Raw genomic sequence first — 57,671 nt, 5'->3', positions numbered from 1 at the left:
TACCTAAATCGCCAACTTCTTGAGGTAATTCAATAGTATCACCCTTATAAAACTGCCGGACTAAGTTCATCACCTCACCAACAATATGTTGGTTAAATTTAAAAGTTTCTCCAAAGTCACTTTCATAGCTGATAATTTGCAGCTGACGATTTGCAATCCGATCAATTTTTCGAGAGAATCTGAACTGGCGCTGCTTATCCCCAATCGACATCCAGACCTTGAGGGAGTCGTTGTCAGGCATAGGCTGAATGTTCAAGACTTGGGTTTTCATAATTCTCGCTTGTAAATACCTTGACCCGTCCAGTATTGTAAGAATTCCTCTTTATCCATTTTATACTTGGTGCCATCCCACGGGTCTCTGATTAGGATTCTCCCAATACCATCAAAACCATCAACGACGACTAAGTGAGCCAGACGCACCCGCACTCCATGTTCTCGAAGTTCTGCTATCCAAGCTCCTGTGGTCATTAATACCTCTAACACCTCGGCAGAACTAGCTTCTGAAATTAGGAAGTATCCGCCAACCCACCGCCTCAAATCACTAGGATCTAGTTCATTGAGTGTCTCTGTTAGGTCAGGAACAGTCACGGGTGTTCCCCTAATAGTCGCAATTTCTTCCTGGCCAATGTTATTGACTCCCTGCTCTCTCAGTAACATCTCAGCACAGGCAGGACCACAGCAGACGCGGTCTTGCTGTTTGATAACCGTTGGGTCATCGACTTCATCAATAACTTGCCAATTCCCACCTGCACCAGAAAGTTCAGGCGTTGAGTTCTCAGTATTCAATCGTCTCCCAACAGTAGCTAGTCAGTAAAGTGATTAATGCGTCCAAGTGCTATCTAAAATAAAGTTATGGGTATTTTTAGCACAAAAATGCCCTACTCTTGATTAAATCCCTTGTGCAGCTTACAGGTCAAGGTACTCAGAGATAACCATATAATTGAGAGGCTCAGGCAACAACACTAGTTAACTTAACCAATCTGCTCATTCTCTAAAAAGACGATTAAAGGGAAATTCAGGAGAATGAGAAATTAGTTTGGGTTGGGACTGAACTTTTAGAATCTGCATAGCTTCTCGTAATTCACCAACTGTGATGAATACTTGCTGATATTGAAAGACAATTTCATCTGGTTTTCGGTCTTTCCATCCTTCTTGAGCGCAGGTAGATATTACTTGCCCAAGTTGTCTACGTTTAATTCTTAGTTCATTAGCCTTTTGCCAAAATTCTTCAAAACCTGAACGAGCTAATGGCGGTATAAACCAAAAGAAATGTTCTTTCTCACGAGGTAAGCTCAAAAGGTCATCACCACTCATCCAGTTATATTGAATTGTTTCTTCACCAATAGGTAGACCTGTGTCACTAAAAAGTTGGCTGCACACCGTTTTCAAATTGGAATTGGAATTTTTCACCTGCTGTTTGACTAATTCACGCCAACCCTTCAGTAACCCACGATAGAGTACATTAACTTTTGTATCTTCTAGCAAACCTGCCTTCTGAGCAAACAACTCATCTCTGTTCATGCCATCAAACAGTACAACCTTTGTTCCAGCAGTAAGCTCTTTCACATTAATAACGTGAGCTTGTTTACCCGATAACACTAAAAACTCGCTACTTGGTGCTGTTCTGATTTTCAGTCCTAGCTCAAACTCTATTAGAAAGTGACAGTCTAAGTTTCTCGAAATAGCTTCACTCAAGCCAGAATCTAAACCTGTTCCAGTCAAGCTACTAAAACTTTCTTCTAGTTTTGATAAATTAATACTCTTAGATAACTTAGCTTTTCCTGTATTTACTACTTGAACCGATGTATAGTGGGGACTAAAACTATAACTTCCTACTTGCTTGTTTTCAGTTAATGCTAACCAAGTTTTCCGATGCCATTCTCTAGCATCAACTTCTAAATTGCTCCACCACCTTTCAGCACGCTCAGATAAAACTGACCATAGTAATACATCTATTTTCCGAAAAAAAGTCGTTTGTAAGAGATCGCGGTAACAAGCTTTTGGCTGACCTATAACTATCAATTTTTCTCCACCTAGACCGCGAATTTGGCTGATTGGTAAAATTTGAGGCATCGATGAAGGACTGTGACTTCCCGTTAAAAACTGTTCTAAAGCATTGGCTCTTTCTGCATTTTCCAAAGCCACAATAGTTGCTTTATCTGCTGCTTTAATAATTTCTATGAAAGGATTGTATTTGAGTTTAGATAACCTCATCGCTAAGGAATTTAAGTTATAAGACAAAATTAATGCCTTGTCATCTTTACATTTATTAGAAGCGGATTGCAAACGCTTAAATGCGCTTTCTAGAAATTCCCCCCAAAGATGATAAAAAGGTAATACTGGTGCCGAGAGATGTCGCCATATTTCCCATCCCGTAGCCCAAACATTTCTCAAGTTTTGCTGTTTGGCTAAATCAAGCAGTAAATCTGAAGCTTCTTGAAAAAGTTCAGCAATTTTTTCCTCATCTTCTGTATCAAAGTTAAAGGTTTTAATAATTACCTCTGCCTCATTTAGGGCATGACGTTTTCTTTGAAGTATTAAATAGCTCTCCTCTATCGGATGAGAAGTTACACCATTAGTAAAAAGACTAGGCTCTGCTGGATATGAACAAAGAGCAAAGAAGTCGATAGGCCAGAGTTTAATTCCCTCGCAATTATTGTTCTCATGGTACTCAATATCTTTCATTACCCAAGGCGGAACAATACTTACCATCGGAATTTGTTTGTGTCTGCAAACACTAGCTAACTCAAAGGCTCTCTCCCCAAAAGCAGATGGGGATGGATAAGTTCGTCCAGATGGATCGTCAAGTACAACTAAAGAACAATATCTAGATTTCTTCAAAAATTCAATGGCTTCTGAGAGCGATCGCACCATAACCACTCTCAGCCGCTCACTCTTTAATGATTCATCAAATCTATAAACAGGTAAACAAACAATTCGCTCGTTTAAGTCGCAGTGAGTATCGTATATATCTACAAGATTAAATGCTTTGGTTGTTCTTAAAGTTAAGATTTGACCATTGTCTTGAGGTCTAATCCAGATTACAAAGTCTTTGGCTGATACAGCATGATGAGTGTTATAAATATCCCTTTCTTCTCTAGGCAGGTGTGCATAATATGCGATTAATAATATTCCTAAAGATACGGGAGAGACAGGAAAACTAATAAAAATTTGATGGCTCTTAGAAATACTTATAGCAGATAAATAAACTAAATCTTTCTCTAATCTATGAATTTGAATTGAGTGCTTTTTCCTCTTTAGACATCCCAGTAAGGGGTCTAATACCTGGTGCATCCATTCTATCCTCAAACTTTCTGTGAAAATCTCTCCCCATAACCGTTGTTCTTGACAAATTTGCTGTTTTTGTGAGTACACGAAGGAAGTAAGGAGAATTTCCTCCGATATCTGTTCTCCGAACACTCTGCTATCCTGCTAAATACTTGTTACTTATAGAATGCCCAAAGTAGTACCAACTGCTAACAAATGAAGTTAATCTAGTTGAGCGAGAAGTGAATTAGCGATCGAATAAGCCAGTATGGGTGGTACAGCGTTGCCAATTCCTTGAACAACTGAATGATACTCATGCCCTAGTCGAAAATCGTCTGTAAAGCCCATTAATCGAGCTAACTCACGCGGCGTGAGCGCTCTTTCATACTTGTAGTGGTAAGCAAAATCTGCATGACCTTGTACTGTGGGACTATGCCCTTCTGGAAGTAGCCGACGATATGCACTGTAATGACTGCGCCTAAGTTGCCCACTTGTAGGATCGTCAGGAATCTTATAAGTTAAGGGTTCCGGTAAATCTCGCCAGTTTCCACCAGGGACAATTGCCTTTAACCGCTCCCTGGTTTCTGGTCGTATGCGTGGAACTGCATGACCATCGGTTTCTTGAACGTCCTGTCTAGCCCATTTTTGATAGGCACTCTGGGGTGGAGTTGCGTAGGGATGAGACACCTCAGTAGTTTTGGCTTCCAGGATTGGCAAATCTGAGATTGCCTGTTCCACATTGACCAAGTGTGGGTCATTTGGGTCAAGTAGACGAGAGCACCAAGGTTCTTCAAGTTTTGGACAGTAGACTATCTTCCCATTCTGCTCATCTCTATTTAGCCAAAATTGATGATGAGGAATATTTAAGCCCGTTGGAATAACGGGAACCCGCCCAATATCCCATTTCAGCCCTACTACGAATAATCTTGTACGTCGAGAAGGATTTCCAAAGTTTGCTGCTTCTACTACTTCATAGGTAACTCGATAGCTGTTTCGTCCTTTCAATTTTCTTAGAAACGGCTGAAAAACTCTAGAATTTTTTAGTTGAGGTACATTTTCATAAATAAAAGCTAGTGGGTTTAATTCACGTACAATCTCAGCAAATTTGATAGCTAGACGGTTATGAGGATCTGAATGTGTATCTTGACCATTCCGAATTTGTGTGAATCCCCGGCAGGGGCTACCGCCTACAACTAAATCTACTCCCTTAGAAAATTGAACTTTTGTTATTAAATCTCTGATATTTGCTTTTTTAGAAATATCTATATTTAGTACATTAGCATTTGGTAAATTACATTGATAAATGGTAGTTGCAGGCTTATAGTTATCTACTGCCCATAATGGTTGAATAACTCCTGTAGCCTTCAATCCCCAAGACAAGCCCCCCATTCCACAAAATAAATCTAAGGCTTTTAACTCCATTGAATTATATCCCTTTGAATTAGTTTAATACCATTAACATTTAGATACTTACTGATGATATACTTAATCATTATAAAAGCACTCCCTTAATAATATTTAAGTTTAAAATTCTAATAAATCCTGACTATTAACTCATTACGATGATTAACTGGTGTTTCTAGCCGTTGAAACATGAGTGATGTAGCTCAACATCATCACAGCGATAACAATGAACTACAAAAATGAACTGCAAAATCTTCTACTCTTGGCAATCTGACTTGCCGAACCCTACAAATCGTGGATTCATAGGACAAGCTCTGGAAAATGCAGCCAAAGCAATCCGCAATGATGATTCTATACAAGTAGAACCAGTTTTAGATCGAGACACAGCTGGTGTACCTGGAGCACCTGATATTGCAAGTACGATTCTTGCCAAGATTGAACAGGCTCAAGTCTTTGTATGCGACGTTTCGATTATCAATCAAGGTACACAATCTCGACCTACACCGAATCCTAATGTCTTAATTGAACTTGGATACGCAATGAAGGCATTAGGAGCCGAAAGGATCATCATGGTGATGAATTCCGCTTTTGGTAGCCCAGAATTACTTCCATTCGACCTCCGCATGAGGCGAGTTATCACTTATGATATGCCTGCGGAAAGCGGGGAGCGTGCCTCGGAGCGTAGGAGGCTTGAAGGAATACTTACAGAAGGACTTCGTGCCATCTTTGCTGGTGTGGAAGCACAGACACTAGGAGAGGTTGTCCAGCCGCCGTCCATTAGCGAACAAGCGAGGAAAGCAGTTGAAAATGTCCAACCGAATCAAGAATCGCTAGTTCGTAGGTTTATGGTGTGGTTAACGGATGAATTTGTCACATTGGGTTCAAATAATTCATTCAATAAGGCGATTGCTCAAACGGAACGGATAGTTCTAGACTTCGCTTGTTTAGCTGAGGTCATCGCAACAATGAATGCTCGCGATGCAGCTAAAGCTTTATATCAAGGTTTTCAAAGTCTTCTCGAACGTTACGATGTTCCACCCAACTTTGTGGGTAGGCATCACTCAACGGATTTTGATTTCTATAAATTCATGGGTCACGAAATTTTTGTGACTTTCTTCTCGTTTCTCATTCGGGAAAATCGCTGGGAAATCATATCAGATCTCCTAGAAGAGAGTATCTACGTTGAGAATGTATTCGGGCATAAGCCAGAATTAGTGACATTTATTTATGTTTCCCAGTCAATTCAGTCGTTGGACTTCCGGGATCGTATTGCTCTTTTAAATGATCTTCATACGAAAGGAAATATCGCAAAAGTTGTCCCAATGGAACAATTTATGGGCGCTGACTACTTTTTATTTTTACGAGGAGGAGCAAGCGAAGGGTGGGGATGGTTGGCGTGGAGTACATTGTACCTGAAGCAGCCGCCAAGGTTTTTAATTGAGGCTTCTCGTGCTAAATACGCTCAGCTTTTACTACGTCCGCTTGGCGTAAACAACATTGCGGCTTTTCAGCAGTTAGTAACTCACTCAACGCATAAGCTAAAACAAATGTTTGGAGCTTCAGTCTTTTTCGCGCCTTTAGGAGATTTTAATCCACAGAAAATTGGCAGTTACTTTTAAGTAGCTAATTTTTTTTGTTATCACACTTTAGGACTTAAAAAATCGGCATTTACCGGAACTAATCTTAGTTATAGAGATAGAAATACTTAGGAGTTAAACTGGGAAACTTCAATTCGACTCCTAACTATTTCTGAACCTATCAAGCAGCTTTTTCTCCAAAAGACTTTAGCCGTTTTAACCACTCCTGCCAGTAGTCGAGCAATTCTTCCCGTTTGAACGTAAATGTTTCCGCATCTTCACCGGGAAGCGCTACAACAATCAAAGCATTAACAATTTTAGTGCCAAACAAACTCTCACCATAATATCTGTTAATTGCACCACCATAAGCTACAGCCTGTAAAGGCTTATCGTAAAGTTTTTCTACGCGCAGTTTAGGTTCTTCAGCAGTCGTCCACTCAATAGTGCATGGAACATCTTCATAACGGGCAACTAAATCAACCTTTCCAGCGTATTGTTCTAGATAATTTGGCACAACTGTTTCGACTAATTGAACATCGCTAAGTTTCTCCAAAACCGATTGAACGCTATAACAATAGGGCTGAATCAAGCTGGAAGCAATCGGAGATAACCCTTGAAAATATTCCTTAACCCACTGATGTAATAGTTCCCCCCGGCGACGGCTAGTTAGAGCAATGCGATTTGCTTGTGCCTCTCCTATTTTATTGCGCCAATTAGAAAGAGCAGCTACAGACTCAATCGGCTGTGTAGCCTTAAGTATCGTAGTAACAGCTGGTAGCAAGATGCCATTTTCATCTTGATAGTAAAACCGTCCATTGATGTAGGCTGATTTCATAAATTTTGAGGTGTGAATCACTACATCAACTAGCTTCGATGGTTGATGGATGAGATTAAGTTCGAGTAACGTTCTCCAAATGCGTGACTTTGGGTATTAGTTTAGGTATGCGTTTCAACAGACTCGGTTAAAGTGGATATGGGCTATGTAGTCAGAGTATGGCAAGGAAATCGCTTCGGGTAGATCCAGAAAAACTAGAAAAGGTAAAAAGGGCTTTTGAGCGCACAGGATGGACGCAAAACGAACTGGCGAGTGAGGTAGATCTACGTACTCGCCAGCCAATTGGTAATTTTCTTAGCGGCAAGACTGTTGATCGTAAATACTTTCAAGAAATCTGCTTCAAGCTCAATCTAGATTGGAAAGAAGTTGCTCATTTACCCAAAAACGCTGAATCTGAACCAGAGGAGAAAGAGCAGAGTAATGCTCCTCCACCCCAGGATGTTGAATCTGAGCTAGCTGAGAAGGCACTGGACAATAGCTGGGATATTGATATCTTGGTGCAAGAGGTGCGTTCCTATTGTCGCGAGATGATTCAAGACCAATGTGGCACAATGAGATCGCTCACCATGTCACAACCCATTAACGTAAGTGACCTCTACACCAACGTCAACATTCTGGAAAAAATTCCCAGTCGGCAGTGGCGCGAAGTTGATGAAATGGTACAAGACTGTAACCCAGAAAACTTCGATCGCATCGGACTTGGCAGGATAACTGGTAAAGAAATACTAGGATTAGAAGCGGTTGAGAAATACTCAAAATTGATGGTGCTAGGTAAGCCAGGATCAGGAAAAACCACATTTTTAAAACATTTAGCAATCCAGTGCAATACAGGTAAATTTCAAGCTCATCGCGTCCCAATTTTTATCACGCTCAAACACTTTGCAGAAGTAGAAGGACAACCTAGCTTACTAGAATACATCACTCAGATGTTTTCTGATTGTGATGTCTCTGCTGAACAAATAGCTGTCCTTTTGAAGCACGGTAAAACACTGGTTTTACTTGACGGTTTGGATGAAGTAAAAGTTGAAGATAACAGCCGTGTCATCAAGCAAGTTCGTGATTTTTCTGAGAAGTTTCGTAGAAATCAGTTTGTAATGACTTGTCGGATTGCAGCAAGTAACTATAATTTTGATAAGTTTAAAGATGTTGAAGTCGCGGATTTTGATGAAAAGCAGATTAACACCTTTGTCCATAAGTGGTTTAAAACTAATCAAATAGTCAAAGCAGAAAAATTTATTCAACAACTTACTATAAATGATCCGATTCGAGAACTGGCAACAAATCCGTTACTGTTAATGCTGTTATGTTTGGTATTTGAAGAATCAGATAAATTCCCTGTTAATCGTTCAGAACTTTATGAACAAGGAGTAGATATTCTAATAAAAAAATGGGATGAAACGCGAAAGATTGAGCGAGGACAGGTTTATAAAAATCTATCATTGCAACGCAAGAAAGATTTATTGAGCCAAATTGCCCTAACGACATTTGAGCGAGGAGATTATTTCTTTAAACAGAAAGAACTAGAGCAGTATATTGCTGATTACATCCGCCATCTACCTAATGCTCAAAACGAGCCAGAAGTTTTGCAACTGGATAGTGAGGAAGTGCTGAAATCAATTGAAGTGCAGCATGGGCTATTAGTGGAAAGGGCGCAGAAAATTTATTCTTTCTCTCACCTTACGTTTCAAGAGTATTTCACGGCTAAAAGGGTTGTGGAGTGTGCAGATTGGCAAAAATTGGTTAGCGTCAGTCATATCACCGCTCCACGTTGGCGGGAGATATTTTTGCTTATTGCTGAGATGTTGCCGAATACCGATGAACTATTGAGATTAATGAAGCAAAAAATTGATGCTTTGGTAGCTGAAGAAGATAATTTACAGACATTTTTAATATGGATTAAAAATAAATCTATTTCAGTAAAAATCCCGTACAAGCTGTCAGCAATACGAGCATTTTACTATGACCTATCTCTTGCGCTTGATGCTGCTTGCCCTAACCCTTATCTTGGCCTTTTTGAGGATGGCTTCAACTCTGAGATTGCAGTTTCTCTTGGTCTTGATATAGGGCGTGATGCTCGAAAGCATCGTGATATTAATCTTGACTTTCAACTTTGTCGTTTCCTGGGCGATGCTCCCACTTTTATCGATGACCGTGAAATTGAATTTGAGCCTGAAATTAAGCATTTACTGCTTCAAATAAACAGTAAACAGCTTAATTATTATCTTAACTTTGACTTAGATGCCTATCTTGGCTGGTGGTATGATAATGTTCAACAATTGGTAGAAGAATTAAGAGATGCAATCATTAAGTATCGCAATGTAGGTCATAATTGGCAGTTCAATGAATCACAAAAACAACTTTTGCAGCAGTATTATAATGCCAATAAGCTGTTAATAGATTGTATGAATAGCGGTTGTAATATATCTTCTGAAATGCGAAAAATAATTGAAGAAACTTTGTTTTTACCAATGGTTGACATTTAGAATAAAACTCAAATGAGCGAACAAATTAACCCAATTCTACCTGCGATACTAGGCTTAGTTATTTCCGGTCTATGGCTTGCTTACAAGCTAGGCATTTTTAGATACCTTAAGAAAATTAAAGCAGTTTCTAGATGAACTAAAGAGCGCGTCAGCACAAGCAGCAGGAAGTCCAGGAAGAGTCGGATTGTTACAAAGAAAAACAGACTCTAGGATGTCCTCATAAATATTCAAATATTCATGTTTTTGGATATTTGAATATTCAGCTATTTGAATCTGTAAATTTTCAGCCGCTGGAGAGCTTCCACCACTCCCACCAATGGGTTCTATAGCCCAAAACGTGAGAAAAGCTTCAGTCAGACAAAGGATGGAAGAGGTTTCCGCGCTTCTGCCAAACTCTTAATGCCGGATCTCTTCGCTTGCTCCAATCTTTAAAATAATCTTCTCCTTTTTCCACTGCCGACTGAATCTCAGAAGGCATCACACCCAGTCTGGTTGATAATTGCTCTTCTGTTTGAGGCAGTAGTTTAACAGGCGATCTGGGGAACGGATAGGTTTGAGATTTACCTCCTCTTCGCTGCTTAATTAATGCTACTTCTTCCTCCAAAACCATCAGGCGGTGCTTGATGCGAGCCATATCCGCTTCCAAAGATGCGACTGCATCATCTTGAAGGGAAGTAACCTCTGGGACATTGGCTGACAATGTGCCATCAAAAAACTGCTTAATAATTTTCACTAGCGCTGTGCTTTCAGTTATCGATTGTTCCTTCATGTACTCCCGCAGCTTGGAGTGATACTGGGGCGGTAAGTACCCCACAATTCGGATATTTTTTGTTGCCATTTGCCTTTATAGTGCTACTTCTTTTCACCCTACCCAATGGTCAATAGTATGCCACATTTAGTCCAAAGTATGCTAAAGTAGCATTTATAGGAAAAATTGATTAAGCCAAAAAGTGTGCTTTTCAATGCTACTGGTAGCATATTGACTCGGACTGATATCGTGTCCAATAGCATCGGTTGTGTATAGTGGGGGTGTTCCACCCTCGGTGCTACCGTCGAGCAGCCGTCATCACACTCAATTGCGCTCGCGTTTCTGTTTAAGCAGGATTTCTCGGTTATGTTTTGCCCTATGGAACTTGACTGTAAAACTATGAGTGGCGTTAGTTATAAATGCCCTAATTTAACAGAGTGCTTGCATAATTCACGCCTCAATAAGATGCAAGCTATGGTGTTTTACTTTCTCAATTTAGGAGTCAAACCTGAAGATATCAAAGTTGATGGACAACCCTATCAATTAGGAATGCCTATTTCCTTTGAAAATGAGTGTATTACTGTTAGTTCTAGCCCCTTTTCTCATCCCGATACAAATGGGGAACAATCATAAATAAGCCAGAAAAATTCCCTTTAGCTTTTAGATTTCTTAACCTATTTGGTACTTCGATGTAAAGAAGGAATCGATAACTTTTCCACAGCTTTTCGTTTAGTTTCCTCTCCCCGACGATCGTATTTAGCCACCACCTCCGGCGACGAGTGTCCCGCCAAAGCAGCCACCGTCACAATATCAACTCCCGCATCCAACAAATCCGAGCAAAACGTCCGCCTAAAATCGTGCGGCGAAAACGGATCTACCTGGGCTTCCACCGCCCGTTTGCGAAGAATCATCAATACCGCCTGGGGAGTCAAAGGTCTAATATGGATTCTTCCCCGTTTCCAACTAGGACACAGCAACGCTCCCGGAGAACGTCCCCGCACCTTCAACCAATCTTCCACTAGAGAAATCGCATCCCCAGGAAGGTACACCGTGCGGTTTTTTCCACCTTTTCCCCCCCGTACTTTCAGTTCCCCCACACTCGCCTTAAAATCCTTCAACTCTAACTTCACCACCTCCGCCCGACGCAACCCTACCCGGAGAATCGCAATCAAAGCCGCATCTCTAATGCCAGCAGGTGTAGGGTCATCATGGCACGCCGACAACAAAGCAGCAATTTCATCCTCACTTAAAGCACGCCCTCTCAACTCTGGATTGCTGCGAATCTGCGGTAGATCGATCGCCTTAGCATAAGCATAAGCATCCATCAAATCCAGTCGCACCGCTTCTTTTAGCACTCGCCGCAAAGCACACATCATCTTTCTAACTGTTGCAGGCTCTCGTTTAGCCAGTAAAGCCCCCTGTACTGCCGCCGTGTGCTGATAGGTTAGTGCCGCCCAATTGAGCGTCATCGCGTCACATTGACCGTTAGTGAGTAGAGAAGCGATCGTATCAAGGGACTGACGCATCGTTGGTCGAGAGCCAGGGGACAAAAGAGACAGATACAGAGCCGCTGGGTGAAGCGTGAGCGGTAGTGGCTCAGTTAATACCAAATCAGTTGTGTCCCAAGAAACGAGCCGGGGCATACATTTATCAGAACTGACATTCTCAATATTACTCCCTTTTTTCCCTCCTGCACCGCTTTCAAGCCAAATTTTCTCGGTCATCGATCGTGATCGCTTCTCCTAATCCACAAATGCCTAACCCAGATGTAGAGAAGCAGCTCGCGAGCCACTTTGCAATGCGCGAGGTTTCTCCTCTTAACGACTCAATCTAGTCGCCCCGACTCCACAGCAAGTAGTCAAAATTTACTGTCGCTACTTTATGTCTGCTATATGCGTGCTGATGTTCATCGCCTGGACTTCAGCAGGAGGGACTAGCTACTCGGAAGATGTCTAACTGGTTATTGGATACTTTTTACCAAACTTTTATTGGTCTTCGCTCACTAATAAAACTAAAACAGAGTTGCGATGAAAAGATACATTTTATGAGTTTTTAGATGAGATGTACATGAGTTTTATGGGTTGAAAAATCAGTAAATAAAGCTAATATTTGTTAGATATAGCAAGCGGATGACCGAGTGCATTTAAAATTAGAATTGCTTATTTTTAAGTCTTTCCTAATTTTGAATTTTGAGCAAAATTCCCTCTTTAAGTTCTCAAGGCTAAAATCTGAAACTTTTACATAATAAAGCTTTCAGAGGTAGCTTTGTACTTGATGTCAAGCTCGCTATATTTAACTCAACTAAAGAAAGGAAAAAGATCGTGGCTAACAAACAAGGCAACCCTCCCACAACTCATACCGTAGAAAAGGATGACATATTATTCGACATCGCCCAGGTATATTATGGTGATGGTAATCAGTGGCCAAAAATTTCCTCTGCCAATGGTGGTGTTAAACCTGAAGATTTAAAAGTTGGGCAAAAACTTCAAATCCCCGCTTAAGGGGTTTGGCTCGCTATAGGAGTAGCTGCGTTTAATTGCAACCATAAAACATTTAGAAGGTTAGTAAATAAACTAACCTTCTGTTCCCCTCTCCAGTGGGTAAACTCAGCGGACAGTAGCAGCCGTTGTGGTTTTTAGACTGCCTAATCAATAGAAAATTTCCAGTTAAATTTGCATTGAGCCAAAGGAGTTGAAAAATGGGATTCTCTAAAGACTATTCTCACATCCCTGAATGGGTAGAAAAGCCTGAAGGATACCAGACAGAGGCGATGGTCAAATATCAGGGAAATGTCTTTAAGGCAGCCTTCTGGGCTTCCAAGCCAGGGGAAGGAGACCCAAATAACAATGGCTGGCGACTGTATGACGAGCTGTATGATGTAACAACTTCAAGCAAAACCGAAGCAGCTAAAATCATCGCCTATATCCCGACTTGGAGAAAAAAAGAGGGATTTAACTATGTCAATGAAGAGATGTATCGAAATATTACTCATGGAATCATCTCGTTTCTCATGTTTGATGAGGCAACTCTCGGTGAGTTTGAAGCCAAGTCACTTAATGATGTGAATGAAATCATTACAGATGTTGTTTTTACTGGACATAAGTGTGGTACCAAAATCTCGATTGCAATAGGAGGTGCAACAGATTATGGATTCTTCTCCCTGATGGAAAGAATAGGAAATAATCCTTCAGATCCGCTTCTCAATCAAGCTGTACAAAATGTCGTGAATTTTGTTGAATCAAACAATTTAGATGGTGTAGACCTAGATTTAGAGTGCTGGTGGGATAAAAACAGTGACGCTACCAAGGATCGGGGAGGCAGAAAAAAAAGTGATGGAGCGCATCCGGCTGGACGGGGTTTGACTGAATTCGCTAAACAATTGAAGCAAGCCATGCCGGATAAAGTGATTTCTGCCGCTGTCTTTGCGACATCCTGGTATGGCAATAACTATGACCCGCAACTGATAGATTATGTGGAATGGGTCGGAGTGATGACCTATGACCTGACTGGCTCTTGGAATCGATCTCCTGTAGGACCGCATACGGCTCTCTTTAAGATACGGGAGCAAGACATTCATGCAGGAGAACAGCAGGGAGAGTGGCCGAATGGATCTATTGACAATCCAATTCTTTCAGTCGAAGAGTCTCTTTGGTATTGGACAAATCCATTTTTTATGAACTGGCAAGGTTCTGGACAACAGCTATCCAGAAATAAAATAGCCGCAGGAGTGCCTATCTACGGGTATGACTTTGCTTATGGAAAAGAGCCAGATGACTTGAGTGGTCAGATACCTCCAGGATATAAAGTGGTTCGGTATAAAGATATCCTGAGGCAGTTTCCTGATGCTCATACGGCTGCAAATGCCAATATTAAGGTAGCGGGAAGTACACCCAGACCTCCATTCGTCTCGGCTTCAGGAAGCTACCCGTATGCTCACAACATCTACTTTGAAACTCCAGAAGCTGCTGTTACAAAATTGAACTTTTTGAAGGATGTAGGAGCGCAGGGAGTGATTATTTGGGAACTTTCCAATGATGTTTGGGAACAGGGAAAGAGTATTATTAAAGCTCTTTACCAAAACTCTGGTAATGAAATCAAGCCACCCCTAGATCCTTCTACTTCTAGATTAGGAAATGTTGGGCTGAAACTTCTACATCCAGAAAAATCTAAACTCTTAGCACCACCCTTAGCAAATTTGGTCAGTCAAAGCGAAGCAGTGAACGAAGGCGAAATAAAAAAGAAAATCATGAGGGATGTGCTGAGACCAGCAGCCTTTTTAGCGCACTTGCTTGGGTATGGCTGGTGTGGCGGTTGTCAAGACGGAAAACCAGGCTATGTAGGAGAAGAATTTATCCCAATTCTGGATGAAAATGGACAACATGAAGGATGGGAAGCGCTATACACTGCTGGTTGTGAAGGGTATATGGCAGATAAACGCCTAAAAATTTATTTCTCAGATTGGTCATTTCCAATTAAGGAATCCAATGTTGGGGATATTAAGGATACTGAGAAGAAGCTCATGGAATCCTCCACAATATCCGTTGATAATTCAAAGGGAAATACACCTCTTGAGCAAACAGTAGGGGGGGCGAGAGAAGTGCTAACACAAGTACAAACTTACGATCTCACAACTTTGAAATGGGAAGCCGGGTTGGAAGTGAATACAACCTTTAAAACACCCCTAAATTTTCTTGGTGGAATTGATGTTAGTGTTAAGGTTTCTGGCAAAGTTGGTCAAGATAAGCAAACAGGCATAGTAGCAACAACAAGCGATAAAACAACAGTAACAAATACAGTCAAAGCAAATGTATCGCCCGGCAGTCGCAAAGATTATCGCATTGATGTGTATGGAAAAGAAGCAAGAAGCGACAACTGCTCAATAGTAATCGAGGCAAGTTTTGCACTCACATTTGATGGCTTCTTACGCTGGGGAGAAGGGAAAACACCAGAGTCTAACTATCACAGAAAGCATCGCGGCTCAGAGGATCGTCCGATAGTCAAATATAAGTTCGGCTCTCAAGGAAGATCCTTTGTTGAGGATCTAAAGTACCAAACAGTACATCTCAATGAGTCAGAATGGGATTGGAATCTTTTACGTCAGGATCACAAACAAGACCTAGAATGGGTGATAGACCGATTAACTCAAGAAAAGAACTATACTTTCAACTTTGATTTTGGGCTAGAAGGGATAAAAGGCACCAGCTTGGAGATTGTACCTCTTAACTGAGTTCGATGTAAGCTTCCAATACGGTACGATTTTAGGGAATCAAGAGGGTGTAGGGAAAAACTCAAACCCTTGTTACGTCCTACACCCCACACCTCTCCCATGAAGCTTATACAGCAACCTCTTTAGCCCCCTTGTCGCCCTCTGAAGACTGCCACTTTTGTTAGATATGCAGCCGATCGATCCAACAGCTGTTAAATACCAACTCATAAATACGGTTATGGACTCTGAGATAACCCTGTTGCTTGACCACTAGCCCCGATAAGAGTAATTCTTTTTCCTCTGGACTATTAACTGCCACAACCTCTGCTTGGCGCAAAATCTCTCCATAAAGCTCTAGCAGCTTATGAGTTGGCTGCTCACTGTTAAGGATGCGATCGCGGATAGTTCTCAGATGCTCTGGCTCATCCTGTGCTTCCCAATTTTCTATCACCTGAGTTCGCACCAAATGTTCAATCCACTCGGCTTCACCATTTGTGGGAATAAGAGATGAAGAATTGCGAATTAGCTTACATACTCTTTGAGTTAGAAAAGGTTGCCCGTTTGTCCAGGATATCACTTCTCTAAGTACTGTTTGAGGATTATTAACTTTTTCTGTTAATCCTTGAAGAAGAGGTTGAGCTTCATGCAGTTGGAAGCCCTTTAGCTGAATAGCTTGACCAATGTTAAAGGGCGTTCTTTTGGAGTCAGTTATCAAATCTGAAGGAGTGGCGACTCCAAATAACGCAAACGTTAAACGCTGATACGCTGGATTAATACCACGTTGGTTATAGCAAGAGCGAATTAAAGCAAAAAAGTCATTTACAGAGAAATTCAAGGCGAGTATGTTATCAATTTCATCTAAAAAGATGACCAATTTCTTTAGAGGAGCATCATCTTTTATTCCAACTTCGACTAGCAGGACTTCTTCAATAAATCGGCTCAAGCGTTGCAAGGGAGAAATATCGAGGCGATCGTTCCACCAAGCGTTCAGATTCACCTTTCCTAACAAATCAAAACTCTGCCACAATTCCACTACCAATCCCTTATACCATTGGTCGGGGGTGATATTTTCGCTGCCGATGCGCGTCATGTCAATCGCTGCACAGGAAAACCCCTCTCGCTGAAGTTGGTGCATCATACTGACCATCAAGCTTGATTTCCCCATCTGACGCGGATTGAGAATATAACAAAAATCTCCTCGTTTCAACGCTTTATAAAGCTCGCGATCTGCGGAACGCACCACATAAGTAGGAGCATCAATCGGCAAACTCCCCCCAACTTGATAATCATAAGTCGAAATGTCTTCTGAACTTCTGAGCAGTGCATTTTCAACCTTAAGAATTTCTAACTGAATCCGTTCAGCTTCCGCCTGTTTGCGTTGCGTAATATCTTGAAAAGCCGCTATAGCATAAACAATTTCATTCTTCTCATTAAAAATGGGAGTAGCCGAAACCTCCAAAGGAATAATCTTATCCCCTTGGTGAATTGCCATATCATCAATAGTCGTATTTTCGCCGTTCAATGCACGCAAAATCGGCTGCTTTTCCGTAGGGTATAACTGTTCTGTCCCCGCCTGATAAACTTGATAAACTTCAGTTAATTGAGCAGGTGTAGCTTCGGGTACAATTCCCTTACCTAGTATTTGTTGTGCAGTTTGATTTGCATAGTAGGGTTTACCATGAGCATCAGTTACAAACACACCCACTGGCACAGCTTCTAGAAATTGAGCGAGTCTTCTTTCGCTTTCACGTAATGCCACATAAAGTTGAGCATTTTGAAGAGAAATAGCTGCCTGAGAGGAGAGAACTTTTAAGACTTCCAATCGATCGGCAGTAAAAGCGCCTGTACTAAAATTATTTTCTAAATAAAGCAGACCAATAAGTTGGCCTTGATGGATAATAGGCGTACATAAGATAGATTTAGGTTGGTTTTTAACAATATAAGGGTCTGTAGTAAATATTTCCTCATTGGTCCCATACCCTAAAACTACATTTTCTCTGGTTCTTGCGACATAATTGATTATAGATAGGGGTAACTGCTGACTAGCTTCAACTAGAGGTAATTGGCCTACTATTACCTCATCGCGATTTGCATCCCCCTTGGCTTCAATGAAAAGCTGACTTTCCTTTTCCAAGATGAAACAACCAGTTTGAGCACCTGCATTTTCAATCATAATTTTCATCAATTTTTCTAGCAGTTTTTCTAAAATTATTTCGCCAGAAATGATTTGTGAAGCTTTCAGCACTGTAGATAAATCCAGCACTTCATCGGAGCTTTTAGAAGATGTTATTAAAGAACCTAAAGAAGTATTTTTATTTCCAGATGATATCGAAGTCAGTAACTGAGGATATTTCTCGTCTAAATCCTCTACTTTGCGTTTTGCTCCCCAAATCTGATAACCTTGACGTGCTTTTTTTAAATAAACTTTGGCAAATTCTTCTTTGCCTTTTTCTAACCAAAACTTAGCCGCAAGTTCATTAGCTAAGGCTTCATTTTGGATAAAATCATGTTCTTTAGCTGACTCAATAGCTTGATCGTACAAGTCCATTGCCTCTTGGCATCTACCTGAGATACGAGCCATTTCTGCTGCAACCAAAAGGTATTTATGGAGGAAATTTTCTGGACAGTTATTCGCCCATACTTTCATCTGCTTTTGATTAGCTTCCAATTTTTTCCAATATTTCTCTTGCTCTTTTTTTGAAGCCTTTGGATAAAGCCTAGACAGGATAAGAGAATAGTAAAAATTAAGCTTAGCTATAGATATAGTCTCTGAAATAAAAGGAAGTAACTTTTTCGCTTCCTCAACACATATTAGCGCTTCATACCCTTTGTTATATAAATATAAAATTTGGCATTTAAAAATATAAAAAAAACACATTGCCGAACGAGTTTGATTTTTATTATATACCTCCAAATATAATTCTTCGTTGATATCTTCAGCCATAAATTTTAGTTTTCCTGGAGTCCTTCCCAGCAAGTTTAAAAGCAAAATTTTGCACCCTAGTATGCAATCAATAGCCCACTGATTTTTAGTTTTCTGAACAAACACTAAGTATTTAGATGTTTCTTCTAAAATAAATTCTATATTTTTACCTTGATATATTAAATTGAACAAGTGATAAGTGAGGCTATATCCTACATATTGAAATTCCCCTGATTGTAACCCCAAATAGTATCCTTCCTGGTTCACAATTTCAGCATACTTAATATGCTTCAACCAGGGTATTAAAAAATTAGCTAATAGTTGGCTAGCTAGTACTTTAGAAGACAAGTCATTAAACTTCTCACTCAGCTTTAAACCTAGTAACCCAAATTCATGAGCTAAGTGATAATCCTTTAAAATATTAGCTTGTATTAATCCACCATAAAAACTATAAGTCATAGAAGATTTTATAGTATGACCATATTTCAGACTCAGGTTAACTGATTTAACGATAATTATATTCACGAGTTTTTCATCGAAAGAAAAAGCTGATGCAACCAATCTTGTCAGCAATTTTAAGGCTGCTTTTTTCTCTGGGTCTTTCATTTCTGGATTGTTAAGTAATGCCATAACTTTTCGATTACCTAAATTTCTACGAACTTCGGAAAGTTCGGACATAAAAGCATTTTCTAAGTTGTTAGTTGGCAAGTAAACACCTAGCGTCTTTAGGGCTACTAGACCTGTTTGAGTAGCCTCATAATATTGTCCTAGCATAGTATATTGACAGACACTTAAAAAGTAAAAATCTATTTTTTCAATGGTGGATTTAGCTTGATTAATTGATAATTCTATTAATTCTTTTGCTCGTTCAAAATTGCCATTTAAATACTCAACTTCTCCTAACTCTTTATGCAAGTTTATTGCTATATCATAGTAGTCTGACCATATATTTTCGGAAAAATTATCCATAGCTACCATCAAATATTGCCTTGCAGCAGCATAAGCGGTTCCTTCTTTAGCTTTTTTTCCTGCTGTTAAATTCAGCCTTGCTAAATCGACTTTTTCAGACTCATTCGAGAGCAAGTCTCGACCTTTGTTAAGGTGTTCAACCAGCTCAAATATTTTTTCTTCCCGTTCTTCTGCGTTAGTATTCGCTAGCAAGAGTCTTCCAATCTTAAGATGAACCGCTTTTTTCTGGTCGCTATCAATCAAAGCATAGGCAGCTTGTTGCACTCGGTCGTGCAGAAATTTATAATTTAGAATGACTAAGGAAGAACTAAAAACTTCCCCTGAAGCCGTTTCTAACTCTGAAGTGGGCTGAATAAATCCTACCTGAATGGCGGGCAACAAATCTGCAAATGTTTCTGCAGCAGATTTTTCATAGATGACAGAAAGGGGATTTAAATCAAAACTATTACCTACACAAGCGGCTAAGCGTAAAACTTGTTGCGTTTGCTCTGGCAGTTTCTTCAATTTACCGAGCATCAAATCTACCACATTATCTGTGATGCCCAGTGCCTCAATTTCAGTAATGTTCCATTGCCAACAATTCTGTTGCCAATCGAAGATAAGCAGATTTTCCAGGTAGACAGTTTTGAGAAATTCATTGACGAAGAAGGGGTTACCAGATGTTTTATGGAAAACCAGTTCTGCCAATGAGTAGACTGATTCAATATCGTGATGAAGCGTGTCTGCAATTAATTGAGCAATTTGATTGAAGTTTAAAGGGTCTAAGGTAATTTTATTAACAATTACTCCTGCGTTCCTTAGTTGGTTTAGGATAAGCATCAAAAGATGACTGGAATTGACTTCATTATCCCGATAGGCTCCAATCAGAAGCAGATACTGCGTTTGCTCGTCTGTCATCATCAACTCTATCAACTTCAGACTCGCAGAATCAGCCCACTGTAAATCGTCTAAAAAGATAACTAATGGATGCTCCCGCTGGCAAAAAACACGAATGAAGTTTTGAAAAACCAAATTAAAACGGTTTTGAGACTCAGTTGCCTCTAGCTGTTGAACAGGAGGTTGAGATCCAACAATCTGTTCAATCTCAGGAATAACATCAATAATAACTTGACCGTTAAGGCCAAAAGCATCTAAAAGTTTTTCGCGCCATTGGGTTAGTTGAGCTTCGCTTTCTGTTAGTAGTTGCTGTACCAAACACTGGAACGCACGTACAACAGCAGAATAGGGGATATTGCGCTGAAACTGGTCAAATTTTCCTGAGATGAAATAGCCCCGCCGCTGGGTAATTGGTTTATAGAGTTCCTGTACCAGCATAGATTTACCGATACCAGAATATCCAGCAACCAGCATCATTTCGATTTGAGATTTTGGATGGGAAATTTCGGATGGCGAATTCTCCCCTGTTCCCTTGCTCCCCTGAGCCTCTACTTCTCCTGCTACTCGCTTAAATGCTGCCAGTAAGGTTTCAACTTCGGCTTCACGTCCATAGAGTTTTTGAGAGATTTGTAACTTGTAAGAAATATCTTGACGTGCTAGGGGAAAGCCTGAAATTCGTCCGTTATTTTGTAACTGGATCAGGCATTCTTCTAAATCTGCTTTTATTCCCCAAGCACTTTGATACCGTTCTTCCGCTGTTTTTGATAACAACTTCATGACAATATTTGAAATAGCTTTTGGAATAGCTGGATTAAGTCTGTCAGGGGGTATTGGCTGCTTAGCAATATGACAATGTACTAACTCCAAAGCATCAGTAGTTTCAAAAGGAAGCTGATGAGTGAGTAGCTTATAAAAGGTAGCGCCTAGAGAGTAAAAGTCAGTTCTGTAATCCAGTAAGCGATTCATCCTGCCAGTTTGCTCCGGCGACATATAGGCTAAAGTACCTTCTAGGATGTTAGGATCTTTAATGGAGGGATTTTCGCGAGTAAATACTGTAGAGATACCAAAGTCAATGATTTTGAGCGTCCTAGTCTCTCGGCAGAAAACAATATTGGATGGATTAATATCTTTGTGAATAATATTGGCAGCATGAATTTCGCCCAATGTCCGAGAAATTTGAATTGCAAGTGCTAAAAATTCTGAGAGGGTGAAGTGTATTGATTTAGTCAGTATTTCTAATGAATCACCACCAAAATCTTCCAGCAATATCGCCAGAGTATTTTGGTATTTCTGCAAGCCATAAGCTTTGACAACACCATCCAGGTTTAACGAACGAGTGATTTCATACTCCTGCTTATATCTGGTCAGTTCTGAGGGAGTAGGATAATCTTCTTTCAAAATCTTGAGGATAATAGGTTGATTATCCCGAACGTGGCGAAGTCGAAAAACTAAGGAATTAGCACTTTCGTAGATTTTGGCGATAAATTGGTAGTCAGTATTAACATTCATAGTAGGCTTTTCCACGAAGGGGTAAGCGATCGCAAAGTAGGTTTTCCTCACATCTGCACCAACCCTTTCGATCGCCAGAAGTTTAAATTTCTGACTTAAAACTCTTAGGTAGCCAGTTTCCAACCCTCTTGAGAGGATTTGAGCTACTCGCTGTGGGACTTAAGTCCTTGGCTAGTAAACGAGCAGGTGCAAGATTTTAGTTTTCTAACCGTCAATACTAAACTTGATGGTTAATTATTGCGGCATCCTGCTAGTCTATCAATTTCAAATAAAAGGTTTAGAGCTTATCTATAAAGTAAACCTTAGACTAAAGGATGTTAACGTAGTGTAGCGAACCGATTGAAAACGGTGTCTTACGGCGCAGAGAGCTAAGCGATTGAGAACAACTCGCTCATAATATGCACCCAACGCACGCTACTGGAATTTTATGTTTAATTTATAAAGGACTGACAAACAACTAATCTAGCCCGTAGAAACGCACGGGGTTATCCCAGAGGATCTTTTGCACGGTTTTCCTGGATAGGCGCTCCTCAAGCGCTACTGCTTCCTTAACAATGTCTGGCTTGTGATCTATATGCGGGTAGTCAGAACCAAAGAGCAAGTTATCGGAACCAATATAATCGATAATCTGAGGCAGGTAAGGTTCAGAAGGCTCTATTTCGATAAAGCACTGACGGCGAAAGTACTCCGAAGGCTTCATCTTCACGTTATCTTTAACCTCCCAGTGTAGGTTCTCGTACTCTTCATCGACGCGCCATAGCCAGTAAGGTAACCAGCCGCAACCTGACTCCAGAAAACCTACCCTAAGCTTGGGATGGCGCTCCAACACACCTCCTTCTATCAGCGCTAACAGTGCCATCATCTGTTCCATCGGATGAGAGCAAGCGTGCATGGCAAAACGGGTGTTAAACCGATCCGATCCGGTAGTTGGCAAGCAACTATGAGTAGCTTCATGAAGAGCGACTGCTATTTCTAGCTCTTCGCATTTCGTCCAAAATGCCTCATAGGTGGGGTGACTCAGTAGTCTTCCCTTAATTGGGTTGGGGCGCAAAAACACTGTCTTCCAGCCAAATTCCTCTATCCGCAGCAGTTCTGATACCATCTCTTCAGGTGCATGAAGATTAATTGCTCCCACTCCTTTGAGAATTTGTGGGTCATAACTGCAAAAGTCTCGTAACCAATTGTTGTATGCGCGAGTAAATGCCCCAGCCAGCTGTGGTGCCATCGTATCAACTGCTAATAACCACAGTCCGTAAGTCGGATAAACAAACGATACATCAACCCCCATCCGCTTCATCGCCTGGACATGAGACTCAGAGTCGAAACCATTGAATGCAGACATGGGGTAATTCTGTATGAGCAGCTTCTGTCCTTCCATAAGAACTTGAGCAGAGATTTTGTGAACAATCTGTTCACCTTTAATTCTCATGTCTGGCGATGGTGCAAAACTTTTAAATGCAGGTTCTAGATATTTTTCCCACATATCGGTTGGCTCAATTACATGGGAATCTGCATCAATAATTTGATATCCGCTAAGCATAGGAAAATCGATTTTAGATTTGGGTTTTGGATTTGAGAAAAGCTCTACGTATTTCAGTTTTGGGGGTTTTCTGAAGTTCTTTACTGACTTAGTTCACTGGTGAAAATTGGCTAATTAGTAGCTTACAACCACATGGGAAAAGGGTTAAGCTGATTTTCCTGGAGAGGCTCTTTTAACCAGCCTAATTTTACAGGAACCTCATAAAGCCGTCCGGGGCCTAACCGTTTCCAGAAGTGGCGCATTCCAGGAACGATCGCTTTGACCACCTTCAGTCCAATATCAGGACGGGTTTGATCTAGAACCAGCATTTCCATGCCATTTTTCTCTGCGATCTGCTGGCAAGTTATGACATCTTCACGCAGGTCATCACTCCACATTTGGGGATAATCAGCACTTACTTTTGGAGCAATGCTTGCATCGGGAACTAGATAAGGCTGATTCTCCATCGTAGCGGTTTTCCACCAGTCTATGGCCCAATTACAAAATGGAGTGTATTGGGTAGTTCCATCAGGATTAGCGGATAAAACTGAAAGAAGCATCCGGGTAGCTTCAGTAAGTGCTTTCTGAATGGCAATCCTTGGGTCAAAATGGGCACCGAAGCCAAAGATGATGTCTTCCACCTCTCGATCGGTTCTGCGGGTAACGGCAACAAAAGCAGGAATATTCAGATCGCTGGTGATATCTAGAACCCAGATCTCCCGATGAATCGTTTGGTAATAATTCTTCAGGGCTTGAAAATATGGTTCATTGAAGCTATCTAAATCTACCCTCGGTCTTTTGACCCGGTTATACCACCACAAGGCTACACAGTCCCGCTCCACTAATTCCATAAAAGCTTGTACGATCGCTTCTTCTATCGTATTGCCAGCCGCACAGCCATTGGCATCAGCCCAACAATCAGGTTTCGGCGGTTTAGGATAGCCATAATAGCAGTAAGCTGTTGGCAGATATTTGAATTCTTGATGGGTTAAAGACCAAACTGGTGTCCATTCAATCTCTCTTTCCTCATCGAAGGGTTCTGGAACTTTGAGAAACCAGTCATAAAGACCAGAACAGCTAGCATTCCATTGCTGGCGGTTTTGATATTGCTCTTGGCTAAAATTCATACAGGTATTGGGGTGAATTGCTTTGTCCCCCATTTGTTGGTAACTACCCCTTTGCCTGATTTCGTCTCCCTGAAAGACTCCTGAATATCTCTCAATGGCTTCGCAGAAACTGCTGACCCTAGCTTGCTGGTCAGTTCGTCCAATACCTGCACTTCTGCCTGTAGTATTCTGGCGTAAAGCATTCAAATCATCGAACATGGTGGCGAAATGATGCCTAGCCAGATAAGTGTGGGTTAAACCATTCGACCCTTGGTTGACCTTGACGAGTTCTCGGACAACCCCTGTAATGGGACTAATGTGGTGTTGATATTTCCTTAGAGTTTCTTCAGGAGAAACACAACGGTGTCCTCCGTCTGCTGTAAAAGTTTTTTTCCGATGTCCGAGGATAATAGGTAAGGGTTGGCTATTTAACCCATTTATCACTTTTTCTCCACAGTCTGGGCACTGGGGACGCTTAACCAAGATGTGGTTTTGGGTTTCCAAAGACAGAGTATCGTGAGTGACTAAAATACCTTCTAGCCGTTTATTCTCTCCCTGAACAATCCATTTAAAAACTTCTGTAGCTGCCATCCCAAGGGCAGTTTGCAAGGTAGAGCCAAGAGAAGCGAGAGGGGGCGTTAAAGGGGTTAAAAGGTTTTTCCGGCGCTGAATAAACCCTTCAACGGGTCTGTTGCCTCGCAAGCGTTGAGCTAGGCACTGCCAACAACCTATTTTACCCGGAACAAATATCGGTCCTATCCAAATAATTGTTCCCACTGGTTTGACAAGCATCCAAGGGCGTGAGAGGTTTAAAACTTCTTGATTGAAGGCTTTCAGTCCATCTTGCAGGTAATCATCTGTCAAAACAACCTCTATATCTGCCTCTTCAGACACTTGGACGTTCAAGGATTCTAAAGCGGCTTTGAATTGAGAAGTGGGAAGATTAGAACCAAAAGTTTTCACTGCCACTTTAGTAGCTTGCAATCGACGGTGGGCTTCCTTTAGCTCGATGTTCAAATGCTCGCAGAAGATTGCTAAGTCACATGGCAGGATATCATTGCTTCCGACAATGTAACCTTTCTGTTCCATCTCCATCAGAGCATAGTTAGCCTTAGTAAGGGCTAAAATAACATCTTCATCAGATGCGTTTTTTGCTAGCAGGTGGGTATGAAGTTCTTCAATAATTTCTTCAGTAGTATGGTTGCCATCAATCAAAGGAAACAACAGTTGAAATATAGAGTTGTTGAGCAGATAATAGATTCTCTCCGACAGGAGAAATACACCTTCTGTTTCTATATTCTCGACCAAAAAAAAATTCTTAATTTTATATTTCATTCTGCTCTAGGTAGAAATAGAGAAATAAAACTAACCAAATAAGGAAGAGGCTATTTCATTCTGACAGTAGAACCGCTTAACAAATATCACTTCGATTTGAGAAAAGATATTTGGTTTGCAAAATGTCCCTTTAATAAATCTTTCCTATAGAACGAAATAAGCCTCTAGCTAGAGATCGATCGTATTACGTTACTGGTGGCATTATTCCTCCTATATGGCGTACATTGTCATCAACAAGAAATTCATACAATTGTTCTATGTCTAAATTTTCTAAATTTTGATATACAACACTTGGTAGAGCGGGTAATGGGAATATGCCATACTCGCTATTCTTTAACTCATCCGCATGGGGTAGATTACCAAGTGGATCTCTACGAATATTTTCTAAAAGTTCCTTATTATTCCACGCTTGATGTAAAGCGTCTGCCCAAAGTTTTGCTTCCTCATCAAATTTGAATGCCCCTGTTAAACCACCTAGCAGCAATTCCTCCACTTTTTGTGGATCTAACTCAGCTAACCCTCCAAATGGATTAGGAATTGGTAGATATCCACTATACCTCTCTGTTTGATTTTTTGATAATTTGATGATTGTACTCGCTTGGGCTTCTGTCTCAGAATCTGCTTTATACTTCCCATTCTGTCCCTTTGCTATTTCTTCAATTGTTCCTTTTGGATCTTTCCTCAAATCTGTTAAAACTCCTTCTTTTTTTTCTTTTTCTTGATGTTTCCAAGCGAAAGCACAGACACGAGACCAAGCTTGTATAGCTGAGGATTGTAAATTCATAGACTCCATGACTTATCTCCTATTTTCTAGAACTTTTTTAGAAAACTAATGCTGGGTGCAAAAAAGAATTCGCCCCCTTTGTTTTTAACACATCCATAAAATGGATAATTCCGAACATCCTCTCCACTACACTTGTTGAACCATTCTTGTGGTTTAGGATTTTTTGTATCACCTTTAACAAGAGGATGACCAATGACCGGATCGAGATACTTACTTTCCCCCATAGAAAATTCGCGTGGGAATTTATCGTTATCAGCCCAGTCATTTTGTAGTTTCTGAAACTGATTTACAATGCTGCTTTGGAAACATACAAACAATAATCCACTGATATTTTTGATGTTATCTTCTGGCAACTCTTTCCTCACTTCCTTTAAATACTTCAGCTTATTTAAACAGACATCCAATATTTTTGAATCTGGTGACTTTTGTACTTTAGACTTATCAAAGTAGGTTATCCCCGCTCGAAATATTCGATGATATTTTTTCAGCTGTTCGAGGTGAGGAAGATCATCATTTGGATTTTTAGTTTGTTCTCCACGAGGATTAACCTTTCTAATATGCCCGTGCAAAGGACATTTCATTCCCTGCGGATCGTCGTTATAATTAAAATTATTTTTGATTGAATCCTGATTGGGATGCTCAGAAAGAGCAATCGGAGTTCCATCTCGAAACCGTCCGACCACTAAAGCAGCTGCCTTTTCCGAATCGCACTTAAGATTATCACTTAGTTCCTTCTCCTTTTTTTTAAAGCACTCATAGTCTGTTTCAAGCTTTTGCCAAACACAATAGCTGCCAAAGCTATATGGTTCCCCAAATGGATCTTTCACAAGAACTAAATTTAAACTAGCTTTAGGGTCCCACTTGTCAGTGTCTTGATTGTTACAGTACTTTTCGTAATCCCTTTTCAAAAACAGAGGTTGACTGACACCATCTACAAAACCAAATGGACCAACAACACGCTTTTTTTCATCTACTAATTTATACCCTACTTCACAGGCTATTATGTTGCCAACTGCTCGGCGCTCGAACTCTTCTATAATAAGCTCAGCTTCGTACTTCAGTTCTTCTAAACAATTATGAGCCAGTAAAATCAATCCATGAATCTCATGCTTACCACCACCTATATCCCAAGTCCTGGGTGATTCAGCATCATTATCTTTTTTGTTTGTTTGATAATTTCTAGTCCACCAAGATTTCATCCCCTTCTCAAAAAGTGGTTCATCTAAAACATTTTTTTTATTCTCCAGCTTAAATAGGATTTTATAACCCTGATAGGATAGAAAAAAATTCTTACACTTTTCTCCAGGGTGTATTTCTTCTGGTGAGGAATCTAAAGCTCTATTGAGATTTTGTCTGTAATCCTCCGTATCCTGAAGCTGCTTATAAGTAGATGTAACGCTATTAGCAATTTCATCTCGAATCCATTGTTTTGCTTGTTCTATTTTTTCTTGATTAAAAAAAATAAAGATATAGAGATAGTAATTTCGTCCATAATTTTTAATAATCCCTCCTTGCAAATCTTTGAATATTTGCTCGTAACGTTGGTCATCAGCATCAACGGGATCGGGATTGTCAATAAGGGATTGGTAGTCTTGCTCTGAATTGTCATTCGTGTCAATCATGATTTTTACTTAGACATGAATAAATTTGAATTTTGATACCCAATTCCTAAGAAATCTATACCGAATCACAAACTTTAATTTGATGTTGTGTTTGTTACAACTAACTTGGGAGTGTATTTAAGCGATCGCCTGATATCGCTTAGGCAGGCATGAAATTTTTTATTAAGAATGGAGATAACATACCACATTTTTTAGTCCTGAAATTGTCAGTTTATAAAACTAAATTTTTCTTCTCCAAAATTCGTGATTGATGTTACAATTTTTCCTAAAAGAAACGTTTCTTTTAGGTATAAATAGCCGCTCGTATTGTCTTGAGTTGCTCCTAAAAAACTTGAGTTTCTTACAGGCATACTGGAAGCAATCAACGCGCCTGTCGGGGCTAAAGTTTATTAATTACACAATAGATTAACCTTAGTTCAGCGTTCGTTCAACTCATAAATCTCATAGAAAATCTCATACCAATCTCATAATAAAACTCATTACAAGTAAATGCACATTACAGGTTTTTTGTAAAGTATGTAAGTCCTAGTTTTGTCAGAGACTGTTTGTAAACACTTATGAAGCACCTGAAAACCTGGTTCTGTTAAGTAGGTAGGCAAAAAATTATCGTTGAGATAAGGCAGAGGGTAGAAGAGAAGACAATACTGCTCGGTTAAAGCATTTTTTTGCATGGATGGGTGAAGCATTACTGACTCTTAAATTTGCTTTACAAAAAGTGTCTTATATCAAATCCCTAAATGTTTGCGACCAATCAATCTCCGCGTCGCCGCGTTGCCGCGTCCCCGTGTCAATCATCTGTAGCAAACTTAAGGAAAAACAATATGAGAGAGAGTCTTTCTTCCAGAAATCTAATAAGCAGATCAACTTGACCTATGTTCTGCTTGAAAATTCTGAAAGTACTGCTGATACAACTGACAACTTAGGGTTGCTTTATTGTCATTTAACTGAATCAAACCCATACTGCTTAACTTGTAAGCCAAAATCGGATCTAATGGTACAGGGTCATTAGCACTCATAACGGTACCAAGAGCACTAGCTAATTCCTGTTGTTCTTTTAACGTTGCTTGATGGCGCTGCAAGTGACTGGAATAAATTCCTGTAGATGTTGGGGCACTTTGCAGCAGTTGCGCGATCGTTAGGTTCCCACGACTCAAATGATAGATCGCTATATGCACCAGTGCGGGATGCCCTCCTACCATGTCCATCAGAAGTTTTACCTCTTCCTCACCTGTCCAATTCAGTCCATAATGTTTGGCTAAGTTTATTACTTCCCCTAAACTGAAGCTGTTTAACTGAATCGGTAACCCCACATTGAAAGGTGACTGCTTTAGCTGAAGGGGAACATAAATGTCTGTAGAATGAACCACAATTAGGCGCAGCTTTTGCCACACAGGTATTCTTTTTGCCTCTTCATACCACGATCGCAACAAGGGAAAAAAATCTTTCGCCACTTCAGGATGCTCAAAAATCTGGTTCACCTCATCCAAAGCTAGGATAAGAGGAGAATCGATTTGTTCTAGTAAATAGTTTCGCAAGTAGAGAGTGCAACTGATCTTGCAGCCAATATCCTCATCCCAATAGTCATCTAGTCTCGCTTCTTTGTGAAGCTGACGAGCGATATTGACGCACAACCAACGTAAAAATTTATTTATATCGCTCAAAATGGCTTGGTCAACTTGCTGTAGGTTTAGGTTAACCGTGTAATAGCCCAAACGATTTGCATAGTCGAGAACTCTAAGCAGGAGCGAGGTTTTACCCATTTCCTGAGGAGCTTTAATTCGCACCAAAGCTCCTGGCTTACTGATTTCTGCATAAACTTGCTCCTCAATAGGAGACCGTTCGATGTAAAACGGGGAATCGAGAGAAACGGCACCACTAGGGAAGCAAGGTGACATATCTTGCAACTTACTAGCAGAGAAGTTTACAGGATATTGGTTGGGTAACGTTTTCCCCAGAGTTCCCCAGGCGGCAACATAAGACTCTAGCAGCACCCGACAGTTTTTCTTAGTAACCCGCTCATTGGTAATCTCGGAGAGTCGTCGGAACAACTCCGGTGCAACGACATTAGTAAAGTAACCGGGGCTGTAGCCCGCCTCTTCGGCAACTTGGTTATAGGTTTTATACTCCCAGATACCTCGCAGAATCAGAGCTTCTGCGGTATTCAGAGGAGGATTTTGGCTCTCGATCAGCTTGCGGTTAAGGACTTCAAGGATGAAATCTACGTTCATAGAGGCTATATGTCGTCAAATCTTGGTAGATTGGCTGAATTCTGACTGAAATACGGGTTTCTAGGTAAGTATATACGATCGCTTATTTTATTATGAGATTTTTAATGAGCTTTGGGCGAGATTGTTTATGAGATTTATAGGTTGAATCAGCTTAATGTTAAAAGCTAAGTTTACTTATAGATAAAACCAACCATACAAAAACTAGATGAGGTTATAAATGACACCTGCTAATGCTGAATTAATTCGAGCCTTAACGCCTATATTTTTCGCAACTATTGGTGGAGTAATTGGTATTGCCGTCCTAATTAATCCTCAACTTAAAGAGGGTCAATGGACAGCTGGATTGGGATTGGCAGGGACAGCGATCGCAGGGGCGGCTGGCCTTGCACAGTCAAGCAAAGGTGAATCTAAGGTTTTGGCTCAGAAAGATGTACAGAACATCAAAATTCAGGATGATTCAACAAACGAACTAAGCGAAGCTAAGTAGATTACTCACACTTAGCGGCACTTTTCATTTTCACTTTATTGGCTCTTCAGTAAGTACAAATAGCCAACTGAGTAAAAAAAGATGAGTAAGCGTATCAAATAATGGTAAAAGCCTCGGCAAAAATCCACAGATAAGGCTCATTTCTTATTGGCTGTAACTAGCAGAAAAGAGATATTTGAATATAGTTACAGCCACAGTCGAAAAAAGAGATAAAAATGCTGGTTGAGTTTTTGAATGTAGAGCAAATAAAAGTAATTAAGAGTTAACCCACAGGTATCTATGATGATTATAAATGCGCTATTGGCACAGGTAAGCCCAAACGATCTAGCTGGATTGATTGTTGTAGTGGGAACCTTCATTCTTGCAATATTTTTGGCTTGGGCAGGCTTCAACTTGCTAAAATCTGGGTCACGTCCTGAGAAGGGAGGGGGTGAGTTTTTGGGTTTAAAATTCAATATAGAAACTACAACAGGCGGAATCTGCGTAGCGTTTGCAGCAATTGTAGTAATACAGTTTCTCTCTAAGTTTTATAAGTAATGAGGTGAGTGATTGACTGACAATGTATATCGACGTTAAGTTAGGGATTTGTCACTTAACATAGCGGGAAACTGAGTACGATCGGATTGAGTCTCGTCAATAAATGTCACTGTATCTTAAAGGAAAAGCTTGCCATTGTGGCAAGCTTTTCCTTTAAGTCTATCCTAAATTTTTTATGACATAAGCAATTAAATCTAATTTAGTTCTTCTAAAAAGCAAAATATAGTTGTATTTTTATTTTTGCTCCTGTTATCGTGAAAAATTAAATTCAAAAATCATAAATTATATAAGAATTTTTATGAGGTATAAGTTGAGATTTATATGAGTTTTATAGGTTGGATGTTTGTCAAGGTAAAGTTAGCATGGCAATAAGACTAAAGGACAAACAACACCAACAAGGAATCTTTTTATATGCAACTAACTGAAGTTACACCAACCTTAAAAATAATTACTGCAGAAAGTTTAGCTAAGGATACTCAATTAGCAAAAGAAGTACAGACTAATCTGATTCGTTTAGGTTTACTCGATCCGCCTGCTGATGGAAAATTTGGTCGTTTTTCGACTCAGGCACTTAAAGAATTCCAAACCTTGATGAAAATATCAGAATTGGGATTAGGGCCACAAACAAGCAAGGCATTAGGTGAAACCAAAGAAGTAATCCCTCTAAACTTAGGAAATGATTTGGCCAGCCGAATTGTCAAGTATATGCAAAATAAAGAATACTTTATTGCAATAGGAGAACGTTGCTACAACATTGTTTATTTAGAAGGCGCTGGGGCTGATGGTACACCCAACGAAGATACTTTCAATGAGTGGAATGACCGTCGGATGGTAATTGAAATAGCTTCTGGAACTCCTAAAATTGTGGGTAATTGGTTAGCTACAACCGAACCGGGAGATTACTACACCTATCACCCTATGAATCCTGAGGGCGCGGCACGAATTGCCTTTGGACAGTACAAAGCTTGGCAAGTAGGAAAGCATGGAAACTCCGAACCTCATGAAGCTTTAGTGCAATGTATGTCGGTAAAAGTATACCGCGATTCCAACAAAGATGGTCTTCGTAATGGAGATTCCATTGATGAAGGTCTGTTTGGTATCAATCAACATTGGGGATATGACATGAGGCAAGTTCGTAGTGCCAGTGCTGGTTGCTTGGTAGGACAGTCTCGCAAAAGTCACCAAGAGTTTATGGCATTGGTTAAGCAAGACCGTCGTTATCAGTTAAATGACAAATATGTCTTCTTGACGACTGTTATCCCTGGCGATGATTTAGCCAAAAGTTTCCTGGCTTAGTCAAACTTGATTTACTCCAGAAGGAAGATGGAAGGAAATGATAATTTTACTTGTCATTTCCTTTCCTAAAATACTGGTAGTCTACACTTAAAAAGGAACCAAATTTAGGCTGATAGAGTTTTTAACTTGATGACATCTTCGGCGCTGGTGCTAAAAAAATATTAGTAATTTACAAGCAAAGAAGGTTTAAAAGTAGATAGCATTGTCAAGCAAGCAACTTTTACACCCTTGTGTTTAATGAATTTTGTCGGGTTTTCAAACCCCATTTTGGTTTAGAAATAAAAGAAAAAATCCAAAATTTTTAGAGAGATAACCCATTTTTCAATTCAATAGTTAACTGATCTACGAGGTGAAGTGATGAAACTTGCGGATTTAGTTGATAACAACAAAGTTATCAATTTGGATACTCTCAGTAGCGACAAGGAATTAGTCCAGGAAATCCAAACACAACTTAGTGAAATTGGTTTGCTTCAAATGTCTGATATTGATGGGACTTTCAGTTCCACTACCAAGGTTGCTTTAACTCGTTTCTGTAAGGCAGTTTTCCTCGACAACATGAATTCTGGTTGGTTTGGCCCCACTTTTGCCAAAAAACTAATTGAATTTCGCGATCCTGTAGAAACTGATAATTCCGTAGATTTTAATTCACCTAGTAAAACACCAGACCAACTTATAACAGCACTTAAATTCACTTTGCTGTGGGAAGGTGACTTTGTAAACCATCCAAACGATTTAGGTGGGGCTACCAATAAAGGAATTACACAAAGAACTTACGACTCATACAGAAGCAGCAAAAGCTTTCCAACCCAAAGTGTGAAATTTATTACAGATGAGGAGGTACATGAAATCTACCATAAGTATTACTGGCAGCCTGGCCGTGCTGAATTAATGGTCTTACCTCTCGCTGTAGTGCAGTTTGATACGGCTGTCCTTTTTGGAGTCGGCGGTGCCATCAAGTTTTTACAGCAAGCCATCGGAGTTACTGGTGACGGAATTTTTGGGCCGCAAACTGAAGCCGCTTTGCTGCCTAAAAACAACAAAGAGACAGGAATAGAGATGGTTGAAAAAAGAATCATCTACCATAACCAAAGAGTTGTACAAAACCCAAGCCAAAAAGTTTTTTTAGCTGGTTGGTTGAACCGTGCGAATGACTTGAGAAAGTTCATCGACAATTTGTAAACAAAGCTCTTCTTTAATAAATCCCCAGAACTATTGTTTTCCATCGATTTAACCTATTCAGTACTGATAATTTCTGGGAATGGCTCGAAACGAAATCAACAAATTTTTGTTAACCCAGTTGGACGCGATGAATACATTTGGTTGAAATTTCCTATTTCAGCCAAGCTACTTGGAAAAACTATCTACTAAGGAAATACTCACATGAGTCACGACCCGATCCAACCTCAACAGCAGATATCATTGCCTGATGAATTTGCCCTTGCTATTTACGAAGCAGTGAACTCAGGTGATGTTAATAGGTTACAAGTCTTGCTCGATGAACTATACCACTTCATGTATAGAAGTTTTATTCCTTTTTCCTAGTTGATAAAACCATAGCTTTGATTTGATGTAAAAGTTCGTTTTCAAACTGAGAATATTGTGGAGGAAACAGTATGTCGAATACAATTAAAATTTTATCAATCGATGGCGGCGGTATTCGAGGCATTATTCCAGCGATAATTTTAGCCGAAATAGAAGAGCGCACAGAAAAGCGCGTTGCTGACTTGTTCGACCTGATTGCTGGAACTTCAACGGGGGGAATTTTAGCTTTGGGGCTGACTAAACCCAATGAAGAGCGTAAACCTCAATATACTGCTCGCGATTTAGTCGATTTGTACAAAGAAGAGGGGAGAACAATTTTTCCTTCAAATATTTTTAATGAGATCAAAGCCCTCATAGACGAAAAATATCCCTCAAAGCCTCTAGAAGAGGTTTTACACAAGTACTTTGGTGAAACTCGTTTGAATCAAGCTCTGACAGAAGTCTTGATTACAAGTTATGACCTCAAGCAGCGCGATACCTTTTTCTTTAAACGCTCCAACGCCATTACAAAGCCGAACCGCAACTTCAAAATGGCAGAAGTCGCACGCGCAACTTCCGCTGCACCTACGTATTTTGAACCCTTACAACTTCAGGCATCTGACCGAACATATTTATTGGTTGATGGTGGCGTTTTTGCTAATAATCCAGCTATGTCCGCCTACGTTGAAGCAAAAACTCTGCATCAAGATGCCACTAAATTTTTAGTCGTCTCGATCGGTACTGGACAACTTACAAATCAACTGGAATATAAGCAGGTAAAAGATTGGGGACAATTACAATGGGCACAACCCATTCTCAATGTGGTCTTTGATGGGGTCAGCGATGCAGTAGATTATCAAATGAATATGTTATTGTCTGCTGAAAATAACAACACCCATTACTATCGCTTTCAAATAAATTTGCAAGAGCTTCAACAAGATATGGGCGATCGCATGGATGATGCGAGCGAGCGAAATATTAACTACCTTGAAGATTTAGCACGGCGAATTCTGAATAACGAGGAGAAAAGGTTAGATGCGCTTTGCCAACTGCTAGTTACTAACAGTTAGTTCAAAGCGGTTTGATTAGTAATAATTTAAGGTGGGTAATGCTGTTACAGCATACTGATTAATTGCTAAATGCTTGAGCAGCAGTACTCGCTTTATATGTAGCAATCTATTCTCTTAAATAATATGTAGATTAGCTTATAAGATTCGATCCAAATAAATCAACAAAAAGCAGTCTTATGATTCAGCAAGATAGCCAAGAACAATGCAAAACTCTTCTTAAAGACTTACAATAAGACGTTAATAAACTCCTTAAACAAATTGAGACAGTAGTCAAAGCAGATCCAGATTTAAGCGAAAATATTCAGGAAGAACTTGCAGAGCAAATTGCTTTGTTACAACGCTTGGGGGAATATATTCACTCCACTCCACACCCCAACCACTCACAACCTTAATTCCTGATAGCTTTTCACCCAATACACCTCTTAAATTCATACCAATCCATAGTGAACTCACCTGCCGCCAACTCAACCCAACTCCTAAAACCAGCAACCGTGATTTGGCATCTAACCGCAATACTGCTCAGAATCTTATCGACCTTGCCGCTAAAGCCCTTCCATCTCCCTTCTTTCAATATCCACACCTCCGATCCAATTGGAACCAACGGCTTAACTTCGGATTCTGCCTCAACTTTGGCGAAGAGCGCAGCGATCCCTTCGGGAATCGCCTCTTCCACTGGAGCCTCTACCAATGGAGCAGCCGACTCAACTACTGGCACTGGCTCAACTGCTACTGGCTCAAGCTTAATCTGCCTTAACCATTGATTCAACTGCCCTCTCAACTCGATGGGAGCAAAACTAACCGCCGCGTCACAACATTCCCAAGTGTACTCACTGACCAGCGCTCTCACACCTGCCAAACTTCCCGCCGCCGCTAACATATCCGTTAACTCTTGATATGGGTTAATTTCTTCCACTGGCTTGACAATCGGAGCAGTTGCCACAGTCGGTTTAGTCGATGGCACAAATACACTGAAGTCCTTAGTCTCGGTTTGAGCAATCTGAGTATTAATCCGAGTGGCGATACATTCCAGCATTGCTAAAGCCGTCTGGTTGTCAAATGGTGACTCTTTTACCCAATAAACTCTTTCTCTGTTCCCATCACTTCCTCTCTGGCTTTCTGTGCTAAAACCTAACGACTTGAGCAACCGACCTAAAAAAGCGACTGGTGTATCTTTACCTGGTTTCACTGCGATCGCCCTGACAATTTTCGGGTTTTTTGCCTTCTGCCAAGCTTTAATTACGTCAGCATCTTGAGAAGTCCAAGTTTTACCAGGCTCAAAAAATTTAGTAATTCCTATCTCATTCAACGCATTAACTTTTAACAGTAGGGAACGATATCCAGTTGATAAATTAAACGGTCTAGGATTTTCATCAATGGTAGGCTCTAGCATCTTGTACCAGCGATTTTGTTGCAGTATCTTTGCTTGTTCAGGATGTTTTAGGAAGTGTAACGTTTCCAGTCTACTAATCATTGTCTTGTCATCGTAGTGAACCATCCTAACAAAGTTTGCATCAAATAAAGGAACTTTAACTTCTTCTTCAGTTTGAACTGTTTTAGTATTACCATCTGCCTCAACAATTTCTTCGGTTTTTGTTACTGTAACCTCAACCATAACTTTTTCAATTCCTGGTAGTCGGTCTAGGTATTTGCGCCGCGTAGCCTTCCATTTATCCTCTTGACTAGCTCTAGGATTCCTGTTAATTTCCTCAGCCTTTTCTGTAGTAACATCTTCTGATTCTGCGATATTTTTAGAGTTTTTATCTTTAACTTCTTCCTCAAATTCTTTAATCGGGTCATCAGTTTTTATTTCAGAGAAAGGCTCAACATCATAACCCTTATTCTCTAAGGCTTCATAAAGACATTCTCTCAGGTTGAATCTCTCATGATTAGCAATAGCTCTCAGCTTACATTCATGCTTAAAAAACTCGCTTTTAGCTGCCGTATTAGTTAGGTTTTGCACAAGTTTATTCAGTGCTTCTTTCAAGTCCAATCCCTCAAATGCTGCATTAGCACAATCATCCATAAATTCTTTTAGTGTAGCTTCAATTTCATGAGGAAAAGGAGAGGTAGAAACAGAACCATTAGAATTCATTCCTACTGGCTTACAGTACACATGAATAAGCGCTTCACTATCTCTTACCCTGCGTAATATTTGCAACTGTTCATCAACCAAAAGCACGCCACAGAAGTAACCAAAGATATTTTTAAAGTAACCAGGAATGTCAATATTTCCTCCGTTCTCAAGCGAGGGAGAAAGTAATAAATAGTTTGGTTCATTTAATAAGATCCATTCCTTTGGTGCATCGGCATTTTTGAGGAATATTGATACCTCTTCTCTGTTGGTAGTAGTGCTGTCAATCCTTAACCCTTTTAATCCTAATTGAATCAGCTTTTCCTCTAGTGCTTCTAAGAAAATCTGACTATCTGCAACTACTACGAATGGGGCATCTCCAGCATTTTCTAAAATGTACTTTTTGAAGACTGAAGTATTATTTCCGTTAAGTTCTCCATTGGTTTCTGCACCAATGTAAAACCTGACTTTGTTAGATGTTAGGGAATTATCAAGGTTTTTGATTTTGACAATCTTTTTAGCAATGCCACGATTAGCAAAAATTTCCTCCAGAGATGCGACTGTAGAATCTTTTAAACCCCCATCTAAAATCACAATCCGTTCACATCTACTGAAGGCTTCAATTAATAATTTTCCTGCTGTTTGTCGCCATTGAGAGACAGCAGTATTAGCCATTAATAACTGCTTATACGTAGCCTCAAATTCATCTAAAATTAATATTTTTTCATCAAAATAAGTAGCATGGAAGTGTATTATTGAATCAATGCAGCAAGCAACTTTAGATTGGGGATCTGCTAAAAGCAGTTCACCGTATTTATCGCCTTTTAAATCGTCTTGTAGGTGATAAGTACCAGTCTCACCACAAAACTGTCTTAACAGATTATTCCTAGCACCAAAAAAGATAACACCTTGAGCGGGATTCTCTTTAAGTAGTTGATAAAGCAGAGTAGTTTTCCCACTGCCTAACCCTGAGTTAATGCAGGTACAGTTACCGCTTTTAGGTGTTTCGATAACACCCGATATGTAGCGACTGGTGATATTAATATCACCAGTAAACTGTTTAGCTTTACGCCATAGTTCCCAAGCTTTCCCGGTGCGAATTGCTTGTCTAACTTCTGTGCTTTTTGGTAGGTCAAAAAACTCCTTAACGCTGATAGTTTTAATCTGGGAAAGGTCGGATAATTCATCAATATCAGGACTGTCTTTGGTGATTTGATTCCACCATTTAACCGCAATTTCATAACCCAACTGCTGTAAATACTCGATGGTATTACGCCAGCGATTCATTACTTGAGGGTTGATGACATCGCCAGCATCGGGATAAACAATGATTATTACCTTATTGCCTTCTGTGACGACTTCTAAGGCATTCTTTAGAGTTTGACGACTTGCTAACCACAATCCACCCGCAGCACCGATAACGACGCTGCTAAGGCGATTTGCTGCGAGAAACGGTTTAGCACCTGTACCTTCGATTAAGGAAACTTCCTTGGCTTTTTCTTTAACTGGGAAATGAATCGCCAAAGGTAACTCACCTTCTGAGCCATCTGGGAAGAAGTGCAGCACGTTCCCATTACCACTTAACCAAGCGTAGCGATTACCATCAGCTGGATTACGCCATCTGACCTGACAGCCAACTATCTGCCCTGAAACGTTCCGAACTGGACACAGATAACCATCGTCTGCGGTAATTAGCTGCGTTCCGCCCTTGGTTACGCCTGGAAGTAACGGGTTAACAAGGGTCTTTAAGCGCTGATAACGCTGGACTGATTTGAAGCCAGAAGCAATGATTTCTTCTTCCGTAAATCCTCGACTAAGCAAATCGGTTCTATCGGTTGGATGTAATTCCAGTTGATCTAGTATGGCACGATAACCAGCATCGCGTTCAGTGGCACTGAGCGATCTGGATTTGATCGCGGCAACATCTTGCGCCTTTCTCTGTGCTTTTTCTTGCTTGCGTCGGTTCCATTGTGTCCTTTGTTGTTCAGTCCATTCTTGGGTATTGTCGAGCGTCCAAGTTGACCAGTTACTTGTTCCCCGCTCTCGAATACACTTTAGTCCGTTGATTACCTCACTAAGTTTGGCATCGCTAAAGGTCATGCAAAGGATAAACTCTCGATCGCCATCTTGCTTACTTCTGCATTTGCCAGTAGTGTTTTCACAAATGGGGCAAGGGTTGTGTCGTTTAGTAGGGATGAACTTACTCATGGCTTTCACCCCCAAAATTCTTCCTCACCAATCTGTCGCCACTTTCCCGGCACTGGTAATAATTGGCATCGACTACTTGAAAACAACTGCAATTGAGTGGCTGAGTGCTTTTGATATTGCCGAGCTTGCTATTAAATTTACGGTAATTCGATGTAGTATGATTTTTATCGAACGATTGTTTTATAATATTCATAGGTTGCGATCCCTCTTGTTTGTTTTTCGCAACCGCAGACTTTTCTTTTTACCAATTAGTAATTGTTAATTAAGAACTACTACACTGAGAGTGTTATTTTAATAAGCTTGGGGTAGTAGTCGTCTGCGATTGCTGCTCCTTTTCTGCTTTTGGGGTAGTGCAAAGGTACTGTTCGTTCCCCTGCGTTATCCACGATCAAAGCAAAATCTAGGAAATCCGAAAAAAGTTTTACATTGTAAAGTTAGGTTAAGGGAACTTGTATCTGTTTCGTCCGTGAGGGCCACTGGGATAATGTTTTTCACCGTTAACCAAAGTGAATGATCTTTCCTTCACTGTTTTTTTGCCCCTAATTTCAATCTGCATTTCTCGCATTTGTTTCATCTCCTTCTGATAACGACGATCCTACTTTTGGCTTCACTTGCCTTAAGTATCTTTAATTTCGCCACGTTCAAGAGCCAAATCAACAGCTTTTCTGAGAATGTAACTGGACAAGTCGCTGAGGCTAGTCCCTTCCTTCTCAGCCAAAAGTTCTAAAAGCCTGTGCGTTCGGTCTGGCAATGTCACCGAGATTCGCTTTGACATCTGAGCTTTAACCATATTTTCAATCCTAAATCATACTTCCTGCTTTAATCGTATCCCTTACTTCAGCCATTAACCAACTTAAATGCAGCTATTTAGTTGCATTTATGATACATTCATCTTGTGGCAGTGAAGAGGCAACTTAAACACCACTGCCTGTCCGGGTGACTGACCGTACCCTTTCCACGTCCAACGGATTGACAAACCATTGCCAAAGGTTGGTCAACTCACTGCCAATCTTTAAATCAGTTCAAAGCCTTACCGCTTATGACTTACGCAACTATCGAGTATTACTCAGTTGAATCTGTAACCGAGATGCTAAACATCTCAGAACGCACCTTACGCCGCTATACTGCCCTACTTTCTCGCAAATTGGGCAAAGAGTTCGACAGAAAGAAGGGTGAACCTGGCTTTACCCCTCAAGCCGTAGCAGCGTTGCAGAAGTTTTGCGAGTTACGCCGCGTCAACAATATGCCCGTTGAACGTTGCGCCGAATATCTCAGAGTTAATGGATTTTAGGAATCAAGCCAATGTCTATATCACAGAACCGTCGCCAGCAAATAGAAGCCCAATTAGCCAAGCATGGCATTACTGCCACTGATAAAGCCGTGAACGCAGTGCTGTCCATTCTTAAATCAGACCAACGTGCCACAGTTACCAGTGCCACTCGCAGGTATGCCACAACTGTTAACCCAGAAGTTGAATCAGAAAAATGCGATCGCCAAACAGCCAACAGTGCCAATGGAGACAAGTTGCAGGACTCTTTAGCAGCATTGTCGGATATTTTGGGAGACAGAATCGCAGAGGGCGTAATCAGCAAAGCAGTGGATAAAGCAGTAAATCGCATCAACTCAGGAGACTGGACAATCAACAGCAGTTCTAAAACCAAACTAGAGAACTTAAAACAGGCATTAGATGTTGAATTTGAGATAGTGTCAGAAAATTTTTTATCGCTGCCTACAAATGGCTTATCAAATGCCTTGTTGCTCTCAAGTTCAGAGGAGACATCAAAAGCCGAAATATTAGTCCAATCTTAGTAGTAATAGCGGCGCTAATTCTGTGCAATTTAACAATGGTAATCATCAGATTTACCCCTCAATTAATCCGCATAATTGGGCCGCAAATTACTCAAAAAAAATGAATTATTGAATTGTTAACTCCGACAAAGGAGGAATCATGGAAGTGTTAAGCCTTCAATCAGTCGGGTTTTTCGCCGCATCAATCATTGGCTTTTTTGCAGGCTGTCTCTGGGTAAACGGGCAACAGAACATCGAAATATCACGACTTAATACTGAACTCAAAGCCCAACAATCAGAAATAGCCAAAGCCAACCAAATAATCGAAAACCACAAGCAATTTATCAGAAGAAAAGATACTTTGGCGCGTAGGTTTTGTGACCAATACTTTAAAAAGGATGGTAAATAATGCCGCAATCAATGACAGCATTTGAATTTGAATATCAAACTGAAGTAGTCTCGCAACGTATCAGAGGTTTGAAGTATGAGCAAACCTTGTGTGATGAACAAATCGAAACCAACAAGTTAGAAGCCAAAAAAATTGATGTAGAAGCATCAAAAGAATTAATCAGACGTGCCAAACTGCAACTGGATAAAGCCAAGTTAGACAACGATATTCTTGAGCAAAAAGTTATCCAAACGACCGATAACTTAAGTTACGAAAAAGCCATGACTTTGATTAATAGAGAGTCACTACTGGTACAGGGTAAAGATGCAGTTTTGAAATTGCAGCAAGCCAAAATCGACTTTGAGAATAATAACAAGCTATTTCAGCTTAAGTATCGGAACGTTCCCCAAATTGAATTTAGTATTTTAGGGTTGTCTGGAGGTAGATAGAAATGTGTGATAGCTGCAAATGTGAAATTAAAATTCCTGCGGAAATTTGCGCCGCACAACAGCAACAGGCTGTTAATAATGCTCTCTCAAGATTGGAGAGAATGAAGGCTGAAAATGTGCGGCTAAAAACCAAGACAGCCATTGAAAAAGAACGCACGAATCAGGAACAAGTTAGGCTGAACTACGAACAATCAAAAACTCAATCTGACAGTGAAAAATTCAACTTACAGCAACAGATTAATACCCAGAAAGTCCAGCAAACTAGTCAGCAGTTAAACTTTGAACGGGAAAAGACACAATCGTTAATTGAGAGGCTGAATGCACTTGCAGGTGTGGAAAATCAGAAAGCATTACAAGCAGATCAAGACTTTGAATTTGAGAAGATGCGTAGCGAGTACCAAAGTCAGAAGTACTTAGCGGCAGCGCAAGAGTGGGAAGTCGATTTGTCAGTAATGCAGAAACAACTAGACCAAAAGAAACAACTTTTAGCACTAAAGTATGGACATTAATCGCTCAGTAATTGAGTCAGTTCTAGCGTGTTTTGTGGTGGCTTTAGGCTGTCAGTTAACACGCTTTTTTTATGTGACTCATCAGCTAAGTTACTTAGCCTTTTTGTTTATCCGCTTGGCTATCTGTGGAATAGTTTTAAGTTCTGTTTACTACCTAAAACGTCAGTCAGACGTAGGAGAATTGTCATCAGTTATTATCGGGTCATTGGTGGGGCTATGGATAGAAAATTAAAAACAGTTTATTTGGCAGATGTAGCAGTATTTGGATTATTTCTGTTTGGGCATAGCATCAACAACACCCCTATTGTATGGATATCCATTGCCACTGGCTTACCTTTGTCCAGTTACCTTGTTGCTAAAGTCCCAAGTAGAAAGCAGTTAGAAGACAGTAAAGCTCAACGTATTTATGAGCTTGAATCACAGTTAACTAAGTTACTTGATGAGAAGTCTTGGAATGAAAATCTAAATTCTAGTCAAGTTGAAAAGTTAATCAAAGAAAAGCAGGAGCTAGAGCAAAGCTTGATAGCTGAGAAATTTGAATTAGAGCAAAAACTCTTAGGTGAAAACAACCAAAAAGCTGCCTACCACAAAGAGTTATTACAGGGTAGAGATGCACAGATAGAGCAGTTGAAACAACAATTAAACCGTGAAACTACCAAGCTAAAAACTGAATATTCTGCCATGATTGCCAACATTGAAACAGCACATAAGGTAGAAATAGAGCAGTTACAGGCTGAGTATTCTGGAGTAGTAGCGGAGTTATCCCAACAGCTTGAACAGGCAATTAGTGTTACCGAACAAATCAAAGAAGATGCTGATAATAAAATCTTAGCGGCGCAAAAGCTGACGGAAGAAAACAATGAGATTAAACAACAATTACGTTACCAAGCTGAACAACAGGAATTAGCTAGAAGAGAATTGAGTTTAGAAGAGAGACGGATTCACGTCGAGTTAACTAATGAGAGGGCATTACTTCAGAAACAAATTGATGATGGATTGGTACAGAATGAACGCCTGAAAAACATCATCGAAGTTTTAGAAGTTGAAAAACAGCAGTTAGCTGAACAAGTTGCCGAATATCACATAATGCTGTTCAAAGAAAAATGTGATGATAACTACTCAGTTAAAATGGTGCAAAAATTATTGTTAGAAGCCGATATTAACACCGAGTTTCTCACAATGGAAGAAAAGCAGGATGGTAAAGTAACTGTAATTTACTTGCGTCCAATTAGTGCCTTCAATGAAAACAAGTTAAAGACAGTTTGTGACCAACTACCAGGCTTTTTAAATCTCACTCGCAAGCCTATAATCGAAGTATCCAAGGGCAGATTAGAAGTCAGAATAGACAAGCGTAGCGACAAAGAGAAAGCACTCGCTAATCGGGAAAGATTGGAAAAATCATTGATATCAATCGATGATTGCGTACAAAAAAACTTAGGTTTCTTAGTCATAGGTGAACCGGGAAGTGCGAAAAGTACTGGAGCCTTATATATTGCCAATGCCATCATCAATCAGGAGTTAAGCCAGAAGGGAATTGATGACTTAATCGAACCAGATTCAGCGATGCTTTTGGCTTTTGATATTCATCACAGTACCTCATGGGATGATGCGGGAATTAAAGTAATAGATAATCCACTCGACATTTATCAGCAATTCAAGTACCTACAAACTGAATATGACAACAGAAAGCCCGGAAATAAAACTAACAGACTGATAATTTTCTTTGATGAAATGGCAGAAACTTTGGACAGAATTGAAGTAGCAGTTGCTGAAAAGGAAGGGACTAAAAAAGCTGGAAGTGACGCAGTTTCTTACATTCAAAACCTGTACAGAAGTTTTGGAACTGGTGGGCGGAAGAAGTACATCAATTTTGTCGGGATGAACCATAGTTACAACGTCAAAGCATTGGGAATTGATGGATATTATCGAAACTGCTTTGTTTCAATACTTCTAAATGATGCTTGTCGGCATTACATTAACACAACGACTAAGCATCTACCTGAAGGGAAGAAGGAGCAGTTTTGGCACTGGCTAGAATTAATGTCAAACCGCTATATAGCTTTAGCTACTGGTGCAATAGATGATAGACTGTTAAAACATCCAACTCACCATGATTACCCACAGATTAAAGATGGTAATCCGCCAAAAAATCTGCAACCAGTTAAGCAATTACCGCTAGATATTAAGCTGGTTTAAGCATAGATTTGCTCCGGGGAATTTCAGATATTAGACCCACAAATTATCCATCAAAGGTTTTTAGTTTTAGTCGCTATCCATTAGGGACTAGCTGAACCAAGTCAATCTCATCCCTGATATCAATACCACGCTTGCGATTAAAGTATTGTTTGAGAGTACCATCTTCATTAAAAAAGTCAGGGTATTTCTGATGATGAGAGTTGATATCATCTCGATATTTCTTCATAGCTGATTGGACAACAGAGCCTCTAGAACCTGTTAGTTCAGATAACAAACTTTGAGTAATAATCCATCGCTGTTTCGGTTCGGTCGCTACTTCCGAATTATAGATTTTGATAGCATTAATCGCTCTTCTAACCATCTCTTCCGCTCTACCAGGATAAGTAGAATATTTAGGATTATTGAGTAATTCCTCCGTTGAAATATTTTCTAAGCTGTCCTCTTCTAAGCGTCTAATTTTCCCAGTGATGGTGTTAGCATAAGTCTTTACAGCCTTCTGGATAAATTCAGCCAAATCTAAGCCAGAATGTGTCCTTGCCAATCCTAAAATTTCTTTAGTTTCCTCATCGAGTCCTAAAGCATCAACGACAGCAGTTTCCAACATTTGAGTAGTCAAAGTAGGTAGTGGTGATGTTTTTGAAGTTTCCGTTTTTCCTGACTGCGTTGATTGCTGAATGCCAAACTTAGGTAAACCTTGCCAGTATTCCCTTCTAGCATCATCGCCCGTTACACTCCATCGCTCGGTATTCTCGGTTAAATACCACAATGCCAAATGCTCAAAGCGTTCTACTCTACCTTGTCCTGTGTTAGTGAAATAATACCCATCAGGCTTGACTTGTGTCGCTGGCAGTTTCGGAAATTTAGCTTCTATTTGTTTGCGAATAATACCTAACGGGCGTTTTAAGGTAACTCCAGCATCAATAATTTGGTTGACGGCATCGATTACCAGTTTCTTAATCTGGGCTTCATCAGCAATGCCATCAAGCTTTCGAGCTAATTTCTCACCCAATTTGGGCCAATCATTTTTCGGTTGAGTAGCCATATCGGTTAATTTATTGGTATATCTATAGATTAGTGGGTTAATAGTATTTTATCAATACCACTACTCAATAGATAAATAGGTTTAATATACTAATATTAATGTATTCAAGGAAGTTATCATAAGCATTAATTCATGGACGTTTAGCTTATTCCTTGCTTACTTTAAAAGCAGAGTAAATCAGAGCAAGGAAGATGAGTAGACAGCTAAAGCATCCTGATGAATTGACTAATGAGTTTATCGAGTGGCGAGTAAAGGAACTACTCCCCAAATTTGAAGCCCTAGCACCATATAATCGCAGCAACAGAGAGAAAGGTGTAAAATCTGAGGGTTTGATAGGTTGGAAAGATTTAGCCACTAAGGAAGCCTCACTATTAAAGGCTAATTACCCAGACGATCGACCAGAAGAGCAAAAAGAATACGGTACTTGCTTACGCCAAATTACAATATTGAAAAAAGAGTTAAAAAAAGCTGCTAAAACTGAACTGCTAGACCAGGCTAATTACAATCCAGTTTGCACAATAATTACTCACTTTGGTAATGCTTTAAGTTTCCTATTCAGTCCCTACAAAGAAAAGCAAAATGTCCGGTATCGAGAACAAGTTAAAGCTCGTTCAAAGGCTGAAAATAGAATACCTTTAAACCTATCACCCTACTTAATTAAAGCCAAGGAAGTGCTTACACAAGTGGCTAATGGAGCAGGCTTGTTTGATGTGGAATGGCGGGATGTTTCTTGTGCGCTCGCTTTAGCAACGGGGCGGAGAATGGCAGAAGTCCACTTATCAGCCAAGTTGAGAAAAATTGGAGATTATGATCTAGGTTTCAAAGGTCAACTGAAAGGGAAAAGTAGAAAACTCGACGGTCAGAAGTTGAGAGATTTTGAGTTTGCTATTCCTACTTTATTATCAACTGATTTAGTGTTAGCAGGAATGGAATTTTTAGAGAAACACGACAAGCGTTTTCCAGCAACAGAAGACCCAGAGAGAGTTAACAGACGATGGTCAAAAGTGTTGAATGAACGGGCAAAAGATTGGGCAATTATAGAGGATATGACCTATCACAAGTTTAGGGGAGCATACCTGAAAGCTTGCATAGCTAACTCAGGCGTTGACCCTTTCGATTATTTGGACTATGCGCGAGCGATACTTGGGGATAATGATGAAGCCACCATTAGAGCATATCAAAGGTTTGAGATTAAGCAAGGTAGTATTACCAAACTATAAGCTTTCCTCAAAATAAGAATTATAAAGTCAGTTTTGTAGAGGTCTTGGACTTTGGATAAAGTCCAATCTCTGACGATCGTTGTCTGAAAAATTACCTCCACTACTCTGCGGTATTCAGGGGAGGATTTTGGCTTTCAATCAGCTTGCGGTTAACGATTTCCAGGACAGAATCTAGGTTCATAGAGGCAAAAGCTCGCCCTTTGTCCGTAACTCGACCCAATACTGGCTTAAATACAGTTTTCTAAGTAATTATATACTGATTTCAGATTTTCTCATGAGATTTTTAATGAGCTTTGGGTGAGATTGTTTATGAGATTTATAGGTTGAATCAGCTTCAGGTTAAAAGCTAAGTTGACTTATAGATAAAACAAACCATATAGAGCCAAATTGAAAATTCAAAGCAAACGGTAGATCAATATGAATTTTTCTGACTTTGTGTTCTCGGCAACGGAAATTGCGTCATTTGATTTTAATCAACAAACAAAACGCATTTGGGAAGCAACAAACAATAAGCCTGACAGTCCACAAAATTGGCAATTTCGCTACGACCCGCTTTTTATTCCAGAAATCAGCAATAATCAGCTATTAGTTAAAAGCGAGCAATGGCAGGGACATTCTTGGAGAACTAGCCTGACAATACTGTTAGATAACGAAGAAGCTAGAAAACTTGCATACCAATCTATATGTAAGCGGTATCCAGAACAGGCGCAAAAAATTCAACTGTCAAGTATTTTCGCTCTACCAACTCCCTATATAAAAGTTAATATTCCCGATTTAAAAGAGGTAGAATTAGAATCAAAAATTATTAGAGATCATTTTGAATTTGGTCAACCCTCACAAGAATTTACAATCAAAATAGCATCTCCTGATAGAGATACTGCTCTTAAAATCGAAAAAAAATTATCTTCGATGACTCTTGAATATGAATTCTCTGTTTCTGCTCGAAAAGCACAGCAAAACACAGTCAAGTTTTCACTCCAAAAACTCAAGGACAGTAAACTATATAAAAAATTACACGGTTTAGGTGATGTAGCTTATGTACATCGAGATGACTTAAGAAAATTACTAGAAAAAATTCACACAGAAGTTTCTTTTGATGCAGTTATTGAGAAACCGGATCATTTTGAGTCTGGAATATTTGATAAACTATTAACTTATTGGAATCAATCTGAATCTTCAAAGAACTTTGACGAAACCAAATGGCAGTCAACATATAATCAGGATGATTTAAAACCTAATATTATAACCAAAGAATTAAATAAGATTTTTACTAAAAATGAAGATGAGAAACACTGGAAGTTTAATCCATCTGCTGATATCAATGCTGACGCAGGCGCATTAACGCAAATTAAAACCAAAATGGTTGGTAAATTATCTTTATCAAATGACGACCTTAAAAAGTTGTTACGAGAACAAAATATTGAAGCAGATATACAAGGTACAAAAATAGAAGCTAAGTCTATTGATCTATGCCAAGTTAATTTAGCTGCTTTTAACGAGCAAACTGAATTAATTAGTGTTGTGACATTTGTAGAACCCATTGAAGCTAACACCAGTAAAGGCTCAGTAGAGTTTTCTCGATTATTTTCAGTTAGCGTAGCTGAGGTCAAAGATAAAATAATAGCCCTTTTTGGCAAAACTTCTGTTGGTAAGTCGGCAATTCTCAATTCATTGATTGGTGCCGATATAGCTACAACTTCTGAACAAAATGATTTACTTATTATTTGTTTCAAATCACCTTTTGTTTGGCTAGATTTGCCTGGAATAATTGGTAACAAAAATTACGAAGAACTGGCAATTAAAAAGGCTCAACAAGCTGATGGTCAGATTTTTGTAATTGATGGTGAGCCTTATAAAGATGAAATGGAGTCGTTCGACATAGTTCATGCTCATTCTCCTGATATTCCCAAGATTGTATTTGTTAACAAGTGGGATATTATTCAAAACCATACTCCCAAGAAAGAGCAGGAGATTATACGCTGTCTGATCTCAGAAAAGATGGGCAAGTTTGTAAAGAATGCAGAGGACATTGTTTATGGTAATGCTATGAATTTAAACCAAAAAAATGATGAAATGGTTCGACAGAACTTACCCCAATTAATCAATAAAATCAAGGAGGTTTTTTAGAATATGGTTAGTAATCAAGAAATTCGTAATGATATTTCTCAAATTCAGGCTGAACTACAGGAAGCGTTAGAAAACCTAAAGGAGCAATTCAGTAAAAAACTCAACGATGGAGAACGTCAAGAAATACAAAACGAATTCAAGGAAATAAACGAACTTTTAGAACGTATAAAAACTGGCTTAGTTTGGGTAGTCCTGTTTGGCAAAACTTCTGTTGGTAAGTCGGCAATTATCAATTCATTAATGAATATGGATGTAGCTAAAGTTGGTGTCGAACACGATAAAACAACTATAGCAACTCCCTATAAAAAAGAACCTTGGTATCTAGTAGATGTACCTGGGATAATGGGTCAAGAAGAGAACGAAAAATTGGGGATTGAAGAAGCCAAGAAAGCTCATGGACATATTTTTGTAATTAATAGTGAGCCTTATCAAGATGAAATAGAATTGTTCAATTTAATTCATGAACATTCACCAAATATTCCTAAGATTGTATTTGTTAACCAGTGGGATAAGGTTACAAAGAATCAACCCAAGAACGAGCAGAAAATTATATGCTCTCGAATTTCAGAAAAGATGAGCAAATTTGTGAAGTCTCCAGAGGACATTGTTTATGGTAGTGCCATGCTTTTTGATCCAGAGCGTGATCAAATGCTCCGACAGGAATTACCTCAACTGCTCGAACGCCTCTATGAGAGCGCTGGGACATTAGGTGAATTAATGAATGTTCTAGATCCAACCCAACGTGCTGGTGAATTGAATCATAAGATCAATAATCGTATTTTTGAGATCAGGTTAAAAGTAGCACGGAAGGTAATCAGTGCTTTCGGTACGGCTGCAATTGTAGGTATAGTAGTACCAGCCTCCACAGTGACTGTTTATCCTGCACTCCTAATAGGTATGGTGTTTACGATATGTAAAATCATGGGAAAACAAATAACCAAGAAGAGGGCAGGAGAAATTATGTGGACTTGTTTGAAGATTTTGGGTGTAAATAGTGTGGGTGGAATCGCCGCTCTCATTTTAACAGATGCAGCCACAACTGCACTGACACCTGTGGGTGGACTAGGACTAGCTCTGGGCGGACTTGCATCAATCGGCGGTATGGGATGGTATTGTTACTCGCAAACTGTCAAATTAGGTGAAATAACATTAGAGTATATTCGCAATGACTTTTCTTGGGGAGAGCAAGGGCAAAAAGAAGTTCTTGACAAGTGTCAAAAGAAAGTTGAGGAAATCTATGTAAAGCTAAAACCGATCTAAAGCCCCAATGCGATCGCTACACGATATCGCACAGTCTTGGTTAATAGCTCATGCAGAAAAACCTTAAAAAGTCAAGAGAATTAATGTAAATATTGATGCGATAAAAGTGTGGGTAGCTAGCCAAGAATTATGGTGTATAAGCAGCGATAAATTGAAAAACTGCCAATCAAAGTAAAAACAAACCACTTAGCGATCGGTGTACATAAAATTATAGTTTTGTGTACAGAAAATTTGCCTACCCTTACCAGGAGCATTCGTGACAGGTTAAGAAAACAGAACAAATGTCAATAAGTGAATATGCTTAATAAAATAGGAATGATTTTGGGAATTTTGCGTTGGTCGGGAAGAGGTCTAAGGCAATCACTGATTGCCTTAGACCTCTTTGTATGATGATGATTTTCAAGAATTCGACACCAGCACAAACTTTAAGAGCATCAGGGTACTAAAGATGTCAAACTAGCTTTCATAAAAGTTTTGCTCATCTAATACCAGTTCTCTGTAAAGATGCGCTTAATAAAATAGTTTCAGTCTCAGATACTTTTGCTCGTAACGGAATGATAATAAATCTATTTTTAGGAGAGTTCGCTGCGCTCCCTCTCCTAAAAATAGATTGTCAAAAATGACAAAATTGCCCTAATTATAGCCAAAATTTAACCTATAATTGGCGACAAAAAGGTGAAAATCTAGCTAAAAAGGTTTCTTTAAGCTAATTTCTTTCCGGCTAATTTTTGCTGATTTATCGATTTAGGGTATTAATTTGTTCAAGTTAAACTTCTGAGAGCGTCAGTAATAAAATCCCAGCCAGTTAGGGAACTAATAACGGATGGTGTAATTTCTTCGAGTGCCTTTTTCAATATTGCGCGTAATTCATCAAGACAAGGGCAGTTATGCCATTTTAATTGAGCTTTTAAATGTTCCCAAAATCTTTCAATTGGATTAAGCTCTGGTGAATAAGGAGGTTGAAAAATTGGGATGATAAATTCTTGCCAATCCAGCATTGATGACTGATGTATTTTTCCTCGATCCATTTGCATAATGATTAAGCTATCTGTAAACTTGGCTGACACCAAATTAATAAATTTTTGAAAACAAGTACTATCTAGATGCGAGAATTCATAGAAGAAACTATCTCCTGTTAACGGTTCTACTACTCCGTAAAGATAGAAATTATCTCGTTTCCATTGCACTTGTCCTATCGGCTTAACTCCTGCAAGCGTTAGCATTCGTCCCGGAATTGTTTGTAAGCCAAGCCTAGTTTCATCTTGGCATAAGTACGTGATTTTTTCTCCAAGATTTGCGAATTCTTCTAATGCTTTTACGGCTAAAGATAAGTTTTTTAAAAATGCTCTTCTGCTTGGGGATGCTGCTTTTTATTGCTGGGGCGTGGCACTTTTAATTTGGCTTTTAACCGATAACGCACCAGCTTATGAACTTTTTGATACGCTGCTTTCACGCCAGCGTCTTGTTCTAGCCACTGCTGCACTTCCAAATAGCTCTTAAATCCCTGCGGTTGTTGTAATTTTTCTTTGAGTTTTTCTACTATTGCTGGTGGTACTATTGCTTTGTTACCTGGTGGATGTGACACTTTTAATAATGCTTTCACCCCGCCTTTTTTGTACAAGCTTACCCATCTGGTAATCGTTGCTTCATTTCGATCTAACCGCATGGCTAATTCTTTCCGGCTTTTTACAAGACCCTGTTTTAGCCAGTACAGCATTAGCAACCTTTCTTTGCCACTCCCTTTTGAGTTGACTTTCAACCGCTTCTCTAATTCCTCTGCTGTTTCTGTTATTCTTACTGATAGTGTCCTAGCCATACTCCTGCACCCTGTTTCCTCTTCTTTAGCTTAAGGTATCAATAAAGAAGGCATCCCAATTATTAAGCGCATTGTTACAGAGAATTGGTATTACTTAACCCCATTTATTTGATTTTTATTTATTACTCTTCTTTCTTGAAACAACTTATATTTGCTAATTTCTCCAACTAATTATTTTTGATAATCTTTCATTGTCGCTCAGCTCGCGGGAGCAAACAAATTCTAATCATTTAGAGAGGAAAAATGCAATTGGAAATTGCATTTTTCCTCTCCCCGACCAGCGAGAGATTTGGGAAATCATTTTTGATTAGTTTTTGAGCATATTCTCTCATTGACATTCACCCTTCTTTCTTAACCTGTCACGAATGGATACTGATACACTTGGCGTGAAAATGCCGAAAAAATGTTTCTTGTTTTGGGAAGCGAGTCAGAGAAGTTTTTTGATTATTGTGGCGATAGGGGAAGTTTTGGGTCACAACTCCTGAAAAGCTGATGAAATATAGGAATTCAACCGTCACCTCAACTGTCACCTCTCCCGTCACCAGCAGGGGAAGCGATACGGCTAACGCCACGCTGCGCGAACGAGAAAGGCTTTCTTGAAAAAACTAAGGACACCAAAGAAAGCAAGAGAGCAGGCATAAATATTTGAACTATTCCCCTGATAGTTAAAACTTGGTGGACGGCTGTGATACTTACCCTATAAGGGTTAGATGCTGTCCACCTGCGGCGATTTATCGAGGGTGAAAACTACGTAAGGTGGACAGGAGAAAGCCAGCTTGCCTCAACAATTGGAATTAGATTAGTCAGTTAGATGCTTGATGGCGATACGCTCTTACTGCACGCTGGCGCGAACAATCAAAGGGAAAAAGTTGTAGTAAGATTAAAAGCAAGAGCAAGCGTCCGGCTCAAAATAGCTGAAAACAGATGATAGCAGCAGAGTTAGCTCTCTTAACAGAAAGACATGGTGAAGCATCAAAACAAGTAAAGATGCCTCATCAATACTCAGGGAAGTTTTTTGCAAAAACAGAAAATCAAAGCCAGAATCATCAAAACTTAAATCTCCATCACCTGTATATTGCTGAGATTCTGACTAAGCTTCAAGTCATCTATGATGCAATGGTATGGGAAGTTATAACCCCTCGCTTCAGAAATTGGATTGCAAGTATCTATATACAAGAGGCAAAAGAACGGGACGCAATTAGCGATACGCTTACGGTAGGCTGTTGCGATCGCTGCGATACACCTTTTCTTGAATGCCCGACAGGGCTATACGGCACGCTCACGCTACGCGATCGCTTTAGTCGTGACCAGATGACTCAACAGGTTATCTATGACGCAACGTTGTGGAAAGATATGGCTGCTGGCTCCAAGATTAGCGATACGCCTTTTCTTGAATGCCCGACAGGGCTATACGGCACGCTCACGCTACGCGATCGCTCTATTCATGATGCAATAACTCAACAGCCCCAATCTATCTATGACGCAACGGAATGGAGAAGTATAACCCCTGGCTCCAAGAATCAGACTCAAAAATCTCGGTATATCTATGACGCTATGGTATGGACAAACATATCTATGGGTGACGGGATAGCTCCACACCTGATAATATCTATGACAGAGCGACATAGAGAGAGATATTTTATCTATGACGCAATGAGTTAACTACTCATTTGTCGAGTGTCACAGTAAGCGTCGGAAATGTCACGATAAGTGTCGGGGAAAAAATAGGAGTGAAATGATGATGGAGTAAGGGGTTGAGGGATGTAGTACGGAAGTAATTGGCTGGGAAGAAGCGAAAATAAGAGAAAAAGTATCGAGAAAAATGTCGCTCCAGAAGGAACTGATGTAGGTGAGAGAGAAAAAAAGTAGAGCAAAACAGAGAGATAGAGGGTGAAAAAAAGAAACAAAAAGTAACACAATAAATGTCGCTTTTGAAGCCAAGGAAGACTTAGAATTCAAAGCAGAGCCGGGATTGGAGAGAGAGATCATGTACCCTTGCCAGTCGAATAAAGTCGGAGAAGATAATTTGGTGCCAGAAACGGAAGATTCACTGGTGTTAAGGGAAAACGTAGCAGGAGAATGGGAAATAATAAATGCTCCGTTAGAGTTGCCAGGTGAGGTGCAGCAACAGATTGAGGCAATACAGAAATTGCTCGCAGTGCAAGGAACAGAACGCTATGGGCGGGTGCAGCAACAGGTAGCCCAGCAATTAGGGATAAGTGTTCGGAGTGTGCAAAGACTGCTCAAGAAATGGCGAGAACAAGGAATAGCGAGCTTACCCAGACAAAAGCGATCGGATCGGGGAGCAGCGAAGACCAGCCGGGAGTGGCAGGAATTTATTCAGAAGACCTACCAGGTGGGGAATCGGGGCAGCCGGAAAATGAGTCGGGCACAAGTGTACCTGAGAGTGCAGGCACAGGCAGAAGCGAAGGGAGTCAAAGAGTATCCGAGCCGTCCCACAGTATATCGAATTCTACGTCCCCTTCTCGAACAACAGCAGCAACAGAAACGCAGGTTAGGCTGGCGAGGAGAGCAGTTAAAAGTGAACAGTAGAGAGGGATTAGAGATAGACATCGAATGGTCGAACCAAGTGTGGCAAGTAGATCACACCCAAATAGATCTACTGGTAGTAGACATGAGTGGAGAGATTCTGGGAAGACCCTGGTTAACAATAGTAGTAGACACATACTCGCGGTGCATGATGGGAATGCACATAGGATTTGATGCTCCAAGTGCCGCAGTAGTGTGTCTGGCATTGCGCCATGCCATACTGCCCAAACAGTACAGCAGTGCATACGAATTGAAGCAGAGTTGGGGGACTTATGGATTGCCAAGGTACTTGTATACCGATGGAGGCAAAGACTTTCGCTCGCAGCATTTAGAACAAGTAGCTACCGAACTAGGGATAGTCCTGTGCCGCCGACGAAAACCGTCAGATGGAGGAATAGTAGAGCGACCGTTTGGGACATTCAATCGAGAATTCTTCTGCACAGTACCAGGATACACAGGTAGTAACGTGAAAGAGCGATCGAATAAAGCCGAATCGGAAGCTTGTCTAACACTAGTACAACTAGAGCAGATGTTAGTGCGTTACATAGTAGACCACTACAATCAAGCACTAGATGCGAGGATGGCAACGCAAAGCCGGATCGGGAGATGGGAAGCCGGAAGGATGGCACAACTACCCTTATTGGGGGAAAGAGAGTTAGATATATGCCTGATGCGACGAGATCGGCGAGTAGTCTACCGGAGTGGCTACATTCAGTTTGCCAACCTCACCTACCAAGGAGAACATCTAGCCGCGTATGCCGGAGAATCAGTCATCATCCGATACAACCCCCGCGACATCACCACCATATATATTTACCAACTAGTAGAGAGCAAAGAAGTATTTCTCACCCGCGCCCATGCGATGGGATGGGAAACCGAAATCTTGTCCTACAGGGAAGCACAAGCAATCAGTCAAAGGAGACGAGAAGCAGGCAAAGCGATTCCCCTACGGGGACGCTGTGCGAACGACAATCGTTCATTGTTGGAAGAAGTCCGCTCTCGCCAGGAGCAGATAAAGAGACTGCAACGACAAAAGAAACAGAAAGTAACACCAATTCCCACAGTAACGGTGGAACAACCCGACTCAATCAAAGCCAAAGAAATGTTGTCTGCCGCTTCTTCACAGTTAGCTTCAACAACAGAAGAACCATTCACCTCAAAAGAAGCGGAAGAACCGAAGCAGAAGTTGACCGTACCATTCGTGCGGGTGTATGACTATGAACAAATGAAAAGGGAGGCAGGCTTACTGTGAACTCGGATGAGATGTCGATCATAATTCCTGACCGGAGAGACTTAACTCCCAACAGAGGATGAAACAGCAGATGGAGCCGTAGCAGAAGTAATCAGGAGCTTGACAGCCCAAGTAACTTCTCGACCTGCGATCGGTTCATGGGATTGTTGAAATTGTCGTTTGAGCAGCTTGAGCAATTCCTCCTGCTCAACAATATCAGGGGAATAAGCCCATTGCCCAGGAGTGAGCCGACGAGTAATAACGGCACGTTCTGAGGCAATCTTATCGGTATTGAGTGCGACACAGGCAGCAAAGAAAGCTGGCTGCAACGCTTGAATTTGTTGTTCAAGCAGAGCCATTTGTGTCCGCAAATCAATCATGGCATTGATGACTTCAACTGGATCGAGGAGCCGATCGATCTGGGTGTGGTCTGCGTTCACTGGTGGCTGTAAATCTTTACTCATGGTATGCTCCTGACAGATAAACCTAATTCTGAACTATGGGTGACGATACGATTTGTAGGCAAATGTCGCGTACTACCTACGATAAGTGGATTTTCTCATGGTATTTGTTCTGTGCCCTTTGTCTTGATTGGCGATACGCCTGACGGCACGCTGGCGCGATCGCGTTTGACCATCTATGATGCGACCAAAGGGAAAAAGTTGTAGTAAGATTAAAAGCAAGAGCAAGCGTCCGGCTCAAAATAGCTGAAAACAGATGATAGTAGCTTCTTTAGCTCTCTTAACAGAAAGACATGGTGAAACATCAAAAGAAGTAAAGATGCGTCATCAATACTCAGGGAAGTTTTTTATAAAAAGAGAAAATAAAAACCAGAATCATCAACACTCAAATCTCCATCACCTGTATATTGCTGAGATTTTGACTAAACTTCGAGCTATCTATGACGCAACGGTAATGAGAAGCATAACCACTCGCTTCAGAAATGGGATCGCAAGTATCTATATACAAGAGGCAAAAGAACGGGATGCAATTAGCGATCGGCGCGATCGCTTCCCAAATCAGACTGCAACTATCTATGTACAAGCGGGTAAAAAGAGAGAAGTAACTGGCGATTCCGCTTTAGCAGATACGTCTACAGCAGGCAGGCGCGATACTGCTAAGGCAATGCTACGCGATACACCTTTTCTTGAATGCCCGATAGGGCTATACGGCACGCTACGCGAACGCTTTATTCATGACGCAATAACTCAACAGCCCCAATCTATCTATGACGCAACGAGATGGAGAAGTATAACCCCTGGCTTCAGGAATCAGACTCAAAAATCTCGATTTATCTATGACGCTATGGTATGGACAAACATATCTATGGGTGACGGGATATCTCCATACCTGATACTATCTATGACAGGACAACATAGAGCCGGATATCTTATCTATGACGTGATGAATTAACCACCCATTTATATATGACGCATCGGATTGGTATCCATAGATTCCTTGCTTCCATTCCTTGTTCTTATAAGAACAAGGAATGGAAGCAAGGAATCTATGGA

Annotated in this window: 43 protein-coding genes and 1 pseudogene (1 of these 44 running past the window's edge); 25 read left to right on the top strand and 19 right to left on the bottom strand. The window is 40.2% G+C overall.

Going from position 1 to position 57,671, the window contains the following annotated elements:
• The 4 genes from IQ264_RS05415 to IQ264_RS05400 form a co-directional block, all read right to left on the bottom strand.
• Positions 1-271: the 5' portion of a helicase-related protein gene (locus IQ264_RS05415; protein WP_228061310.1), read on the bottom strand. It extends 3,701 nt beyond the left edge of the window; only the first 271 of its 3,972 coding nucleotides appear in the window; its start codon is at positions 269-271; the stop codon falls past the left edge of the window.
• Positions 268-786, bottom strand: coding sequence for a C39 family peptidase (locus IQ264_RS05410; protein ID WP_193979372.1), 519 nt, complete (start codon positions 784-786; stop codon positions 268-270). Before IQ264_RS05410 ends, IQ264_RS05415 begins: the two co-directional genes overlap by 4 nt.
• 198 nt (positions 787-984) lie before the next feature.
• On the bottom strand, positions 985-3,420 hold the full coding sequence (locus IQ264_RS05405; RefSeq protein WP_228061309.1) for a hypothetical protein: 2,436 nt from the start codon (positions 3,418-3,420) through the stop codon (positions 985-987).
• 69 nt (positions 3,421-3,489) lie between these two features.
• Positions 3,490-4,689: a DNA cytosine methyltransferase gene (locus tag IQ264_RS05400; RefSeq protein WP_193979370.1), complete on the bottom strand. Its 1,200-nt coding sequence runs from the start codon at positions 4,687-4,689 to the stop codon at positions 3,490-3,492.
• A gap of 221 nt (positions 4,690-4,910) precedes the next feature.
• Between IQ264_RS05400 and IQ264_RS05395 the strand changes: the two genes are divergently transcribed.
• Positions 4,911-6,290: a hypothetical protein gene (locus IQ264_RS05395; RefSeq protein WP_193979368.1), complete on the top strand. Its 1,380-nt coding sequence runs from the start codon at positions 4,911-4,913 to the stop codon at positions 6,288-6,290.
• A 139-nt stretch (positions 6,291-6,429) separates the two neighbouring features.
• Here the strand turns inward: IQ264_RS05395 and IQ264_RS05390 are convergent, their stop codons facing one another.
• The gene (locus IQ264_RS05390; protein ID WP_193979366.1) at positions 6,430-7,083 is read right to left on the bottom strand and encodes an exonuclease; all 654 of its coding nucleotides are present in this window, start codon (positions 7,081-7,083) and stop codon (positions 6,430-6,432) included.
• 158 nt (positions 7,084-7,241) lie between these two features.
• On the opposite strand from IQ264_RS05390, the gene IQ264_RS05385 reads away from it, so the two are divergent.
• Positions 7,242-9,566, top strand: coding sequence for an NACHT domain-containing protein (locus IQ264_RS05385; RefSeq protein ID WP_193979364.1), 2,325 nt, complete (start codon positions 7,242-7,244; stop codon positions 9,564-9,566).
• 349 nt (positions 9,567-9,915) lie between these two features.
• Here the strand turns inward: IQ264_RS05385 and IQ264_RS05380 are convergent, their stop codons facing one another.
• Entirely contained in the window at positions 9,916-10,404 is a 489-nt protein-coding gene (locus IQ264_RS05380; RefSeq protein WP_193979362.1) for a hypothetical protein, read from the bottom strand.
• 309 nt (positions 10,405-10,713) lie between these two features.
• Between IQ264_RS05380 and IQ264_RS05375 the strand changes: the two genes are divergently transcribed.
• Positions 10,714-10,947: a hypothetical protein gene (locus tag IQ264_RS05375; RefSeq protein ID WP_193979360.1), complete on the top strand. Its 234-nt coding sequence runs from the start codon at positions 10,714-10,716 to the stop codon at positions 10,945-10,947.
• Positions 10,948-10,988: 41 nt separating this feature from the next.
• Here IQ264_RS05375 and IQ264_RS05370 read toward each other — a convergent pair whose 3' ends face one another.
• Positions 10,989-12,038 carry a site-specific integrase gene (locus IQ264_RS05370; RefSeq protein WP_322744604.1) on the bottom strand — a complete coding sequence of 350 codons (1,050 nt, stop codon included), beginning with the start codon at positions 12,036-12,038 and terminating at the stop codon, positions 10,989-10,991.
• A 597-nt stretch (positions 12,039-12,635) separates the two neighbouring features.
• On the opposite strand from IQ264_RS05370, the gene IQ264_RS05365 reads away from it, so the two are divergent.
• Positions 12,636-12,815, top strand: a complete 180-nt coding sequence (locus tag IQ264_RS05365) for a LysM peptidoglycan-binding domain-containing protein (RefSeq protein WP_193979358.1) — start codon at positions 12,636-12,638, stop codon at positions 12,813-12,815.
• Between the two features lie 197 nt (positions 12,816-13,012).
• On the top strand, positions 13,013-15,541 hold the full coding sequence (locus tag IQ264_RS05360; RefSeq protein ID WP_193979357.1) for an aerolysin family beta-barrel pore-forming toxin: 2,529 nt from the start codon (positions 13,013-13,015) through the stop codon (positions 15,539-15,541).
• A gap of 160 nt (positions 15,542-15,701) precedes the next feature.
• Here IQ264_RS05360 and IQ264_RS05355 read toward each other — a convergent pair whose 3' ends face one another.
• From IQ264_RS05355 to IQ264_RS05330, 6 genes are all read right to left on the bottom strand, one after another.
• Complete coding sequence (locus tag IQ264_RS05355) at positions 15,702-21,920, bottom strand: AAA family ATPase (RefSeq protein ID WP_228061308.1); 6,219 nt, start codon at positions 21,918-21,920, stop codon at positions 15,702-15,704.
• Between the two features lie 334 nt (positions 21,921-22,254).
• Complete coding sequence (locus tag IQ264_RS05350) at positions 22,255-23,337, bottom strand: amidohydrolase family protein (protein WP_193979355.1); 1,083 nt, start codon at positions 23,335-23,337, stop codon at positions 22,255-22,257.
• A 122-nt stretch (positions 23,338-23,459) separates the two neighbouring features.
• Positions 23,460-25,757 (bottom strand): TOMM precursor leader peptide-binding protein, encoded by a 2,298-nt coding sequence (locus IQ264_RS05345; protein WP_193979353.1) that lies wholly within the window; start codon positions 25,755-25,757, stop codon positions 23,460-23,462.
• A 184-nt stretch (positions 25,758-25,941) separates the two neighbouring features.
• Complete coding sequence (locus IQ264_RS05340; protein ID WP_193979351.1) at positions 25,942-26,550, bottom strand: hypothetical protein; 609 nt, start codon at positions 26,548-26,550, stop codon at positions 25,942-25,944.
• A 17-nt stretch (positions 26,551-26,567) separates the two neighbouring features.
• A complete protein-coding gene (locus IQ264_RS05335; protein ID WP_193979349.1) occupies positions 26,568-28,163 on the bottom strand; it encodes a peroxidase in 1,596 nt (531 codons plus the stop codon).
• Between the two features lie 860 nt (positions 28,164-29,023).
• Complete coding sequence (locus IQ264_RS05330; protein ID WP_193979347.1) at positions 29,024-30,391, bottom strand: AAA-like domain-containing protein; 1,368 nt, start codon at positions 30,389-30,391, stop codon at positions 29,024-29,026.
• Between the two features lie 217 nt (positions 30,392-30,608).
• Here IQ264_RS05330 and IQ264_RS05325 point away from each other — a divergent pair, with 217 nt between their 5' ends.
• From IQ264_RS05325 to IQ264_RS05305, 5 genes are all read left to right on the top strand, one after another.
• A complete protein-coding gene (locus tag IQ264_RS05325) occupies positions 30,609-30,878 on the top strand; it encodes a hypothetical protein (RefSeq protein ID WP_228061307.1) in 270 nt (89 codons plus the stop codon).
• Between the two features lie 948 nt (positions 30,879-31,826).
• Positions 31,827-32,711, top strand: a complete 885-nt coding sequence (locus tag IQ264_RS05320; RefSeq protein WP_193979345.1) for a peptidoglycan-binding domain-containing protein — start codon at positions 31,827-31,829, stop codon at positions 32,709-32,711.
• A gap of 357 nt (positions 32,712-33,068) precedes the next feature.
• Complete coding sequence (locus tag IQ264_RS05315; RefSeq protein WP_193979343.1) at positions 33,069-33,890, top strand: glycoside hydrolase family 108 protein; 822 nt, start codon at positions 33,069-33,071, stop codon at positions 33,888-33,890.
• A 201-nt stretch (positions 33,891-34,091) separates the two neighbouring features.
• Entirely contained in the window at positions 34,092-34,253 is a 162-nt protein-coding gene (locus tag IQ264_RS05310; protein ID WP_193979342.1) for a hypothetical protein, read from the top strand.
• 71 nt (positions 34,254-34,324) lie between these two features.
• Positions 34,325-35,302: a CBASS cGAMP-activated phospholipase gene (locus IQ264_RS05305; RefSeq protein WP_193979340.1), complete on the top strand. Its 978-nt coding sequence runs from the start codon at positions 34,325-34,327 to the stop codon at positions 35,300-35,302.
• A 406-nt stretch (positions 35,303-35,708) separates the two neighbouring features.
• Here IQ264_RS05305 and IQ264_RS05300 read toward each other — a convergent pair whose 3' ends face one another.
• Positions 35,709-39,581 (bottom strand): plasmid replication protein, CyRepA1 family, encoded by a 3,873-nt coding sequence (locus IQ264_RS05300; RefSeq protein ID WP_193979338.1) that lies wholly within the window; start codon positions 39,579-39,581, stop codon positions 35,709-35,711.
• On the opposite strand from IQ264_RS05300, the gene IQ264_RS05295 reads away from it, so the two are divergent.
• Entirely contained in the window at positions 39,580-39,843 is a 264-nt protein-coding gene (locus IQ264_RS05295) for a hypothetical protein (RefSeq protein ID WP_193979336.1), read from the top strand. The two genes, IQ264_RS05300 and IQ264_RS05295, sit on opposite strands and share 2 nt — an antisense overlap.
• A gap of 354 nt (positions 39,844-40,197) precedes the next feature.
• Here the strand turns inward: IQ264_RS05295 and IQ264_RS05290 are convergent, their stop codons facing one another.
• Positions 40,198-40,371, bottom strand: coding sequence for a ribbon-helix-helix domain-containing protein (locus tag IQ264_RS05290; RefSeq protein ID WP_228061306.1), 174 nt, complete (start codon positions 40,369-40,371; stop codon positions 40,198-40,200).
• Positions 40,372-40,620: 249 nt separating this feature from the next.
• On the opposite strand from IQ264_RS05290, the gene IQ264_RS05285 reads away from it, so the two are divergent.
• From IQ264_RS05285 to IQ264_RS05255, 7 genes are all read left to right on the top strand, one after another.
• Positions 40,621-40,872 carry a MerR family transcriptional regulator gene (locus IQ264_RS05285; protein WP_193979334.1) on the top strand — a complete coding sequence of 84 codons (252 nt, stop codon included), beginning with the start codon at positions 40,621-40,623 and terminating at the stop codon, positions 40,870-40,872.
• An 11-nt stretch (positions 40,873-40,883) separates the two neighbouring features.
• The gene (locus IQ264_RS05280) at positions 40,884-41,390 is read left to right on the top strand and encodes a hypothetical protein (protein WP_193979332.1); all 507 of its coding nucleotides are present in this window, start codon (positions 40,884-40,886) and stop codon (positions 41,388-41,390) included.
• 139 nt (positions 41,391-41,529) lie between these two features.
• Complete coding sequence (locus tag IQ264_RS05275) at positions 41,530-41,778, top strand: hypothetical protein (protein ID WP_193979331.1); 249 nt, start codon at positions 41,530-41,532, stop codon at positions 41,776-41,778.
• The gene (locus tag IQ264_RS05270; protein WP_193979329.1) at positions 41,778-42,206 is read left to right on the top strand and encodes a hypothetical protein; all 429 of its coding nucleotides are present in this window, start codon (positions 41,778-41,780) and stop codon (positions 42,204-42,206) included. Before IQ264_RS05275 ends, IQ264_RS05270 begins: the two co-directional genes overlap by 1 nt.
• A gap of 2 nt (positions 42,207-42,208) precedes the next feature.
• Positions 42,209-42,715 carry a hypothetical protein gene (locus IQ264_RS05265; protein WP_193979327.1) on the top strand — a complete coding sequence of 169 codons (507 nt, stop codon included), beginning with the start codon at positions 42,209-42,211 and terminating at the stop codon, positions 42,713-42,715.
• Positions 42,705-42,947, top strand: coding sequence for a hypothetical protein (locus tag IQ264_RS05260; RefSeq protein WP_193979325.1), 243 nt, complete (start codon positions 42,705-42,707; stop codon positions 42,945-42,947). Before IQ264_RS05265 ends, IQ264_RS05260 begins: the two co-directional genes overlap by 11 nt.
• Complete coding sequence (locus IQ264_RS05255; protein WP_193979406.1) at positions 42,932-44,911, top strand: hypothetical protein; 1,980 nt, start codon at positions 42,932-42,934, stop codon at positions 44,909-44,911. The genes IQ264_RS05260 and IQ264_RS05255 overlap by 16 nt, the downstream gene beginning before the upstream one ends.
• A 73-nt stretch (positions 44,912-44,984) precedes the next feature.
• On the opposite strand, the gene IQ264_RS05250 is transcribed toward IQ264_RS05255, so the two are convergent.
• A complete protein-coding gene (locus IQ264_RS05250; protein WP_193979323.1) occupies positions 44,985-45,953 on the bottom strand; it encodes a hypothetical protein in 969 nt (322 codons plus the stop codon).
• Between the two features lie 191 nt (positions 45,954-46,144).
• On the opposite strand from IQ264_RS05250, the gene IQ264_RS05245 reads away from it, so the two are divergent.
• The 3 genes from IQ264_RS05245 to IQ264_RS05235 all read left to right on the top strand — a co-directional run bounded on the left by IQ264_RS05245 (position 46,145) and on the right by IQ264_RS05235 (position 50,560).
• The gene (locus IQ264_RS05245) at positions 46,145-47,173 is read left to right on the top strand and encodes a protelomerase family protein (RefSeq protein ID WP_193979321.1); all 1,029 of its coding nucleotides are present in this window, start codon (positions 46,145-46,147) and stop codon (positions 47,171-47,173) included.
• Between the two features lie 417 nt (positions 47,174-47,590).
• Positions 47,591-49,300 carry a GTPase domain-containing protein gene (locus IQ264_RS05240; RefSeq protein ID WP_193979319.1) on the top strand — a complete coding sequence of 570 codons (1,710 nt, stop codon included), beginning with the start codon at positions 47,591-47,593 and terminating at the stop codon, positions 49,298-49,300.
• 3 nt (positions 49,301-49,303) lie between these two features.
• Positions 49,304-50,560 (top strand): GTPase domain-containing protein, encoded by a 1,257-nt coding sequence (locus IQ264_RS05235; protein ID WP_193979317.1) that lies wholly within the window; start codon positions 49,304-49,306, stop codon positions 50,558-50,560.
• Between the two features lie 761 nt (positions 50,561-51,321).
• Here the strand turns inward: IQ264_RS05235 and IQ264_RS32730 are convergent.
• Both IQ264_RS32730 and IQ264_RS32725 read right to left on the bottom strand, forming a co-directional pair.
• A pseudogene (locus IQ264_RS32730) lies at positions 51,322-51,852 on the bottom strand (IS630 family transposase); the annotation flags it as partial.
• A gap of 44 nt (positions 51,853-51,896) precedes the next feature.
• The gene (locus IQ264_RS32725; RefSeq protein WP_228061305.1) at positions 51,897-52,376 is read right to left on the bottom strand and encodes a helix-turn-helix domain-containing protein; all 480 of its coding nucleotides are present in this window, start codon (positions 52,374-52,376) and stop codon (positions 51,897-51,899) included.
• A 924-nt stretch (positions 52,377-53,300) separates the two neighbouring features.
• On the opposite strand from IQ264_RS32725, the gene IQ264_RS05225 reads away from it, so the two are divergent.
• Both IQ264_RS05225 and IQ264_RS05220 read left to right on the top strand, forming a co-directional pair.
• The gene (locus tag IQ264_RS05225; RefSeq protein WP_193979315.1) at positions 53,301-54,038 is read left to right on the top strand and encodes a hypothetical protein; all 738 of its coding nucleotides are present in this window, start codon (positions 53,301-53,303) and stop codon (positions 54,036-54,038) included.
• A gap of 325 nt (positions 54,039-54,363) precedes the next feature.
• On the top strand, positions 54,364-56,178 hold the full coding sequence (locus IQ264_RS05220) for a Mu transposase C-terminal domain-containing protein (protein WP_228061304.1): 1,815 nt from the start codon (positions 54,364-54,366) through the stop codon (positions 56,176-56,178).
• A gap of 41 nt (positions 56,179-56,219) precedes the next feature.
• Here the strand turns inward: IQ264_RS05220 and IQ264_RS05215 are convergent, their stop codons facing one another.
• Positions 56,220-56,621, bottom strand: coding sequence for a hypothetical protein (locus IQ264_RS05215; protein WP_193979313.1), 402 nt, complete (start codon positions 56,619-56,621; stop codon positions 56,220-56,222).
• Positions 56,622-56,624: 3 nt separating this feature from the next.
• Here IQ264_RS05215 and IQ264_RS05210 point away from each other — a divergent pair, with 3 nt between their 5' ends.
• Positions 56,625-56,825: a hypothetical protein gene (locus IQ264_RS05210; protein WP_193979311.1), complete on the top strand. Its 201-nt coding sequence runs from the start codon at positions 56,625-56,627 to the stop codon at positions 56,823-56,825.
• A gap of 247 nt (positions 56,826-57,072) precedes the next feature.
• Positions 57,073-57,570: a hypothetical protein gene (locus IQ264_RS05205; protein WP_193979309.1), complete on the top strand. Its 498-nt coding sequence runs from the start codon at positions 57,073-57,075 to the stop codon at positions 57,568-57,570.
• Positions 57,571-57,671: the final 101 nt, after the last annotated feature.

The sequence above is a fragment of the [Phormidium] sp. LEGE 05292 genome (assembly GCF_015207735.1).
Taxonomy (GTDB): domain Bacteria; phylum Cyanobacteriota; class Cyanobacteriia; order Cyanobacteriales; family Aerosakkonemataceae; genus Floridanema.
This window is presented reverse-complemented; position numbering and strand designations above follow the sequence as displayed.

Bases quoted from the DNA above. Each gene is read 5' to 3' on its own strand.
- IQ264_RS05255 (WP_193979406.1), top strand. From the start codon at position 42,932: ATGGATAGAAAATTAAAAACAGTTTATTTGGCAGATGTAGCAGTATTT.
- IQ264_RS05335 (WP_193979349.1), bottom strand. From the start codon at position 28,163: ATGATTGACACGAATGACAATTCAGAGCAAGACTACCAATCCCTTATT.
- IQ264_RS05370 (WP_322744604.1), bottom strand. From the start codon at position 12,038: ATGACCGAGAAAATTTGGCTTGAAAGCGGTGCAGGAGGGAAAAAAGGG.
- IQ264_RS05245 (WP_193979321.1), top strand. From the start codon at position 46,145: ATGAGTAGACAGCTAAAGCATCCTGATGAATTGACTAATGAGTTTATC.
- IQ264_RS05215 (WP_193979313.1), bottom strand. From the start codon at position 56,621: ATGAGTAAAGATTTACAGCCACCAGTGAACGCAGACCACACCCAGATC.
- IQ264_RS05205 (WP_193979309.1), top strand. From the start codon at position 57,073: ATGAGAAGCATAACCACTCGCTTCAGAAATGGGATCGCAAGTATCTAT.
- IQ264_RS05250 (WP_193979323.1), bottom strand. From the start codon at position 45,953: ATGGCTACTCAACCGAAAAATGATTGGCCCAAATTGGGTGAGAAATTA.
- IQ264_RS05350 (WP_193979355.1), bottom strand. From the start codon at position 23,337: ATGCTTAGCGGATATCAAATTATTGATGCAGATTCCCATGTAATTGAG.
- IQ264_RS05210 (WP_193979311.1), top strand. From the start codon at position 56,625: ATGCTCCTGACAGATAAACCTAATTCTGAACTATGGGTGACGATACGA.
- IQ264_RS05375 (WP_193979360.1), top strand. From the start codon at position 10,714: ATGAGTGGCGTTAGTTATAAATGCCCTAATTTAACAGAGTGCTTGCAT.
- IQ264_RS05340 (WP_193979351.1), bottom strand. From the start codon at position 26,550: ATGGAGTCTATGAATTTACAATCCTCAGCTATACAAGCTTGGTCTCGT.
- IQ264_RS05280 (WP_193979332.1), top strand. From the start codon at position 40,884: ATGTCTATATCACAGAACCGTCGCCAGCAAATAGAAGCCCAATTAGCC.
- IQ264_RS05380 (WP_193979362.1), bottom strand. From the start codon at position 10,404: ATGGCAACAAAAAATATCCGAATTGTGGGGTACTTACCGCCCCAGTAT.
- IQ264_RS05260 (WP_193979325.1), top strand. From the start codon at position 42,705: ATGGACATTAATCGCTCAGTAATTGAGTCAGTTCTAGCGTGTTTTGTG.
- IQ264_RS05265 (WP_193979327.1), top strand. From the start codon at position 42,209: ATGTGTGATAGCTGCAAATGTGAAATTAAAATTCCTGCGGAAATTTGC.
- IQ264_RS05300 (WP_193979338.1), bottom strand. From the start codon at position 39,581: ATGAGTAAGTTCATCCCTACTAAACGACACAACCCTTGCCCCATTTGT.
- IQ264_RS05235 (WP_193979317.1), top strand. From the start codon at position 49,304: ATGGTTAGTAATCAAGAAATTCGTAATGATATTTCTCAAATTCAGGCT.
- IQ264_RS05225 (WP_193979315.1), top strand. From the start codon at position 53,301: ATGATAGCAGCAGAGTTAGCTCTCTTAACAGAAAGACATGGTGAAGCA.
- IQ264_RS05360 (WP_193979357.1), top strand. From the start codon at position 13,013: ATGGGATTCTCTAAAGACTATTCTCACATCCCTGAATGGGTAGAAAAG.
- IQ264_RS05290 (WP_228061306.1), bottom strand. From the start codon at position 40,371: ATGGTTAAAGCTCAGATGTCAAAGCGAATCTCGGTGACATTGCCAGAC.
- IQ264_RS05345 (WP_193979353.1), bottom strand. From the start codon at position 25,757: ATGAAATATAAAATTAAGAATTTTTTTTTGGTCGAGAATATAGAAACA.
- IQ264_RS05315 (WP_193979343.1), top strand. From the start codon at position 33,069: ATGAAACTTGCGGATTTAGTTGATAACAACAAAGTTATCAATTTGGAT.
- IQ264_RS05400 (WP_193979370.1), bottom strand. From the start codon at position 4,689: ATGGAGTTAAAAGCCTTAGATTTATTTTGTGGAATGGGGGGCTTGTCT.
- IQ264_RS05275 (WP_193979331.1), top strand. From the start codon at position 41,530: ATGGAAGTGTTAAGCCTTCAATCAGTCGGGTTTTTCGCCGCATCAATC.
- IQ264_RS05390 (WP_193979366.1), bottom strand. From the start codon at position 7,083: ATGAAATCAGCCTACATCAATGGACGGTTTTACTATCAAGATGAAAAT.
- IQ264_RS05320 (WP_193979345.1), top strand. From the start codon at position 31,827: ATGCAACTAACTGAAGTTACACCAACCTTAAAAATAATTACTGCAGAA.
- IQ264_RS05285 (WP_193979334.1), top strand. From the start codon at position 40,621: ATGACTTACGCAACTATCGAGTATTACTCAGTTGAATCTGTAACCGAG.
- IQ264_RS05385 (WP_193979364.1), top strand. From the start codon at position 7,242: ATGGCAAGGAAATCGCTTCGGGTAGATCCAGAAAAACTAGAAAAGGTA.
- IQ264_RS32725 (WP_228061305.1), bottom strand. From the start codon at position 52,376: ATGGCTAGGACACTATCAGTAAGAATAACAGAAACAGCAGAGGAATTA.
- IQ264_RS05295 (WP_193979336.1), top strand. From the start codon at position 39,580: ATGGCTTTCACCCCCAAAATTCTTCCTCACCAATCTGTCGCCACTTTC.
- IQ264_RS05270 (WP_193979329.1), top strand. From the start codon at position 41,778: ATGCCGCAATCAATGACAGCATTTGAATTTGAATATCAAACTGAAGTA.
- IQ264_RS05325 (WP_228061307.1), top strand. From the start codon at position 30,609: ATGACACCTGCTAATGCTGAATTAATTCGAGCCTTAACGCCTATATTT.
- IQ264_RS05220 (WP_228061304.1), top strand. From the start codon at position 54,364: ATGTACCCTTGCCAGTCGAATAAAGTCGGAGAAGATAATTTGGTGCCA.
- IQ264_RS05330 (WP_193979347.1), bottom strand. From the start codon at position 30,391: ATGAACGTAGATTTCATCCTTGAAGTCCTTAACCGCAAGCTGATCGAG.
- IQ264_RS05395 (WP_193979368.1), top strand. From the start codon at position 4,911: ATGAACTGCAAAATCTTCTACTCTTGGCAATCTGACTTGCCGAACCCT.
- IQ264_RS05305 (WP_193979340.1), top strand. From the start codon at position 34,325: ATGTCGAATACAATTAAAATTTTATCAATCGATGGCGGCGGTATTCGA.
- IQ264_RS05310 (WP_193979342.1), top strand. From the start codon at position 34,092: ATGAGTCACGACCCGATCCAACCTCAACAGCAGATATCATTGCCTGAT.
- IQ264_RS05240 (WP_193979319.1), top strand. From the start codon at position 47,591: ATGAATTTTTCTGACTTTGTGTTCTCGGCAACGGAAATTGCGTCATTT.